This is a genomic window from Caulobacter sp. GW821-FHT12A07, assembly GCF_058807655.1.
In genome coordinates this window covers 1-56,970 of the sequence record NZ_JBXAQX010000012.1, presented here as the reverse complement: position 1 = coordinate 56,970, position 56,970 = coordinate 1, and the positions used below count along the sequence as shown (strand labels likewise).

Below are 56,970 nucleotides of genomic sequence, written 5' to 3'. Positions count from 1 at the left end.
GCCCTGGCCCCGAAGCGTCCGACCAGGGATCCGCTCAGCAGGTTGGAGACGATGAAGGTCGCCGTCAGCGGCAGGAAGGCCAAGCCCGCCTTGCCCGGCGTCCAGTGCAGCGTCCGCAGCATGTAGAGGCCCAGCACGAAGATCAGGCCGTAATAGGTGAAGTTCAGGGCCGAGCCGACGACCACCGCGCTCCAGGCCGGCCGGCGGCGGAAGACGCTGAGGGGCATGGCCGGATGGGCCGCCCGGCGCTCGAACAGCACGAAGGCCAGCGCGAGAACGAGACCGGCGACCAGGGCCGCCAGCGGCGCGCCGCTCCATCCGCGATGGCCGCCCTCGATCAGTCCGCCGACCAGCAGGGTGACGGCGGCGGCGGCCAGGGCCTGGCCGACCAGGTCGAACGGGACCTTGGGCTTGGGCAGGCTCGGCGGGGCGACCAGCAGGGTCAGGATCACGCCGATCGCGCAGAGCGGCAGGTTGACGAAGAACACCCAGCGCCAACCCAGGGTCTCGACCAGCAGGCCGCCCAGCACCGGCCCGGCGGCGATCGAGACGCCGCCGGCGGCCGTCCACCAGCCGACCGCGGCCGCGCGCCGGCGGTCGTCGCCATGGGCGGCGTGGGCGATCAGGGCCAGGGACGGCGGGATCAGCAGAGCCCCGGCCGCGCCTTGCGCCACGCGGGCCAGGATCAGGGCCAGCGGGCTCGTCGCGAACCCGCAGGCGGCAGAGGCCAGGCCGAACAGCGCCAGCCCGGCCAGGAAGGCGCGCCGAGGTCCGATCCGGTCGCCAATCGCGCCGGCCGACAGCAGCATGGCCGCCAGGGCCAGCACATAGGCGTCGACCACCCATTGCAGCTGGGCCGTCGGCGCGTCGAACGCGTCGCCGATCGCGTCGAGGGCGACATTGACGATGGTGACGTCCAGCTGGGTGACCAGGAAGCCGAAGCTGGCGGCGGCGGTGATCCACGGCAGGCGGGAGGTCTGTGCGCTCATGGCCCCGGTCATGCGCCGATCCGGCGATGGAATGCTACACGCGCCGATGAACCATCGCGCCGGCGATGGGTCTAGAGTGGACCCATGGACGCCAACATCGCCACCCCCGCCGCCCTGATCGGCGACCCGGTCCGCGCCGCCATGCTGCAGGCCTTGCAGGACGGCCGCGCCCAGCCGGCCGGCGCCCTGGCCTGGGCGGCCGGGGTCAGCGCTCAGGCGGCCAGCAACCACCTGTCCAAGCTGGTCGAGGGCGGGCTGCTGGCGGTCGAGCGCGAGGGCCGGCATCGCTATTACCGCCTGGCCTCGGCCGAGGTGGCCCACGCCATCGAGGCGTTGTCGGCGATCGCCGCGCCGGTGCGCTCGCTGGAGGTCCCGCGCTCGCCCAAGGCCCGCGCCCTGCGCGAGGCCCGCTGCTGCTACGGCCATCTGGCCGGACGGCTGGGCGTGAAGGTGGCCCAGGCCCTGGTCGAGGGCGACCTGCTGACGCCGACGGACGGCAAGCTCTATGAGGTCACAGGCGCGGGCCGGGCCTGGTTCGACGAACTGGGGATCGCCGTCGAGGCCCTCTCCTCCCCGCGCGGCGTCGCCCGCCAGTGCCTGGACTGGACCGAGCGCCGCCACCACCTGGCCGGACCGCTGGGGGTCAGGCTGCTGGATGTCATGACCGCGCGAGGCTGGCTGGCCCTGGAGCCCAAGGGCCGCGCCGTGCGCCTGACGCCCGAGGGGGCGCGCGAGCTGAAGGCGCGGCTGGGCGTCAGCCTCGACGACGAGGGCCGCGTGGCGGCTTGAGGTCACTTCATCTCCCGTCATTCCCGCCCTTGTGGCGGGAAACCCTCTGTCAGCCGCAAGGGCAGTTGGGGCGACGTGCTCAGCACGTCGCTTGCGCCTCACTTGCGAGCGGAACCAGGGGTTCCCGCCACAAGGGCGGGAATGACGGGACTTGATATCGATCGTGGATTTGACTGGGGGAGGTCTCTGATCTCGCGCCTACGCTAGGGAATTCCCCAGCTAGTCCCGCCCCCGCCCCGCGCGCAGCATCCGCCCCTACGCTCACATCGAGGGACAGGGTCATGCGTATCGACGGCGGATCGGGGATCACGGCGACCAGCGACCGCAGCACGGTCGGAGCGAAGGCCGAGGTCGCGATCGACGCCCGGGTCGCGGCCGAATGGAACGCCCCCGCCTCGCGGCCGGCGGTGTCGGTCACGGCCCAGGCCGACGTGAAGGTCTCGGCCGTCGCGGCCGGCGGCGGCAAGGCGGCGGAACTGGCGCAGGCCAGGGTGCACATGGCCCTGGCCGCCGACGTCTATAACGACACCCCCAACCCGCCGGCCGGCTGGAGCGTGGCCGGCGACGAGGACCTGGCGCGGCTGGGCCTGGATCCCTCCGACCTCGAGGAGGCCGGCTCGGATTTCCGCGCCCGGGTCTATGTCGATACGGCGGGCGACTATGTGGTGGCCTTCCGCGGCACCCAGAGCGCCGCGGACTGGAAGGCCAACCTGCAACAGGGCCTGGGGCTGGACTCCGGCCACTACGACAAGGCCCTGCTGATCGGCGAGCGGCTGCGGACGGCGGGCGAGGACGTCACCCTGACCGGCCATTCCCTGGGCGGGGGCCTGGCCTCGGCGGCGGCCGTCGCCTCGGGCCTGCCGGCCGACACCTTCAACGCCGCGGGCCTGCACGAGGACACGCTGGAGGCCGCCCAGGCCGGCGGCGCGCCCGCGCCCCAGGTCGACGCCTACTATATCGACGGCGATCCGCTGAGCCGGGTGCAGGACGGCGGCGACCGCTGGCTGGGCGCGGGCCTCGGCGGTCTCGTGGGCGGGATCCCCGGCGCGATCCTGGGCGGCCTGTTCCTCGACGCCCCGCCGGCCTATGGCGAGCGCCACGCCTTGACGGCGGTCGGCCCCGAGGGCCAGTCAGGCGACGACGCCTCGCTGCTCGACCTGCACGGCCAGGCCTGGCTGACCTCCAGCCTTGACGCGGCCTATCGCGCGGCCGCCAACTGAGGCCCGTGACCCGTTCGGCCCGGATCGCCGCCCTGGCGGCCTCGATGGTGATGATGACGGACGCTGCGCTTGCCTCATGCTTCGTCGGCGGCACCGCCCTGCCCGACGCCCGCGCGGCACTGGCGGCGGCCGACCACGGCCAGGCCGGTCGCGACCTGATGGCGGCGGTGATCAAGGGCGATGTCGACGAGACCGCCCGCCGCCTGCGCGCCGATCCAGCCCTGAAGGCCACGCGCGGCGGTCCCAACGGCGACCTCCTCAGCCTGGCGATCGCCCGCTGCGACAAGCCGATGGTCACGGCGCTGCTGGACCTGGGCGTCCCGCCCGACGGCGGGGGCGACGCTATCCCGCTGAGTCTGGCCCTGCGCGCCAGGGATCCGGTCTTCGCCACCCAGCTGCTGGCCGCCGGCGCCAATCCGCAGCGGCGTGACACCTACTGGCCGCTGAAGGCCGCGATCGGGCTCAATTCGCTGGGCGCCGTGCGCCTTTTGCTCCAGCACGAGGCGCGGGTGAACGACCACGATCCCACGGGCGCTACGCCGCTGCGCATCGCCATCGAGCAGCAGAACTTCCGCATCGCCCAGCTGCTGCTCGACGAAGGGGCCGATCCCTGGGCCGTCGGCAGCAACGGCGAGACGGTGGCCACCGTGCTGGCCGGCCCCATGCGCCCCGGCGAGTCGGAGGAACAGGCCGCCCGTCCGCGCGTGATCGAGACCCTGAAGAAAAACGGCTGGCGCCTGCCTGGCGCGCCCGACGCCCGCGAGACCCGCCGACTCACCCTGACCGGCGCCTGGCCCCCGCCCGAAGCCCGCGCCGCCGGCTGGAAATCCCCGCCGCCCGAAGCGGTCGTCGCCCGCATGCGCCGGTTCTGGACCGAAACCGGCGACAAACGGCGCAATTAGGCGCGAATTGCCCGCCAAGGGCGGTGTTTTCAGTGATTTTGCGGGGGATGGCGGAGACGGAGGGATTCGAACCCTCGATACCCTTTTGAGGTATGCCGCTTTAGCAAAGCGGTGCCTTCAGCCTCTCGGCCACGTCTCCTCCTGAGAGGGAGCGGTTCGATAGCCTGTTCGCTGCAGAATGACAATCGAGCGTCGAAGGAAAATCGCGTTAACGCGACGCTCAGACGGCCACGCTAGGTTGAACCCTGTTCTCCCGTGTGCAGAAGCCCAAGAGCGATCATGAGTTCCGCCCTCGCCCGCCCCGCGGACGCAAGTCATGCGTCCGACGATGTTCGTAGCCGGCGCGGCCCCTTTCGGCCCGAACGTCTCACCCCGGCGCGCGCCCGGGTGCAGATTCGGAACCTGACCCGCTGGTTCCGCGCCGCCGATTCGATTCTCGCCCTTGGTCTGGCCCTCTGGCTGGCGCGCGACGGCGCCCTCGCCGCCCCCCTGGTCGGGGCCGGCGTGCTGCTGGCCGCCCTGCACGGCCTGGAAGCCTATGTCTTCGCCCATCGCGAACCGCTGATCCGTCACCTGCTGCGCACGGCCGCCGCCGTAGGCGCCGCGACGCTCGCCGTCCAGGTCGTGGCCCTGACGCCGCTGGCCCAAACACCCCTGGGCGGCGCGCATCCGGTGGGCGGCTGGCTGGCCCTGGTCCTGCCCGTGTTCCTGGCGGTGCACGCCGGCTGGTGGGCGCTGGTGCGCCACGGCCGCCGCGTCGGCACCCTGACGCCCAACATCGTGCTGGTCGGCGCCACGACCAACGCCGAGCGCCTGATCGCCGCGGCCCTGCGCACCGGCGAGGTCAATGTGCTGGGCGTGTTCGACGACCGCGCCGCCCGCGCCCCGGAGGCCGTCATGGGCGTGCCGGTGCTGGGCGACACCAAGGCCCTGGTCGACCACCGCATCATGCCCTTCGTCGACCGCGTGGTGATCGCCGTCGATTCCACCGCCCAGGCCCGCGTGGGTCAGCTGGTCGAGCGGCTGTCGGAACTGCCCAACCCCGTCAGCATGATCGTCGACATCGGCGGCGACGCCGACCGCGACGCGGCCATGGGACGCCTGGCCGACCTGTCGGGCGCGCCCACCGACGCCCGCCGGGCCATGGTCAAGCGCGCCCAGGATCTGGTCGTCACGGGCCTTGGCCTGATCGTCGCCGCGCCGGTGATGCTGATCGTGGCGATCGCCGTGAAGCTCGACAGCCCCGGCCCGATCTTCTTCCGCCAGCGCCGCCACGGCTTCAACAACGAGGCGATCCTGATCTGGAAGTTCCGCTCGATGCGGCACGAGATGGCCGACGCCAAGGCCGCCCGCCAGATCAGCGCCAACGACGACCGGGTCACCCGCGTCGGCAAGTTCATCCGCAAGACCAGCCTCGACGAGCTGCCGCAGCTGTTCAACGTGCTGACCGGCGAGATGTCGATCGTCGGGCCGCGCCCGCACGCCATCGGCATGATGACCGGCGACGTGGAGTCCGCCAAGCTGGTCGCCACCTACGCCCACCGCCACCGCATGAAGCCCGGCGTCACCGGCTGGGCGGCGATCAAGGGCTCGCGTGGGGCCGTCGACACCCCCGAGCTGGTCCGCCAGCGCGTCGCTTACGACGTCGAGTACATCGAGCGGCAGTCGTTCTGGCTCGATCTCTACGTGATCCTGATGACCGTGCCCTGCCTGCTGGGCGACAAGACCGCCGTGCGCTGACCATGTTCTGGCGCGGCGTCCTCGGCTACCTGCCGGTCAACATCGCCCAGGGGGTCGTCGGCCTCCTGACGATCGTGCTGTTCACCCAGGTGCTGACCCCGGCCGAGTACGGGACCTATGCGCTGGCCTTCTCGGCGCTGAGCCTGACCCAGACGGCCCTGCTGACCTGGACCGAGGCGGCCATGGCCCGCTTCCATGCCCGGGCGCAGGAGGACGGCCGCCTGCCAGACCACTTCGCCACCCTCTACCGCCTGTGGGTCCTGATGGCCCTGGCCATTCCGGTCGTCGCCGCCGTGATCCTGCGCTTCTGGCCGATGGCCCCGGCGCTGAAAGTCGCCGTCGCGGCCGCCTTCGCCGCCGCGGCGGTCAAGAGTCTCGCCAAGCTTTCGCAGGAACGACGCCGCGCCGCCGGCGAGGTGTCGGGCGCGGCCCTGCTGGACGTGATCCAGACGGTGGGCGGCTTCGCGCTCGGCCTGATCCTGGCGCTCGTCGGTCTGGGCGGCGCCGCGCCGATCCTTGGCATGGGCGCGATCTCGCTGCTGTGCCTGGTGTTCGTGCTGCCGGCCGACCTTGGACGGCTGAAGGGCGGCCATTTCGACAAGGCGCTGGCAAAGTCCTACGCCGCCTACGGCCTGCCAGTGGCCTTCTCGCTGATCCTGGCCCTGGTGCTGTCGACCACCGACCGCTTCCTGCTGGCGGCCTTCCTCGACGAGAGCGCGGTCGGCGTCTACCACGCCGGCTATTCGCTGGGCTCGCGCACTCTGGACGTCGTCTTCATCTGGCTGGGCATGGCCGGCGGCCCGGCCATGGTCGCGGCGCTGGAACGCGGCGGCCAGCCGGCGCTGGAGGAAAGCGCCCGCGAACAGGCCGACTTCATGGTGCTGCTGACCCTGCCCGCCGCCGTCGGCCTGGCCCTGGTCGCCCGCCCCCTGACCGAGGTGATGATCGGCCCGGCCTTGCGCGACGGGGCCGCGGGCGTGACGCCGTGGATCGCCGCCAGCGGCTGGCTGTCGGGCGTGACCACCTACTACCTGCTGCAGGCCTTCACGCTTGGCCGGCGCACGACGATGCTGAGCGTCTGCATGGCCATTCCGGCCGGCGCCAACCTGGCGCTGAACCTGATCCTGATCCCCCGCTTCGGCCTCAATGGCGCCCTCTGGGCCACCACCGCCAGCTATGGCCTGGGCGCGATCGCCGCCGGGGTGCTGGGCCGCCGGGCCTGCGCCCTGCCGATCCCGTGGGAGGCGCTGGCGAAGGTCGGCCTGTCCAGCGCCCTGATGGCGGCCCTGGTCCTGGCCTTGCCCGACTTCGGCGGGCTGTTCGAACTGATCCTCAAGGCGGGCCTCGGCGCGGCGACCTTCGCCGGCGCCGCCCTGCTGCTCGACGCCGGGGGCGCGCGCGGCCGCCTGGCCGTCATCACCCGCAGGTTCCGCCCCGCATGACCGCCCCCCCGATCACGGAAACCATCTTCGACAACGCCGCGTGGGCCTCCGCCGGCCCGCGCCTGTCGGTGCTGATCCCGACCTTCCGCGACGACCCGACCGCCCTGCTCCGCGCCCTGGATGGCAAGGACGACGCGGCCGAGATCGTGGTGCTGGACGACGGCGGCGGCGACGAGGCCCTGGCGGCCCGTATCGGCAAGATCATCGGCGCCTTGAAGCGCCCCGCCCGCTTCGTGCGGCTGTCGCGCAACGCCGGCCGCGCCCAGGGCCGCAACCGCCTGGCCGCCCACGCCCGGGGGCGGCACCTGCTGTTCCTCGACAGCGACATGCTGCCCGACCCGCGCGATTTCCTGTCGCGCTGGCTGGCGGTGGCGAGCGACGACGCGCCCGTGGCCTTCGGCGGCTTCACCCTTAACCAGACGCCGATCCGGCCCGAGCACGCCCTGCACCGGGCCATGGCGCTGAAGAGCGACTGCACGCCCGCGCCCGAACGCGCCCGCGAGCCGGAAAAGCACGTCTTCACCTCGAACCTGCTGGTGCGCCGCGACGTCTTCGAGACCGTCGCCTTCGACGAGGGCTTCGCCGGCTGGGGCTGGGAGGACGTCGAGTGGGCCATGCGGGTCGCCCACGCCCACCCGATCCTGCACATCGACAACACCGCCACGCACCTGGGCCTGGACCCCGCGCCGGTGATGGCCGCCAAGTACGAGCAGTCGGCCGCCAACTTCGCCCGCGTGGTGGCCGCCCACCGCGACGTGGTCAGCGCCTATCCCAGCTACAAGGTCGCCAGGGCCCTCAAGGGCGTTCCCCTGCGTGCGACCTGGCGGCCGTGGCTGAAGGCCATCGCGCTTTCGGAATCGCTGCCCACGCCTCTTCGTGCATTCTCCATGCGGCTCTACCGGGCCGCCCTCTATTCGGACGCCGTGTGATGACCGCAGTCGAACAAACCTTCGAGAAGGTGGACGCCTACGAGCCGGACCGCTCGCTGAAGGGCAAGGTCCGCCGCCGGCTGATCCGCCTGCAGCACCGCCGCCCGGCGCGGGTGAAGCTCACCCGGCCGATGGTGTCGTTCAGCTTCGACGACGCGCCGGCCACGGCCTGCGAGGCCGGGGCGCGGGTGCTGGAGGCCCGGGGCTTTCGCGGCACCTACTATTTCGCCGCCGGCCTGACGGGCCGCGACGGGCCGATGGGGCGCTACGCCACGGGCGAGGACGCCTTCCGCCTGCACGCCGCCGGTCACGAGATCGGCTGCCACACCTTCAGCCACCTCGACTGCGGCCAGGCCTCGACCCAGGTCGCCCTGGCCGACGTAGCCCAGAACACCGACGCCCTGGCCGCCTGGGGCGTGGGAAGCGCGGTCAGCTTCGCCTATCCCTATGGCGACGTCGCCGCGCCGGCCAAGACCGCCCTGGCCGGCCGCTTCAAGACCTTGCGGGCGCTGCACCACGGCCTGATCGCCAACGGCGCCGACCTCAACCAGGCCCCGGCCGTCGGCATTGAGGGCGAGGACGGCGAGGCTGTCGCCCTGCGCTGGCTGGACGCCGCGCACCGCCGCAAGGCCTGGCTGATCCTCTACACCCACGACGTGGCGGAAAAGCCGTCGGCCTGGGGCTGCACGGTGGAGGCGCTGGAACGGCTGGTCGACGGCGCGGTCAACGCCGGCTTCGACGTGGTGACGGTGGCCGAGGGCGCGAAGCGGATCGGGCTGTAGAACCCCCTTCTCCCCTTGCGGGAGAAGGTGTCAGCGAAGCTGACGGATGAGGGGTCGCACCCACGAAAAACGCCGCGACAGCTGATCGGCTGCCGCGGCGTCTTGCGTTTGAGAGACCCCTCACCCGACCTCCTTCGGAGGCCACCCTCTCCCGCAAGGGGAGAGGGAAATTATTGGCGCGTCCGCGAGGTCATGCCGGCGGCCGCGGCGTCGTCGGCCATCTGCGGGTCGACTTCGGGAGCGGGCTTGGGAGCCGCGGGCGCTTCGACCACGGGCGGCTTTTCGGGTTCGGGCGTCGCCGCCGGCGCGGCTTGCGCTGCGGGCGTGCGGGTGACGGCGGCGCTGGCGGCGTCATCGGCCGCGGTGCGCACCTCGGGACCTTCCTGATAGCCGCCGTTGTCGAAACCGACCCCGGCGCTGACCACCAGGATCACGCCGAGGGCCGCCACGGCGCCGACGACGAAACCCAGGACGATCCATCCCAACGGATTGCCGCGACGTTCGGCCTTGGCCATCTGGAGCTCCCTAAAGGGACGGCTCCAACCTCAGGAGCCGACCCAACGCCGGACGGGGCCGACGTCGACGTGGACGAAATTGCTGACCGGATAGTAGCCGACGCCGCCCTGCTTCAAGTCGAGGGCCGCGGTCCGGAGACGATCCAGCGAGACGTCCTCCAGATAGAGATCGATCGCCTTGCCGTCCATGTGCAGGCTGCGTTTGGCGACCTCACCGCTGCGCGCGTGCAACATCGCGTTGGTCTTGGGCGAGCGATAGCCGGAAATGATCTGGAAGTGAGCCTTGGTCTCGGTGCGCGCCGCGAGGCCGGCCATGATGTCGAAAAGCTCGGGATTCATCGGGGCGACGTCCCCCGTCCGATAGTCGCGCAGCACCTTGTCGAGGGCCTGGACGGCGTCGGGCACGTACTCGCCCTTCTCGAAATAGACCGCCTCGACCTTTTCCTGGGTGTGCACGTTGTGCAGCTTCACCCAGCGGGGTTCGGACGAGACGCGCTGGATCGTCGGCCGGGGCGCGGGAACCGAAGCTTGCGGCAGGTCGTTATCCGACATGCCTTCGGCCGCATTGCCAAGGTCCTGCTTCATCAGCAGGTCGGCGATGGGATCGGCCCCTGGGCCGAACTTGGACTGTGCGAAGGCCGCCATGGGCCCGACCGCACTGGCGCCCAGCACACCGAGGCCAAGCCCCAGAAGCTTGCGTCGTTCGATCATGGATACGCTTTCCCGACTGACTGCGTCAGGCCGCCCGAAGGCCGCCTAAGCTCACTTGGAACACGATAAACTTTCCGGATCGGAAAGGCTTACGCACCAAAAGAGGCCTGACGAGGGCGCTCGGGTCAAGCGGAGCCGGGACGGGCATGACAGCCGAAAGCGTGAGCGGCTTTGACGCCGGCCACGCTTCAAGTGCTTTAAAGACAGTCGCTTGGGCGCCCCGGCGAGGCGCTCAGACGGCTTTCGCTGCGGCGATACGCTGCACGAGTGCGCGATCCCACCCATAGGGGTCGTCGCGGAAATTCACCTGCCCGTCCGGGGTCACATAGGCGGTCCAGTAGAGCAGGAAGACGGCCATCGGCTGGGCCAGCTGGGCGCGTACGGTCTTGCCCGATGCGATGGTCGTGTCGACGTTTTCCGGCGTCCATTCGGCGCTGCCGCCGAGCAGTTGCTTGGCCAGCGGGATCGGCTTTTCCAGGCGCACGCAGCCGTGGCTGGCCAGGCGGCTGTAGCTGGCGAACTTGGCCCGCGACGGGGTGTCGTGCAGGTAGACGCCGTAGGGGTTGTTGAAGTCGAACTTCACCAGGCCCAGGGCGGCCTTGTCGCCGGCCTTCTGCTGCAGACGCGAGCCGCCGTCGCCGGTCGGGATGACGATGAAGTCGTTGCGCGCCAGATAGCCCGGATTGGCCCGCTCCTTGGGCCACAGTTCCTTGGTGGCGATCGACGACGGCACGTTCCAGGGCGGATTGAGCACGATCGAGTGGATCGCCGACTGCAGCATCGGCGTCTCGTCGCCCGGACGCCCGGTGACCGCGCGCATGGTCAGGGTCGGGGCGTCGTGGTGGAAGACGCTCATGACGGCGGCGGCGATGTTGACCTGGATGCGGTCGGCCGGCAGTTCCTGCGGCAGCCAGCGCCAGCGCTCCATGTTGGCGACGATCTGGTCGATGCGCAGCTGCACCGGCACGTTCAGCGCCGTCAGGGTGCCCTTGCCGAGCACGCCGTCGGGATTGAGGCCGAAGCGCTTCTGGGCGCGCATCAGGGCCTGTTGCAGGGCCTCGTCGAACACAGCCACGCCATCGACGGCGATGGTGGGGTCCTCGACCGCAAGGCGGGCCTCCAGTTGGACGATGCGCGGATCGGCCTTGTCGCCCAGCTTCAGCGGCGTCCCCTCGGGGATGACCGCCCAGCCGCCGCGCGCGGCGATGTCGCGATAGGTGACGAGGCCCTTCTGCAGGGTCTGATAGCCGGTATAGGGCGGCGACAGCTCTTCCAGCCAACCGGCCAGCTGGTCGTTCTGCACGGCGGCGGCGAAACCGGGCGCGGGATCGTAGGCGGCCGGGCGCAGGCCCCAGTTGGCGTCGAAGTCGGCGGGCGCTAGGCGGCCGCTGTGCACGGCCTTGGCGTAGCGCAGGGTCAGGGCGATCAGCTGGTTCAAGCCCGCCTGGCGGTCGGCGCCGTTGCGCGAGTCCAGCTGGGCCAGGGCGCGGTCGGGCGCGAAGGCGCCGGGCTCGAAACCGTGCGAGGGCGCGTTGATCAACGCCTTGGCCAGCAGGTCGATCTGGTCGGCGCGCAGGGCCGGCGGCGCGGGCACCGGCACGGGCGCCTGTTGCGGCGCCCGGACCGGCCGGACTTGAGCTTGAGCATGAACGGCTGGAGCCGCCGACATCCACAGGGCCGCCCCAAGCAGGGCGGTCGAAACTTTCAGGCTCTGTCTCACCGTCGACGGGTCTCGCACGCACATTGCGCGCGGCCCCTCCGCGCGCTTCCCAAATGGCAATTCCGCGTCGGCTTCGTCAACGCGAGGATCGTGAAACTGCAACGGCCAAGGTCGCCTTTTGGTTCTTTCTCACGTTGCGGAACCTTAACGCCACACTCGCGGTTTGCATTCCGACGTCGGCGCCTTTGCGCCACAATCGTCCTTGGCAGGATCACCACACATGAGAATCGCCCAGGTTCCGCCCCTGTACGAAGCCGTTCCACCGCGGTTCTACGGCGGGACGGAACGGGTGGTCGCGCACCTGACCGACGCCCTGGTCGACCTGGGCCACGAGGTCACCCTGTTCGCCTCCGCCGAAGCCCGCACCAAGGCCGACCTGGTGGTCGTCCGCGACCAGGCGATCCGCCTGGATCCCGCCCCGCTGAAGTCCGACCTGGCCGCCCACATCGCCATGCTGGCCGAGGTTCGCCGCCGCGCCGACGACTTCGACGTCATCCACTTCCACACCGACATGATCCACTTCCCGCTGTTCGAGGGCATGGCGGGAAAGACCCTGACCACCCTGCACGGGCGGCTCGACCTGAAGGACCTGCCGGGTGTCTATCGCCGCTGGCCGCAGTTTCCGCTGGTCTCGATCTCCGACAGCCAGCGCGCGCCCCTGCCCTTCGCCAACTGGGCCGGCACGGTGCTGCACGGCATGTGCGCCGAGATCTACGAATACCACCCGAAACCAGAGGGTTACCTCGCCTTCCTCGGACGGATCTCGCCGGAGAAGGGACCCGAACGGGCGATCGCCATCGCCAAAAGGGTCGGCCGCCGGCTGAAGATCGCCGCCAAGGTGGACGCCGCCGACCGCGAGTACTTCCACGCCGTCGTAGAACCGCTGCTCGACCACCCGCTGATCGAGTTCGTCGGCGAGATCGGCGACGCCGAGAAGTCGGCCTTCCTAGGGGGCGCCGACGCCCTGCTCTTCCCCATCGCCTGGCCCGAGCCCTTCGGCCTGGTGATGATCGAGGCCATGGCCTGCGGCACCCCGGTGATCGCCTACCAATGGGGCTCGGTGCCCGAGGTGATCGAGGAAGGCGTCACCGGCTTCATCGTCGACGACGAGGACGAGGCCGTCGCCGCCCTGCGCCGCCTGCCCGACCTGTCGCGCCAGACGGTGCGCGCGCGGTTCGAGACCCGGTTCTCGGCCCACGCCATGGCCCGTCGCTATCTCGACATCTATGCGCGCCTGGACGAGGCGGCCCAGCCGCCGCGCCTGACCCTGGCCCAGAGCGCCTGACCCGTCGGCGGTCCAGCCCAACGGCCAAGCTGCCGGCCTGAGGCCGCATTGTATTTTCAAGTTTCAGCGACCGCGCCCTCACCGGCGCGGCCGCTGATCGCGTTTAAGACCCAGCGTTCCGGATTAAGGGGCATCGAATGGACGACCTCGCACCGACCCCGTTGACCGCCGGCGAGCAGGGCGAAACCGGCGAACCGCGCGTGCCCTACCGGCTGTTCGCCCTGAAGGACCGCGACACCTTCCTGGTGGCCGACGCCTTCGGCGACGTGCTGGGGGCGGCCGACGGCCTGTTTCATGACGACACCCGGCTGCTGTCACGCCTGCGCCTGCTGATCGGCGGCAAGCCGCCTGCCCTGCTGAGCGCCAGCGTCTCGCAGGACAACGTCTTCTTCACCTCGCACTCGACCAACCAGACCGTCCAGTCGCTGGGCGGATCCTCGGCCCCGCACGGAGCGATCCATATCGAGCGCAAGCGCTTCCTGTGGTCGGAGCGGCTCTATGAGCGGCTGCGCTTCGTCAACTACAGCCGCGACATGGTCATCCTGCCGGTGATCCTGGAGTACGACGCCGACTTCCACGACATGTTCGAGGTGCGCGGCTCCAAGCGCAAGGCGCGCGGCCGGGTGCTGCCCGCCGAGCTGAACGGCCGCTCGGTGCACTTCGCCTACCAGGGCCTGGACGAACTGCGGCGCGACAGCGTCATCGCCTTCTCCGAACCGCCCGGACGCCTGACGCCGCAACGCGCCGAGTTCATGTTCATGCTGACGCCGGACACCCATTTCGACCTCTATCTCGAGGTCGGGCCGGTTCCGGACCATCCGCCGACCCGCGAGCGCTGGCGCGCCGCCGCCGCCCGCGCAAGGCTGGACATGCGCGGCCGCCGTCGGCGGGGCGCGCGGCTGAACAGTTCCGGCCGCCTTTTCAACGACTGGCTGGAGAAGTCGCGGGCGGATCTGGCCCTGCTGACCACCGAGTTCGAGACCGGCCCCTATCCCTATGCCGGCATCCCGTGGTTCTCGACCCCGTTCGGCCGCGACGCCATCATCACGGCCTGGCAGGTGCTGTGGATCGAGCCGCGCCTGGCGCGCGGGGTGCTGGCCTATCTGGCCGCCCACCAGGCCGAGGAGGTCAGCGCCTTCCGCGACAGCGCGCCCGGCAAGATCATGCACGAGACCCGCAAGGGCGAGATGACCGCCCTCGGCGAGCTGCCCTTCGGCCGCTATTACGGCGGGGTCGACACCACGCCGCTGTTCGTGGCCCTGGCCTGCGCCTATGCCGAGCGGACCGGGGACCTGGCCTTCATCGACAGCCTTTGGCCGCGCCTGCAGGCGGCCATCGGCTGGATAGAGCACTTCGGCGACAGCGACGGCGACGGCCTGATCGACTACGCCCGCGGCGCCGACACCGGCCTGTCCAACCAGAACTGGAAGGACAGCGAGGACAGCGTCTTCCACGCCGACGGCAAGTTCCCCGACGGGCCGATCGCCGTGGTCGAGGTGCAGGGCTACGCCTTCGCCGCCTTCAAGGGCATGGCCGATCTCGCCCGCCGGCGCGGCGAAGCCGACAACGCCGAGCGCTGGAGCGCCAAGGCCGAGCACCTGCGGACCATGGTCGAGGACCGGTTCTGGATGGAGGACAAGGGCTTCTACGCCATGGCCATCGACGGCCACGGCCAGCCCTGCCGGGTGCGCGGCTCCAATCCCGGGCACCTGCTGTTCTGCGGCCTGCCCTCGCCCGAGCGGGCGGCCAAGGTGGCGCAAACCCTGCTGTCGAACGTGTTCCACAACGGCTTCGGCGTGCGGACCCTGGCCGAGGGCGAGCCGCGCTTCAATCCGATGAGCTATCACAACGGCTCGGTCTGGCCGCACGACACCGCCATCTGCGCCATGGGCCTGGCCCGCTACGGCCACCGCGACGGCGTGGTGCGGATGACCTCGGGCCTGTTCGAGACCGCCGCCCACTACGAGATGCGCCTGCCGGAACTGTTCTGCGGCTTCCCCCGCCAGCCGGGCGAGCCGCCGGTGGCCTATCCCGTGGCCTGCTTGCCCCAGGCCTGGGCGGCCGGCTCGGCCTTCATGATGCTCCAAGCCTGTCTGGGAATCACCGTCGACGGCTGGGCCGGCGAGATCCGCATCCAGGAGCCGCGCCTGCCGATCGGCATCGACAGCCTGTCGATCGAGAACCTGGGCGTCGGCGACAAGCTGACCGATGTTTCCTTCGAGCACGTCGGCCGCCATGTCACGGTGCAGGCCGGCCGGCGCTCGACCGTGCCGATCCTGACCCGCTGCTAGTCCCCCAAGCCCTCTACAAGCGTCCCAAGAACAAGAAGAGCAAGATCCCATGCCCCAGAACCTCGACCTCTTCCCGATCGGCAACTGCGCCGTGAACGCCCTGATCGACCGCGACGGCCGGTTCGTCTGGGGCTGCATGCCCCGCGTGGACTCCGATCCGGTGTTCTCGACCCTGCTCAGCGGGCTGGAGCCGCCGTTCGAGGGCGGCAAGGGGCTGTGGGACGTGGTCGTGGACGGCGCGACGAGCGTCGAGCAGGCCTATCTGCGCAACACCCCGATCCTGCGCACGGTGATCACCGATGCGGACGGGGCGAGCCTGGAGATCATCGACTTCGCGCCGCGCTTCCAGCAATTCAGCCGCATCTATCGTCCCACCGCTTTCATCCGCCTGGTGCGGCCGCTGAGCGGGGTGTGCCGCGCCACCATCCGCCTGCGCCCGACGGCCAGCTGGGGCGCCCGCCTGGCCGAGCACACCAACGGCTCCAACCACATCCGCTACCTGTGCTCGGACATGACGATCCGGCTGACCACCGACTGCCCGGTCTCGCACATCCTGGAGGAGCGGACGTTCCGCATCGAGCGGCCGATCGCCATGTTCCTGGGGGCGGACGAGGGCTTCGACGCCGACGTCGGCGCCACCTGCGCCCGCATGCTGCAGCAGACCGAGGACTATTGGCTGAACTGGGTGCGGGGCCTGGCCGTGCCGCTCGACTGGCAGTCGGCGGTGATCCGAGCGGCCATCACCCTCAAGCTCTGCACCCACGAGGAGACCGGCGCGATCGTCGCGGCCATGACCACCTCGGTGCCCGAGCACGCCAACAGCGGCCGCAACTGGGACTACCGCTACTGCTGGCTGCGCGACGCCTATTACGTGGTCCAGGCCCTCAACCGCCTGGGCGCGGTCGACATCCTGGAGAACTACCTCTCCTACCTGCGCAACATCGTCGACCGGGCGGCCGGCGGCCATATCCAGCCGCTGTTCGGGGTGGGCTACGAGCCGGCGCTGATCGAGCGCTTCGCCCCGGACCTGGCCGGCTATCGCGGCATGGGGCCGGTGCGGATCGGCAACCAGGCCTTCGAGCATCAGCAGCACGACGTCTACGGCCAGATCATCCTGTCCTCGACCCAGGCCTTCTTCGACGAGCGCCTGCTGCGACCGGCCACCATCGACGACTTCAAGGCCCTGGAGCCGGTGGGCGAGCGGGCCTTCCAGCTGCACGACCAGCCCGACGCCAGCCTGTGGGAGTTCCGCGGCCGGGCAAACGTGCACACCTATTCGTCGGTGATGTGCTGGGCCGCCTGCGACCGCCTGGGCAATGTCGCCGAGAAGCTGGGCCTGGCCGACCGCGCCGTCTTCTGGAACGAGCGCGCGGCCAAGGTGCGCGGCGCCATCGACAGCCAGGCCTGGAACGAGACCCTGGGCCGGTTCGCGGCCACCTTCGGCGGCGAGGAACTGGACGCCAGCCTGCTGCAACTGGTGGACCTGCGCTACATCGCCGCCGACGACCCGCGCAACAAGGCCACGGTGGCGGCCATCGAAGCGGGCCTGCGCAAGGGCAGCTACCTGCTGCGCTACGCCCTGCCCGACGACTTCGGCACGCCGCAGACGGCCTTCAACATCTGCACCTTCTGGCTGATCGAGGCGCTCTATCTGGAAGGCCGCATCGAGGAAGCGCGGGATCTGTTCGAGGAGATGCTGGGCCGCCGCACGGCCGCCGGCCTGCTGTCGGAGGACATCGGCTTCGAGGACGGCGAGCTGTGGGGCAACTACCCGCAGACCTATTCGCTGGTGGGGCTGATCAACTGCGCGGCCTTGCTCAGCCGGCCGTGGACTTCCGTCCGCTGACGGAGCGTCAACCCCATCCCCTGCACGTTTTGGTGAGCGAAACGTGACGCACAGCTGGACCGTGCAGGGGATCGAAACCGGCCGCGGATGCGTTGTTGGCGCCTAGTTCCATAGTGAAAGGGGCCTAACTGCATGACCGTGTACGGGTCTGCCGCTCGGCTTGCGCCGTCGGATCTTCCGCCGCCGCCCATCAAGATTCCCAGTAACGCCGCCTTGTTCCTCGATCTCGACGGAACACTCGCCCCCATCATGCCGCGTCCGGACGACGTCGGCCCAGACCCCGCGCGCGCGGCCCTGCTGGCGCGCCTGCGCACGGCCTTGAACGACCGGGTGGCCGTGGTCAGCGGCCGCTCGCTCGACGATCTTTCGCGCATCCTTGGCCAGGACGGCGTGGCCTATCTGGCCGCCGTGCACGGCCTGGAGCGCCGCACGCCGGCCGGCGCCTGGCGCTCGGAACCGCACGAAGGCCTGGCCGAGGCCCGCGACGTGCTGGGCGACCTCGCCCGCTGCGATCGCGGCCTGCTGCTCGAGGACAAGCATCTGAGTCTGGCTTTGCACTACCGCAACACCCCCTCGGCCGCCGACGCCGTGGTCGAGGCCGCCGAGCGCCTGGCGCGCCAGACCGGCCTCGTCCTGCAACTGGGCGACATGGTCGCCGAGCTGCGCACGCCCGGCCAGGACAAGGGCTCGTCGGTCGCCGCCCTGCTGCGCGAACCGGCCTTCCATGGCGCCACGCCGATCTTCGTCGGCGACGACCTGACCGACGAGGACGGCTTCGCGGCCGCCGCCCGCCTCGGCGGTTTCGGCGTGCTGGTGGGTCCCGAGCGCCCCACAGCAGCGACCTATCGCCTGGACGGCCCGGAGGCCGTTCACGCCTGGCTGGACGCCGCCGCCCAGGCCGTCACGACCAGCGAGGCAGCCCGATGAGCCGCCTGATCGTCGTATCGAACCGCGTCAATCCGCCGTCCGGCAAGGGTGAGGAAAGCGTCGGGGGCCTGGCCATGGCCCTGGCCGCGGCCCTGCGCGAATATTCCGGCATCTGGTTCGGCTGGAGCGGCAAGACCACGCCGGAGTTCACCGGCCAGCTGTCGATGCAGCGCATCGAGGGCGTGACCGTGGCCACGGTCGACCTCGAGGAAGGCGACTACCAGGAGTACTACAACGGCTACGCCAACAAGACGCTGTGGCCGCTGTTCCACTATCGCGTCGACCTGACCGCCTACGACCGCTCGTTCGGCGAGGGCTATGACCGGGTCAACAAGCGCTTCGCCGAGACCCTGCGCCCGCTGATCGAGCCGGACGACATCATCTGGGTGCACGACTACCACCTGATCCCGATGGCGCGGGAGCTGCGGCGCCTCGGCGTGACCAACCGCATCGGCTTCTTCCTGCACATCCCCTGGCCGGCCCACCAGCTGGTGGTCACCCTGCCCCGCCACCGGCCGCTGGTGGAGGCGATGTTCCACTACGACCTGATCGGCTTCCAGACCGAGGAGAGCCTGCAGGCCTTCGAGGGCTATGTGCTCAACGAGGTCGGCGGCGAGAAGACCGAGGACGGCCGCCTGCGCGCCTTCGGCCAGGTGACCGAGGCCGGGGCCTTCCCGATCGGCATCGACGCCGAGGACTTCGCCCGCATCACCAAGAGCTCGCGGGCCATGCGGGTCTATGACCGGATGGCGGCCCACAGCGTGTTCCGCAAGATGGTCGTGGGCGTCGATCGCCTCGACTATTCCAAGGGGCTGGAAGAACGCCTGATCGGCTTCGAGCGCTTCCTGCACGACAACGAGGAGGCGCGAAACGAGGTCATGCTGCTGCAGATCGCGCCGATCTCGCGCGACGAGGTCGAGGCCTACCAGGACATCCGCCACCGGCTGGACGGCCTGATCGGCCGCATCAACGGCGCCTATGCCGAGATGGACTTCACGCCGATCCGCTATCTCAACCGCTCTTACCGGCGCGACGAGCTGGCGGGGGTCTATCGCGCGGCCCGGGCGGCGCTGGTCACGCCCCTGCGTGACGGCATGAACCTGGTGGCCAAGGAATATGTCGCCTCGCAGAACCCCGAGGATCCGGGCGTGCTGATCCTGTCGCGCTTCGCCGGCGCCGCGCGGCAGATGAAGGAGGCGCTGATCATCAATCCCAACAGCCCCGAGGAGATTTCCGACGCGCTGAGCCGGGCGCTGGCCATGGACGAGACCGAGCGAAAGCGGCGCTGGGAGGCCCTGATGGACAACGTCACCCGCCAGGACGTCACCGCCTGGCGCGACGACTTCGTGGCCGCGCTGAAGGGGCGTCCGCCGGTGGCCGAAGCGGCCAATACCGAAGTCCCCGAGGAGGAACCGTCGGTCGTGACGGTCAAGAAGGCCGCCCTGGTCGGGGCCAAGAAGTAGCATGGCCGCCCGCCCCACCTGGCAGGGCCACCTGCGGCTCTCGCTCGTGACCTGCCCGGTGGCGCTCTACACCGCCACCAATCCCGGCGGCGAGGTGCGGTTCAACCTGCTGCACCCCAAGACCCACAACCGCATCAAGATGGTGGCGACGGACCCGGATCTCGGGCCCGTAGAGCGATCGGACCTGGTCAAGGGCTACGAGGTCGAGAAGGACCGCTACGTCATCGTCACGCCCGAGGAGATCGAGAGCGTGCGGCTGGAGAGCACCCGCACGATCGATATCGAGCGCTTCGTCGACGTGGCCGACATCGACCGCCTCTACTGGGACAATCCCTACTTCCTGGTCCCCGACGGCAAGCTGGCGGTCGAGGCCTATTCGGTGATCCGCGACGCCATGGCGAGCGCCAAACGCATCGCCCTGGGCCGCGTGGTCATGCACACCCGCGAGCGGCTGCTGGCCATCGAGCCGCGCGGCAAGGGGCTGATCGCTTACTCGCTGCGGTCCTTCGACGAGGTGCGCGACCCGGCCGACCTGTTCGACGACATCCCGGCCAAGAAGGCCGACGCCTCGATGATCGCCATCGCCCGCAAGATCATCGAGCAGCAGGACGGACCGTTCGAGCCGCAGGCCTTCAAGGACCGCTACGAAGACGCCCTGCGCGCCCTGATCAAGCGCAAGGAAAAGGGCGGCAAGGCCAAGGTCTCGGCCGCGCCGCCCGAGGACACCAACGTGGTCGACCTGATGGAGGCGCTGCGCAAGAGCCTGGGCGGCAAGGCGCCGGCGAAGCCGCCTGCGCGGAAGCCGGCGGCGAAGGCCGCGGCCAAGGCGAAGAAGGCCTCCTAGCGGCCCAAAGTCCGAGCATCCCCGCGAAGGCGGGGATCCAAGCTGAGGTATCGACGAGGCTCGGCGCATCTCACCAGACTCGGCTTGGACCCCCGCCTTCGCGGGGGAGATCGGCGTTGGGTTGGCGTCTTAGGCCGCCTCGGCCACCGGCGACTTCGCCTCCCTCAGACGCAGGTAGATGCAGCCGAAGCCGACGATCGCGTTGAGGATGCCCACCAGCACGAACGGCGAGGCCGGGCCGACCACGTCGAACAGCACGCCGCCGACCGTGCCCAGCACCAGGATGCCGAACGCGCCGCACAGGTTGAAGAAGCCGATGACGGCGCCCCTGCCCTCCTCCGGCGCTTCCTTGCCGATCAGGGCCTGGGAGCCGATGAAGGCGCTGATCTGGCCCACGCCCAGCAGCACGAACAGCGGCATGGCCGCCTTGCTCAGCGGATCGTCGATGAAGATCGTCGCCAGGTAGCCGACCCCGCCCAGCAGCATGCAGGCGGCAAGCGCGGTCAGGCGGTGGGCCTTGTCGATCATCAGGGCCACGACCACCGGCCACAGCAGGGCCGCCGACTGGGCGACGATGAACGGGATGCGGCCCTGGTCGAGGGCGTCGGCCAGGGTGGCGCCGTTCTCCAGCGCCGCCTTCTTGCCCCAGGCGATGGCGTAGGCGCCGACGATGGCCAGGTCGCCCCGGGCCACGAAGGCCGAGGCGTAGGCAAGCACGATGCGCGGATTGGCCTTGGCGGCGGCCACGCCGACGCCCAGCTGGGTCGAGAGCTTGGGCCGCTCGACCGTGCGCGTCGCCACGCCCGGCTTGAGACCGAACCACATCACCGCCGAAGAGATCACGCACATCACCGCCGCGACCGCCAGGGCGGCCTGGCCGGCGGCCTTCTCGCCCATGCCGTCGGCGACGAAGATGGAGGGAAGCTTGCCGATGGCCAGCGCCAGCACCACCACGCCAAGGCCGTTGAGCACGCCCGACAGGGCGACGATCTTGCCGCGGTCGCGGGCCTTCACATAGTCGGCCAGGACGGTCGACAGCATGCCCGTCGTCGCGCCGATGCCGATGGCGTAGATCACCTTGTAGAGCGACAGGTCCCACAGGCTGGTGGCCAGCGGATAGAGCAGATAGCCCGCCGCCGTCGCCAGGAAGCCGACGGCGTAGACCGCCCTGCGCCCCACGCGGTCGGCAAACGCTCCGGCCAGGCCGAACACGAACAGCAGCGCCACCTCGTTGACGAGGTTGAGGATCCCCAGGGCCGAGCCCTGGCGGTCGAGCGGTACGCCCAGATTGGCGCTGAGCACGTAGGGCGTCATGATCGCCACCGTCGTGGCCAGCCCGATATTGACGAAGGAGGCGTAGAGCGCGGTCCACATGTGGCCGGCGCGTACGCCCGGCTCGATCGCCACTATGCCGAAGCGCTCGGGATCTTTGGCCTTCGCCATTTGGGGAACTCCAGGAAAGCTTGGGGGCAAGGAAAAGGCCCGGCGCGCAGGCGCGCCGGGCCTTGGCAGTTCACACGATCAGCAGGATCAGAAGGTCTTGCTGATGCGGATCGAGCCGGCGCGCTTGTCAGGCAGGCTGACGACGTAGGCGCGAACCGGGGTGTTGTTGTTCAGGTCGAAGAAGCCGAAGTCGGTCGCCGCGATGGCGTTCTTCGGAGTGTCGTCGTTGAACAGGTTGGTGACCGACAGATCGACGCTCCACGACCCGTCGGTGATCCCAGCCCGCAGATCCGAGACGAAGTAGCTCGGCAGCCAGGTCAGGTTGCTCTGGGTGATGTAGCGCTTGGACTGGTAGCGACCGGTGAGTTCGGTCGTCCAGGTCCAGCCCGCGCCCACCGGCAGGTCGCCGGTCAGCAGGGCCGAGAGGTTCAGGTTGTGCTTGGGCGTCAGCGGCACAGCCTTGCCAGTGTAGTTGCCGTTGTTCGACTCGATCCGGTCGAAGTAGCCCGGGGTCGAGACCTTGTAGTCAGTGAACTCGGCGTCGGTGTAGGTGTAGTTGCCGCTCAGCGTGAGCCAGCTGGTCGTCCGCCAGTCGGCGCTCAGATCGACGCCCTTGCTCTTGCTTTCGCCGGCGTTCTCGACCGACGGAACCGAGGTGCCGTTCAGCACCTTGGTCGTGCCGATCTGCTGGTTCTGGTAGATATTGTAGAAGATCGCCCCGTTCAGAACGAGGCCGCCGTCCAGGAACACGTTCTTCGAGCCGATTTCGAAGCTCTTCAGCTTCTCCGGCTTGAAGGTCGTGTCGACGCTGCCGCTGGTGCCGGTGGTGTCGACGCCGCCCGGCTTGAAGCCTTCACCGTACGACGCGTAGACCGAGTTGCGCGAGGTGAGCTTGTAGTTGGCCACGAAGTTCGGCGTAAAGGCGTGATCCTTGACCGTCTTCTTGTCGATCTGGGTGGTCGCCGCCAGCTGCGCCGTCCGCGCCGCCGCCGCGTTGGCGGAAGTACAGCCCAGCGCCGCGACGCAGAGATATCGCAGGCCGAACAGGCGGTAGTACATCGGCTGGTACGGGCTGCCGTGATAGGCGATCCGTTCCTCGATGTAGCGGCCGTCGAAACGCAGGGTCAGAGCGTCGGTGACGTCGTATTCGACGCTGCCGGCCCACGACAGCGAGTCGGTCTCACGCGAGATCTTCAGCGGATAGTCGGCCGTGGCCTTCACCGCCGTCGTCGGCGCCTGGAAGGCCCCGGTCGAGGTGGCGCCGCCGCCCTGGAAGATCGAGACCAGGGCCGCGAGACGGGCGTCGGCGCCCGAACGCATCCAGAACTGGTCCTTGTTGATCTGGTCGGCGTACTCGTGGAAGTACAGGCCTTCCAGCGAGGTGCGCAGCTTGCCGAAGTCCTTGTTCCACCGCAGCACCTGGCTCTGCTGCCGGGTGTGGAAGGTGTCGTCCAGCATCACCGAGAAGCCGGTCGCGGGCAGGCCCGTGGTCGGCGGGGTGGTCGACATGCCGAAGAAGCGCATGAACGCGTAGTAGCTGCTGTAGGTCGGCAGCAGGCCCGCATAGGAGGCCAGTTCGGCGCTGCTCAGGCTGTAGTCGCTGTTGTCGAAGTCCTGCACCTGCGTGGTCTCGCCGCGGGTGATCCCCGTCAGCGAGGTGAAGGTGCCCCAGTCGCTTTCGTAGCTGATGTCGAACGAAGCGCGGGTCGCGTCGGTGACCGTGCCGGCGTAGTCCTTGCCGGTGCGGGTATCGAGCGAATAGGCGACCAGGTTGTTCTTCACGACCGAAGCGTTGGCCAGGTTGCCGGCGACCGTGTAGCCGGACTTGCCGGTCTTCGGGTCAATGGCCGCGACGCCGAGATTGGCGGTGTTCGGCGTGCCGGTCGTCGGGTTCACCGAGGTGATGAAGGCCCGGGCCATCTGGTCGTATTCCTCGTGCGAGCTTTGCACGCGGGCGAAGATGGTCAGGTTCTCGATCGGCTTGATCAGCAGGCCCAGGGCGGCGCCCTTGGACTCGCCGCCGCCGACCTTGGCGCCGCTGACGCTGTTGCGGTACTGGCCGTCGTTCTCCCAGGCGCCGACGTTCAGGCTGAGCGCCAGCTTGTCCTGGACCAGCGGACCGCTGATCGAGGCCTTGCCTTCCTTGAGGCCGAAGCTGCCGGCTTCCAGGCTGACCTTGGCCTCGAGTTCGTCGAGGTTCGGACGCTTGGAGATGTAGTTGATCGCGCCGGAGAAGGCCGAGCGGCCGTAGAGCACGCTTTGCGGGCCCTTCACCACTTCGATCCGCTCGGCGTCGACGAAGCGCAGGCTCGCCAGAGCGCCGCCGCCAGCGGTGGCGAAGGCTTCCGAAGACGTGTCGACCCCATCCACCAGGATGGCCACGTTCGGACGGCCCCGAACGGCTTGCACGCCGCGGATGGCCGGACGCGTATCGCTAGGCGTCAGACCCTGATCAAAGGTCAGGCCGGCGGTCGATTGCGCCACCCGAGCGATGTCAGAAATATTACGGCGTTCGATCGTCTCCGCCGACACCGCATTGATGCTGATTGGAACCTCTTGCAGAGCTTCCGACTTACCGCGAGCCGTGACGGTGATCTCTCCAATCACCGTGGACTCTTCTGAAGTTGTCGTTTGCGCGAAGGCTTGCCCCGCGCAGACCAAAAGCGTAAGAGCGCTCGCGCTCGCACAGTAGATATTCATCGCCGACTTGGTCATGACTCCCCTCTTCAAATCTTGACCACACCCCGCCGCGTTCACCGCGACTGTTCCCCGCCGGTCAAGATGATGGAGCCGGACCAATACAGGTCTTGCGATAAAGCGTTTGTCCGTCCATCGGATAGGAGTTCAGGAAAGTAAGCCATGCTGTCAGAGATCGCCGCCGCGCCCAAGCCTCGACAATCACGTCGGATCGCCACTGAAGCAGCGATCGTGGAGGCTTTTGGGCGTCTTATGGAGCGCGGAAGCGTCCACGACGCGGGTGTGAACGCCCTAATCAAGGAAGCGGGCGTAGGCAAGAAACAAATCTATGACTATTTCGGCGGACTGGGCGGCGTGGCCGACGCCTGGGTGCGCCGCACCGGCGTCTGGCCCCGCCTGACCGACATGATCGACGAGTCGCTGGAGACCTTCCACCAGCGCCCGGCGATGGAGCGCCTGCGCATGCTGGTGCGGGCCTACGCCTCGACCCTGCGCGCCCACCCCGCCGTCGCCACCATCATGGCCGGCGAGTTCGCCGGGCCGCCCGAACTGCGCGACGCCGTCACCGCCGTGCGCATCCGCATCTGGGAAGAGTACGAGCGGCTGTTCATCGGCCAGCGCAGCGAGGACAAGGAACTGCTGGCCGTGGCCATGACCATGCTGTCGGCCGTCTCCTACATCGGCATGCGCGCCAAGTTCGAGCCGAACTTCTTCGGTTTCGATCTTCACGACGACGACGCCTGGGATAAGGTCGCTGGCATGCTCGACCACGTGATGGGCCGCTACCAGACGGGCGTCGAGGTCGCGATTTCTCGTCAGGCGGATATCGCCGAATAGAAAATTGACCGGTCGGTCCCTTTTTGAAAATCTCCGAGCATCCCGCCAACCGCGGGACTGAATGGCACGCGGAGACCTTCATGTTCGGCGACCCCCTTTCTCTTCCCGTCAAACCCCAGGCGGGAGACCTCTGGGTGGCCGCGACCACGGTCACCGACCACCAGCTGAAACTGGGCCTGTCGCGCATCCTGCTGCTGGGCCCGGATCTGCAGGTGAAGGCGGCGCTGCACACGGGCGAATTCGGCATGGTTTCGGGCTTGGCGGTGAATCCCCGCACCGGCGAGCTCAACGCCCTCGACCCCTTCGCCCGCAACGTCACCCGCATTGACGCCGACGGACGCCGCGTTCCCGGCCAGGCCTCGCTTCTCCCCGGTCGAGGCCTGGGCTCGATGGTGTTCCTGCCCGACGGCGGCGCGCTGGCTGGCGAGCACCTGTCAGGCCTCGCCCCGCCTTTCACCGGCGAAGGCCGCCTGGTGCGCTTCGACGCCGACGGCCGCGTCGTGCGCTTCTATCGCCCCGAGTATCATGGCGGCGTGATGGGCTTCCTGGGCGTCACGCACCTGGCCCTGCTGTCGGACGGCAAGACCGTGGCCTACGTCTCCGAGACCGGCCACACCGTCTTCCGCTACGACATTGAGGCCGACGCCCAGCTGTCGCCCCTCTATGTCCGCACCGATCCCCCGGGCATGGTGTTCGGCCTGGCGACCGCCCCGAACGACGACGTGCTGGTCAGCTGCGGCAATGAAGTGCGCCGCGTGGCCCAGGACGGTTCGGTGGTCCGCACCTACGCCGTGCCGGAAGGCCGCGGCTGGTCGTTCCTGCGCGCCACCGAAGACGGCGCGCACTTCTGGGCCGGCGACTTCTTCTCGGGCCAGCTGGCCAAGATCGCGCTGGACAGCGGCGAGGTCGTCGCCAGCGTGAAGCTCGACATCCCGTTCGGCGTCACCTCGATCGTGGAAGCAAAGGCGGCCTGATGGGCAAGAAGCGCAAGATCCTGCTGGCGGGCCTCGGCGTCGTCGTCCTGGCGGGCGCGGCGACCTATGCGTCGGCGCCGCTCTACTGGAGCCGCTACTTCCGCGCCCTGACCGTCAATCCGCTGGAGCCGCCGATCGACTGGTACAAGCCGGTCGCGGTGGTGAAGGGCGCGCCGGGCAAGGCCCTGCCGAAGACCACGCCGCAGGCGGCCGGGATCGATCCCGCCGCCCTGGACGCCGCCGCCGACTACGCCGGGGCCCGCAAGTCGGACGCCCTGATCGTCGTCAAGGACGGGGCGATCGTCTACGAGCGCTACTGGAACGGCGTGGGCCCCACCAGCCGGATGAAGGCCCACTCCTTCACCAAGACCCTGACCGGCATGCTGATCGGCGCCGCGATCGCCGACGGCAAGATCAAGTCGGTCGACCAGCCGGCCGCCGACTTCATCACCGAGTGGCGCGGCGACGAGCGCGCGAAGATCACCATCCGCGACCTCTTGCAGATGTCGTCGGGCCTGGCGGCGCCGGACTATTCCTACGCGCCGTGGTCCAGCACCATCCGCACCTTCCTGTCGCCGGATCTGGCCAAGGACAACCTGGGCCTGAAGGCGACCCACCCGCCGGGCACGGTGTTCGGCCATCACAATCCCGACCCGGTGGCGCTGAGCGTCATCGTCGAGCGGGCCACCGGCAAGACCTTCGCCGACTACATGTCGGAGAAGCTGTTCCGTCCGCTGGCCATGCACGACGGCCAGCTGTGGCTGGCCAAGGAAGGCGGCCTGGCCCACGGCGACTGCTGCCTGGTCTCGCAGGTGCAGGACTGGATGCGCATCGGCGTCATGCTGGCCAATGGCGGCTCGTTCGAGGGCCGCGAGGTCCTGCCGGCCTCGTACGTCGAAGCCATGAGCGCGCCCGGCAAGGCCAATCCGGGCTATGGCTTCCAGATCTGGCGCGGCCGCCCCTACGCGGCCGACCGCATCTATACGCCCGAGCGTCCCGACAAGAGCAGCAAGTCGGCCGAACCGATCGCCGCGGAAGATGCGATCTTCCTCGACGGCTGGGGCAAGCGCCGCCTCTGGATCGTGCCTTCGCAGAAACTGGTGATCCTGCGCGACGGGGTGGACCTCGACGACTGGGACGACACCAAGATACCCAATCTCATCCTCCGCGGACTCACCCCCGCCCCGCAGCCGGAGAAGACGCCATGATCAAGAACCAATGGTACGTGGCCGACTACAGCGACGAGATCGCCAAGGGCGGCCACAAGCGGGTGAAGATGCTGGGCCTGGAGTTCGTGGTGTTCCGCGACTCCAAAGGCAAGGTCAGCTGCCTGTCGGACGTCTGCATCCACCGCGGCGCGTCGTTGGGCAGCGGCATGGTCGTGGATGACGCCATTGAGTGCCCCTATCACGGCTGGCGCTTCAACGGCGGCGGCAAGTGCGTGAAGATCCCGTCGCAGGAGCCGGACGCCAAGATCCCGCCGCGCGCCAAGATCGACTCCTATCCCGTGCAGGAGAAGTACGGGATGATCTGGGTGTTCATGGGCGACCTGCCCGAGGCCGAGCGCCCGCCCCTGCCGCCCTTCCCCGAGTTCGACGATCCGTCCTGGCGCTGCATCCGCGGCACCTACGAGTGGAAGGCGAACTACGCCCGCATCACCGAGAACGGCATCGACCCCTCGCACGCTGCCTTCGTCCACCCGAGCTTCGGCGACAAGGAAGCCCCGCAGGTCCACGAGTTCACCCTCGAGCAGGACGAGTACTCGGCCTATGCCGAGCTGAAGTTCGTGCCGCCCGAGTACAAGGGCATGTGGAAGTTCTTCCGCAAGGCCAAGCGCAGCATGGTGACGGTGCGCAACGGCTTCCACGTCTCTGGCGCCCACGTGCGGATCCAGATCCGCCCGACGCCGACCTGGTCGACGGTGATCTTCGACGTCAACACGCCGATCGACGAGACCACCACGATCACCCGCTGGATCATGGCCCGCAATTTCCTGACCCAGAAGATCTGGGACGGCGACAGCCGCCGCCGCACCCTGCGCATCTTCGAGCAGGACCGCGTGATCATGGAAAAGGTCTGCCCCGAGCTGCTGCCCGTCTATCTGCACGAGGAAGTCAGCGTGAAGTCGGACGGCATCATGGTGGCCTGGCGCAACAAGCGCCGCGAGCTGATCGAGAAGGGCTGGGCGCTGGACGTCGACGCCATGGAGCGCGACATCCAGGGCAAGCGGGCGATGGTCATCCCCTCGCCCGACCGCGCCGACCCGAAGCTGGCCAAGGACTTCCTGCTGAAGACCGTGCCGCTGGTCGACGGCGAGCGGGTGCGCCAGGAAGCCTTGAAACAGCGCCACGGCGGCCAAGCGCCGGCCGCGGCCGAATAGTGGGAGCGAAAAGCGTGAAATCGAGCATCCTCGCCATCGCTCTCGCCGCCGCCGCGGGGGCCGCTCACGCGGCTCCCGTGGAGGTTCGGGTCTCCGGCGTCAGCGGCGCCAAGGGCCAGATCGTCGTCTCGGCCTGCGACAAGGCCACCTTCCTGAAGACCTGCCCCTACAACGTGAAGGTCCCGGCCGCCTCCGGCGCGGTGACCGCCAAGATCGCCAACCTGCCGCCCGGCCAGTGGTCGTTCCTGGCCTTCCATGACGAGGACGGCGACGGGGTGATGAAGAAGACCGCCCTGGGCCTGCCCGCCGACGGCGTCGGCCTGTCGCGCGATCCCAAGGCGAGGTTCGGCCCGCCGAAGTTCGAGGACTCGGCGGTGGACGTCGGCGCCGGTGGAGCCAGCGTGGCGGTGAGCCTGAAGTACTGAGACCCCTCTCCCCTTGCGGGAGAGGGTGGCCTCCGAAGGAGGTCGGGTGAGGGGTCGCACAGACCTCGAACGCCGCGAGAGCCGATCAGCTTTCGCGGCGTTTGCTTTTTGAGAGACCCCTCATCCGTCGGCTTCGCCGCCACCTTCTCCCGCAAGGGGAGAAGAATCAGTTGGGAAATCCGCCCGCCTTCGACACCATCCCTGGCAGGCTCGGCGCGCCCAGCACGCCCTTGAGCCAGCCCGCCGTGTCGATCAGCGACGGCAGGTCGAGCCCCGTCGCCACGCCCATCCGCGCGAACATGTAGGCCAGGTCCTCGGTCGGGACGTTGCCGGTGGCGGCCGGGGCGAAGGGGCAGCCGCCGATGCCGCCGATCGAAGCGTCGAGGCTGGCCACGCCGGATCGCCAGGCGGCGAAGGCGTTGGCCAGGCCGGTGTTGCGGGTGTTGTGGAAGTGGGCGCGCAGCACCGCGCCGGGCGCGACGGCGCGGACGGCGCCGAAGCGGGTCTCGACCGCCAGCGGGTCGCCCACGCCGATGGTGTCGGCCAGGGTGATCTCGGTGACGCCGAAGCTCGCCAGTTCGGCGGCGATGCGCGCCACCTGCTCGACGGCCACCTCGCCCTCGAACGGACAGCCGAAGGCCGCCGCGATGGTGACGCCCAGCTTCAAGCCGGCCTGGCGCGCGACCTCGGGCGCCTCGGAGATCTGCCGCAGGGTCTCGAAGACCGGGACGCCCTGGTTGCGGGCGTTGAAGGTCTCGCTGGCCACCACCACGAAATTGACCTCGTCGACATCGGCGGCGATGGCGCGGTCCAGGCCCCGGCGGTTCAAAACCAGGCCGATCAGCGACACGCCGCGCGAGCGCAGATCCTGCTGGCCGCGCAGCCGGGCCATCACCTCGTCGGCGTCGGCCATCTGCGGCACGGCGCGCGGATTGACGAAGCTGACCGCCTCCACGCGACGAGCGCCGGCCTCGACGGCCTTGAGCACCAGAGCGGCCTTGTCGGTCGCCGAGACCATCGTCTTCTCGTTCTGCAGCCCGTCGCGGGGCGACACTTCGACGATCTCGATGCGGGTGGTCATGACGTGTTCCTCGACGCCCGCGACGCGGGCAGGCATGGCGCGCGAGCATGCGCGGCGGCGCCTTCGAAACCAGCGCCCCGCCCCCGGCGCCCGACAGGCGGGGAGCCCGCGCGGCCGCGCAGCGAACGTCGGTACGCGGCGCAAGCTCCCCCGATCAACGAGGGGAGCTGATCAATGAAAACTGCTGCTGGAACACTCGCCGCCTGCGCCGGCGTATCGCTGCTGGCCCTGGCCTGGGCCGGCGCCGCGTCCGCCCAGGACACCGCCGTCGAGGAAGTCGTGGTCACCGCCCGCCAGCGGGCCGAGAACCTGCGCGACGTGCCCGCCGCCGTCACCGCCCTGGGCCAGTCGACGCTGGAAGCCGCCGGGGTGGCCCGCGCCGCCGACTTCGTGGCCCTGACCCCTGGCGTCAGCCTGGTGCAGGCAGCCGAGCAGGGCGACGCCCAGGTCAACATCCGCGGCGTCAACGGCGCCCGCGACGCCCAGGCCTCGTTCGCCTTCGTCGTCGATGACGTGCAGATGGCCAATCCGGCCGCCTTCAACCGCGAATTTTCCGACCTGCGCCAGATCGAGGTGGTGAAGGGTCCGCAGGGCGCGGTCTACGGCCGCAACGCCGCCGCCGGGGCGATCATCGTCTCCACCGTCGAGCCGGGCGACGAGTTCGAAGGCTCGGCCAAGCTCAGCGCCGGCAACCGCAAGAGCTACGCCGGCGACCTGCGGGTGGCCGGCCCCCTCACCGACAAGCTGGCCGGCAGCCTGTCGGCCGACTGGCGACGCACCGACGGCTTCTACGACAGCCAGTTCAGCGACGGCGCCGTCGACCGCTATCGCGGCTACAATCTGAACGGCCGCCTGGTGGCGCGGCTGGACGATAAGACCAAGCTCGACCTCAAGGCCCGCTACGGCCGGCTGACGGCCGGCTCGATCGCCTACAACGCCGTCTTCGCCCTGCCCTCGTTCGCCTCGGTGCTGAGCACGCCGTCCTACTACGAGGACGTCAACGACCACGACTTCGTCTTCCAGAACAACGTGCAGCACACCAACCGGCAGGAGGCCTTCGAGGTCTCGGCCAAGCTGGAGCGCGACCTCGGCTTCGCCACCCTGACGGGCTGGACGCTCTATTCCGACATCGACAACGACCTGGTCGCCGACGGCACCTCGGCCTCGTTCGGTTTCTTCAACGCCAGCGCCAGTTGCGCGGCCTCGATCGCGGCGCTGAACGCCAAGGGCGTTACCCTGCCCTCGCCGCAGTACCTGGGAACCACGGCCGCCGGCTCGTTCTTCGGCCCCTACACGCCGACCACCTGCGACGGCTACCAGTACCAGAAGCGCGACCAGAGCGACCTGTCGGGCGAGCTGCGCCTGACCTCGCGCTCGGACCAGGCCCTGCGCTGGATGGTCGGCGCCTACGCCCTGCATATCGACCGCGAGGTCGGCGTCGCCACCGGCCTGGACGGCGGCGGCGAGATTCCGCGGTCGCTCTACGTGCCCTCGTCCTCGGCCTATTCGACCGAGCAGCTCTATTGGGACGACTTCAAGAGCGACGTGGCGGCCGTGTTCGGCCAACTGGCCTACGACTTCGCGCCCGGCCTCGAAGGCTCGCTGGCGCTGCGGTACGACCGCGAGGAGCGCAAGGTCCACAACCTCGTGCCGACCGCCGCGCGCACCAAGTACATCGACTTCGACGGTCCGGCCTACACCGGCGGCGCGGCCCTGAACCCCGGCCTCGACACGACGATCAATCCCGGCGGCATCAAGGACCAGAAGAAGACCTACGACCAGCTCCAGCCCAAGATCGCCCTGCGCTGGAAGGCCAGCGAAGACTGGACCCTCTACGGAGACTGGGGCGTCGGCTTCAAGTCGGGCGGCTTCAACAGCCAGGGCAGCGCCGCGACGGTGAACCTGTTCATCAACCCGGTGCGCACGGCGGCCGGCTACAAGCCGGTGACCATCCGCGACGACTTCGACAAGGAAGTCTCCAAGAGCTTCGAGATCGGGGCCAAGGGCCGGATGTTCGACGGCCGCCTGACCGTGGACGCCGCCGCCTACCAGACCGATGTCGACGACATGCAGTTCTTCGAGTTCTTCGTCGGGCCGTTCGGCCTGCTGCGCGTGGTGTCGAACATCGACGAGGTGCGGATCAAGGGCGCGGAGTTGGGCCTGCGCTACAAGGCTGCTCCGAACCTGATCCTGGAGGCCTCCGGCGCCTATACCGACAGCGAGATCCGCAAGAACTCGGTGCGGCCCGACACGGTGGGCAACGAGTCGCCCTACACGCCGCGCTACACCTGGAACCTGGCGGCCGACTACACCCACCCGCTGCCGCAGAACCTGTCGCTGCACCTGCGGGCCGATGTGCGCGGCACGGGACCGACCTGGTTCCACGTCGTACAGGACCAGGACAATCCCACCGTCTTCGAGCTGAGCTATGGCGCTCTGGGCCGGGCCAACTACGCCAAGAGCCGGCGCGACGCCTACACCACCCTGGACCTGCGGGCCGGGGTCGAGGCCGACGCGTGGAGCCTGACGGCCTTCGGCAAGAACGTGCTGGACGAGGACTACGCCGCCGAGGTGATCCCGGCGCCGGAGTTCGGCGGCAGCTTCGTCTCGCCCGCCGCCGGCGCGACCTGGGGCGTGGAGCTCGCCGTGAAGTTCTGACGGTTCGACGGGCGGCGCCCGCACAGCGGTGAAACCCCTCCCCCGATCCGGCGCGCGCCGCCCGATCGGGGGAATGTCGCCCGAATAGGCGTCGCGCCGTCGCCCTGGGGGGAGTTGGCGCGCCAGCAAAGAGGCTGACGATGGCTTACCGATTGGGCGTGGACGTAGGCGGGACCTTCACCGACCTGCTGTTGCTGAACGAGGCGACGGGCGACTTCTGGCGGCACAAGACGCCGTCGACCCCGCATGACAGCTCGGTCGGCGTGATGACCGGCGTCAACGCGGTCTGCGAGAAGGCCGGGGTCAAGCCGTCGGACGTCGACGTCTTCCTGCACGGCACCACCGTGGCCACCAACGCCGTGCTCGAGGGCAAGGGCGCCCGGGTCGGCCTGGTGACCACCGAGGGCTACCACCAGGTGATGCAGATCGCCCGTTCGCTGGTGCCGGGTGGCCTCGCCGCCTGGATCATCTGGCCCAAGCCCGAGCCGCTGGCCAAGCTGGAAGACACGGTCGAGATCAAGGGCCGCATCGACGCGGCCGGCAAGGAGATCCGCCCGCTCGACGAGGCCGACGCCCGCGCCCAGTTGACCAAGCTGAAAGAACAGGGCGTCGAGGCGGTGACCATCGCCCTGATGAACGCCTATCTGAACGGCTCGCACGAGCGCCGGGTGGCCGAACTGGCCGCCGAGATCCTGCCGGGCGTGCTGGTCTCGCTGTCGCACGAGGTCCTGCCGGAAATGCAGGAATACGAGCGCACCCTGACCACCGTCGCCAACGCCTCGGTCCGTCCGGTCGTCTCCAAGTACGTCAAGAACCTGCGCGACAAGCTGCGGGGCCTCGACATGCAGGGCCGCATCGCCCTGCTGCGCTCGGACGGCGGCCTGATGTCGTCGGAGAAGTCCGAAGAGCATCCGGTGTCCTTGCTTATGTCGGGTCCCGCCGGCGGCGTCACCGGCGCCCTGTGGGTGGCCCGCAACTCGGGCCTGAAGAACATCCTGACCCTCGACGTCGGCGGCACCTCGACCGACGTCGCTTTGATCGAGAACGGCGAGCCGCGCCGCGTGCGCACCACCGACGTCGGCCACCTGACCGTCCGCGCCTCGTCGCTGGACGTGAAGACGGTCGGCGCCGGCGGCGGCTCGATCGCCAAGGTTCCGGAACTGACCCGCGCCCTGCGCGTCGGCCCCGAGTCGGCCGGCGCCGCGCCGGGTCCGGCCGCCTACGGCAAGGGCGGCGCCGCCCCCACCGTCACCGACGCCAACGTCGTGCTCGGCTACCTGCCGGAAGACCTGCTGGGCGGCGCCTTCAAGCTGGATCGCGAGGCGGCCCGCACGGCGGTGCAGACCATCGCCGACGCCCTGGGCATCGACCTCTACGAAGCCGCCCGCGGCATCATCGACATCGTCAACGAGAACATGTTCGGCGCGCTGCGCATGATCTCGGTGCAGCAGGGCTACGACCCGCGCGACTTCGCCCTGATGGGCTTTGGCGGCGCGGGCCCGCTGCACGTCAACGCCGTGGCCAAACTAATGGGCTCCTGGCCGGCCGTGTCGCCGGTCTCGCCCGGCGTGCTCTGCGCCCTGGGCGACGCCACCACCCGGATGCGCACCGAAACCGCCCGCTCCTACTCCAAGCGCCTGTCGGCCGCGACCGAGGCCGAGGTGCTCTCCCTGTTCGGCGAGATGGACGGCCAGATCCGCGACACCCTGAAGGCCGACGGCGTCGCCGACGCCGAGATCGAGACCCGTTTCGAGATCGACGTCCGCTATCACGGCCAGGCCTTCGAAGTGCCGATGCACGTGACGCTCGACAGCCTGAAGAACGGCGGGCTGCAACGCCTGGCCGCCGCCTTCGACGAGGAGCACCGCCGCCTCTTCACCTTCAACATGGACGCCGAGCACGAGCTGGTGAACCTGCGCGCCGTCGCCATGGGCAAGGTGCAGGAGATCCCCAGCCTCGAGATCGAGAAGGGCGACGGCGATCCGTCGCGCGCCAAGATCCGTGACCACGAGGTCTGGGCCGACGGCGGCATGAAACCGGCCGCCATCTATGACCGCTCCAAGCTCCGCGCCGGCGACCGCATCCCGGGTCCGGCGATCATCACCGAGATGGATTCGACCACCCTGGTGCTGCCCGACTGCGAAGCCGTCGTCGACGTCTACGGCGTCATCCTGATCAACCCTGCCAAGGAATCCTGAGCCATGCCCGCGCGCATCCTGGAAACCAATTCCACGCCCTTCGGCAAGGTCGCCGTCGATCCGGTGACGCTCGACATCATCGAGAACGCCCTGCGCAACGCCCGCGTCGAGATGGACGCCACCCTGTTCCGCACCGCGCTGTCGCCGGGCATCCGCGAGCAGGGCGACGCCTTCCCTCTGATCGCCGACCGCGACGGCCGCATGGTGGTGGGCCAGTTCGGCTCGTTTATCGACGGTTTCCTCAAGGGCTATGACGGCGAGATCGAGGAAGGCGACATCATCCTCGTCAACGACCCCTATTCGGTCGAGGGCGCGATCAGCCACGCGTCCGACCAGCTGTGCATCGCCCCGATCTTCCGCGACGGGCGCCTGGTGGCCTGGTCGGCGATGTTCGGCCACATGACCGACGTCGGCGGCAAGGTGCCCGGCTCCCTGCCCACCGACGCCTCGTCGATCTTCGAGGAAGGCTTCCGCCTGCCGCCGGTGAAGCTCTACCGCAAGGGCGAGCTGCAGGCCGACATCATCCGCATCGCCGCCCACCAGTCGCGCATGCCCGAATGGTTCAAGGCCGACCTGCACGCCATCGTCGCCTCGTGCCGCGTGGCCGGCCGCCGGGTGGTCGAGATCTGCGAGCGCTTCGGCGACGACGTCTTCGCCAGCGCCCTGGACGAACTGCTGGCCCGCAACCATCGCGCCATGGCCCACCTGATCTCGACGGCGATCGGCGAGGCGCCGGTGTCGTTCGAGGACTACATCTGCGACGACGGCAAGGGCGCCGGTCCGTTCAAGATCAAGTGCACCATGTGGCGCGAAGGCGGCAAGGTGGTGCTCGACTTCGACGGCACCGATCCGCAGTCGGACAGCTCAATCAACTTCCTGCTGAACGAGAACATGTTCAAGATGTTCTTCGGCATCTACATGATCATGGTCTTCGACCCGCAGATCCTGTTCAACGACGGCTTCTATGACCTCGTCGACGTGCGGATCCCGGAAGGCAGCCTGCTGAAGCCGAAATTCCCGGCCGCCCTGTCCTGCCGCACCCACGCTCTGGGCCGCATCTTCGACGTGCTGGGCGCGCTGCTGGGCCAGAAGACCCCGGAATTCCTGTGCGCCGCCGGCTTCTCGAGCTCGCCGCACCTGATGTTCTCGGGCTTCGACGGCAAGGGCGAGTGGTTCCAGCTGTTCCAGATCGGCTTCGGCGGCATTCCGGGCCGTCCGTTCGGCGACGGCGCCGACGGTCACTCGCTGTGGCCGGGCTTCACCAACGTTCCGAACGAGTTCCTGGAACGCTACTTCCCGATGGTCATCGAGCGCTATGAGAGCGTGGCCGACAGCGGCGGCGCCGGGCGCTTCCGGGGCGGCAACGGCATCCACATGACCTACAAGTTCACGGAAGCCGGCACGATCGCCATCCACGACGACCGCTGGTTCGTGCCGCCGTGGGGCGTCAATGGCGGCGCGCCGGGCGCCCGCTCATGGAAGCGCCTGGACAAGGCCAACGGCGAGAGCATCGCCCTGCCCTCCAAGTGCGACGGGATCCAGGTCGACAAAGGCGACCTGCTGCACTTCGTCACCTGGGGCGGCGGCGGTTGGGGCGACGCGCTGGAGCGCGAGGTCGAGCTGGTCGAGCTGGAGGTCGCCCGCGGCCTGGTCAGCGCCGAGGGCGCCAAGCGCTACGGCGTGGTGCTGGACGCCGCCGGCAAGGTCGATGCGGCGGCTACCGAGGCCCTGCGCGCCAAGATCCGCGCCGAACGCGGCCCGCTGGAGGTGTTCGATCGCGGCCCGTCGCTCGACGAGCTGCGCGCCAACTGCCTGGCCGACACCGGCCTGCCCGCGCCGCGTCCGCCCGTGTGGCGCAACGCGCCGCTGGCCCTGGCGGCGGAGTAGGTTTTAAGCGTCATGACGGTTGAAAACACCGGTCCCCTCAAGGGCCTGCGCGTCGTCGAGATGGGCCAGCTGATCGCTGGTCCATTCTGCGGCCAGCTGCTGGGCGACATGGGCGCGGACGTCATCAAGATCGAGCCGCCCGGCAAGGGCGACCCGATGCGCGACTGGGGCCGCGGCGACTATCCGCTGTGGTGGGAGGTCGTGGCCCGCAACAAGCGCACGGTCTCGGCCAACCTCCGCGTGCCGGAAGGCCAGGCCCTGGCCCGCAAGCTGATCGCCACGGCCGACATCCTGATCGAGAACTTCCGTCCGGGCACGCTGGAGGGCTGGGGCCTGAGCCCCGAAGTCCTGCACGCCGAGAACCCGGGTCTGATCATCGTGCGGGTGTCGGGCTACGGCCAGACCGGCCCCTATGCCGACCGCGCCGGCTTCGGCGGCATCGGCGAGGCCATGGGCGGCTGGCGCCACATCGTCGGCGACCCCGACCGCGCGCCCTCGCGCATGGGCATCTCGATCGGCGACGCGCTGGCGGCAACCTACGGCTGCCTCGGGGCCCTGGCGGCCCTGCGCCACCGCGACGCCACCGGCCAAGGTCAGGTCGTCGACAGCTCGCTCTACGAGGCGGTGCTGCAGGTGATGGAAAGCCTGGTCCCCGACTACAAGGTCATGGGCTACATCCGCGAGCGCTCGGGCTCGGTGCTGCCCGGCATCGCCCCGTCGAACGTCTATCACTGCAAGGACGGCGACTACCTGATCGCCGCCAACCAGGACACGGTGTTCGGCCGCCTGTGCAAGGCCATGGGCCAGCCCGAGCTCGCCCAGCACCCGGACTACGTCAACCACATCAACCGGGGCCGCAACATGAAGGCGCTGGACGCCCTCATCGAGGCCTGGACCAAGACCCTGACGGTCGACGAGGTCGAGGCCAAGATGATCGAGGCCGGCGTGCCGGCCGGGAAGATCTATCGCGCGCCCGAGATGCTGGCCGATCCGCACTTCGCGGCCCGGGAGTCGATCGTCACGCTCGACCACCCGCGCTGGGGCGAACTGCCGATGCAGAACGTCATGCCCAAGCTCTCCAAGACCCCCGGCGTCGTCCGCGCCATCGCCTCGCAGGCGGTGGGCCAGGACAACGGCGCGGTCTGGGGCGAGCTGGGGATCTCGGAAAGCGAACTGAAGACCTTCGCCGAGCAGGGGGTGGTCTAGGACCTCCCCCATCCTCCACAGTGAATATCGAGAGTCAGCTTGGATCCCCGCCTTCGCGGGGATGCACGGAGTAGAAATGGCTGAAGACCTGGACGCGGACTACCACAAGGCCGGCTTCGGCGGTCGCCTTGCCTTCGGCAAGGCTCCGGCCCTGCTGATCATCGACGTGGTCGACGCCTATCTGCTGCCGGACTCGCCGCTCTATGCCGGCGTCGAGGCGGCCCTGGCCAGCAACGCCCGCCTGCTGCAGGCGGCGCGCAAGGCCGGCATCCCGGTGATCCTGACCAACGTCGTCTACCAAGCCGGCGTCGGCGGCCGCGACGGCGGGGTGTTCTATCGCAAGGTGCCCGCCCTGAAGGCCTTCCAGGAAGGCTCGCCGCTGGGCGCCTTTCCCAAGGAGATCACGCCCATCGAGGGCGAGATCGTGCTGTCCAAGCAGTACGCCTCGGCCTTCTTCGGCACGCCCCTGGCCTCGACCCTGCGGGCCATGGGCGTCGACACGGTGATCATGGGCGGGTTCTCGACCAGCGGCTGCGTGCGGGCCAGCGCGCTCGACGCCCTGCAGCACGGCTTCATCCCGTTCGTGGTGCGTGAAGCCTCCGGCGACCGCGACGAGCGGGTGCAGGAAGCCAACCTCTTCGACCTCCAGGCCAAGTACGCCGAGGTGCTGTCGGAAGCCGACGCGTTGGAACTGATCGCCGGCGCGGCAGGTTAGGCTCGGGTCGGCAGTCTTCGGCCCGCAGCCTCCCCCGAATCCGTAAAACCCCCGCTTTCGCGGGGATGCTCGGTGGAAATATCGATCCAGTCTAACGCCAGAGCGCCGCCAGTTCCGCATAGCCGGCCTCACCGCCGCAGGTCTGCACCGCCTTGGCCGAGCGGTCGCCTGCGGCCAGGACCTTGGCGCAGGCGCGGTTAGCGGCGACCTGGGGCTCGACGATGTCGTAGCGCGGCGCGTTCTCCCGGAAGATTTTCTCGCCGGGCTGATCCAGCGTCTCGCGTTCGGTCCGGGGCAAGGTCCCGCGCGAGGCCGTCGCCGCCTTGCGCAGACGCTCGGCCTCGACCGGATTTTGCTCGACGCCCCGACCGTTCTCGTACAGCAGGGCCAGGGCCAGCTGGACCTTGGCGCTGGGGCCGGCGGCGCGGTCCTGAAGCTCCTGCGGCGAGGTGGTCAGCGCCAGCTTCAGCGGCTCCAGTTCGGCGCGCCGGTCCTCGGGGGCCGTCGCACAGGCCGTCATCAGCAGCGCCGTTCCGATCAGGGACGCGATGGACATGACCGTCTTCGACAAGGCTTCCTCCCCTTCTTCCTAAATTGACGCGGCTCAGCGCCGCCAGCGGGCCGCCAGTTCGGCGTAGTTCTCCTCGCCCCCGCACGCCCCGATCGCTTCGGGCGAGCGATCGTTCTGGGCCAGGGCCTGGGAGCAGGCGAGGTTGATCGTCGCCTGGAACGGCGCGACGTCGTAGCGCGGCACGAAGATCATCGAGACCCGTCCGGGCTTGCCGTTCAGGCCGGCGATATAGGTGGTGATCGGCGTCGACCCGCGCGACGCCGTGGCCGCCTTGCGCAGGCGGTAGGCCTCGATGGGGTCGCGCTCGACGCCGCCCTGGCCGTATTGGTAGAGCAGCGACAGGCTCAGCTGGGCCGAGGCGTCGTTGCGATCCGCCCGCGCGCGCAGTTCCTCCGGCGAGGTCGTCAGCGCCGTCTGCAAGGGACCAAGGCTGGCCAGCCGCGCCTGCTGCGAACTGGCGCAGGCACCCAAGGCGGCCATGGCGAGGACAAGGACGGCCGTCCGCGCGATCCCGTTCGACAAGGTAGCCTCCGCACGCCAAAACAACTCTTGAGTGCAACACTACCCCAGAACGCGCGAGGCGCAACCGCGCGTCAGGCCTTGGCCGGCTCCACGCCATAGGCGCGCATAAAGACGTCGACGGCGGCGTCGACCGTCTCGTCGACCAGCGACGGGGGAAGCTCCTTCAGAACGCCTTCCAGCAGGCGATAGAAAGGCCCGGCCTCGCACAGGGCCTGGAAATGCATGGCCGCCCGCCAGGGGTCGACCCGCCGCATCTTGCCCTGGTCCATGAACCACTCGAAGCGCGCGGTCATCCTGGTCCAGCCGCGCTTGGGGCCGTTCTCGAAGAACAGCTTGCCGAGGTTGGAGCGCGCGCCCTCGGCGATGATCATCCGCCGGAAGGCCATGACCTCCTCGCTGGCGATGAACGTCAGGAAGGCGCGGCCGAAGCGGTTCAGGGCCGGACGCAGCTCGTCCTCGGTCTCGAAGGTGGCGAACACCGGATCGATGATCTTGGTCCCCTTCTCCAGCATGGTGGCGACGAAGAGGTCGTCCTTCGAAGCGAAGTAGCTGTAGAGCGTCTGCTTCGAGCCGCCGGCCCGGGCCGACACCTCGGCCATGCTGGCGCCCAGGAATCCACGCTCCAGGAACACCGCCTTGGCGGCTTCCAGGATGCACTTCCGCTTCTCCTCGGTCTTGACGCGCACGCGCTCTCCTCTCCCCCCGATCGACCCAGACTACGCGGTCCAGGCGTTTTCTGGACCAGACTGTACACTTTTCACTTGACGCCGTCACGTCAAGTTATATTTAGACCGTCCTGTACGGTTTGATATCGAGCAATTCGATGGCCCACTTGTCCCTCCCCCTGAAAACTACCCTCGCGGCCCTGCTCGCGACCTCGGCCCTGGCGGGTTGCGCGGCCGTGCCGACCCTGCCGCCCGCCCAGGCGATCAAGGCGCCCGACACTTACGCCTCGCAGCAAAGCCTCGCGGCCCCCGCCGCCGACTGGCCGACCGACCGCTGGTGGGCCGCCTATGGCGACGCCCAGCTCGACGCCCTGATCGAAGAGGCCCTGGCCGGCTCGCCTGACCTGGCCGCCGCCCAGGCCCGCGTCGCCAAGGCCGAAGCTCTGGCCGGCCAGGCCCGTTCGGCCACGCTGCCCAGCCTGTCGGCCAACGCCAACTACGCCTCGGTCAAGCAGAGCTACCACAACGGCTTCCCGGCCGCGTACGTGCCCAAGGGCTACAACGACAGCGGCCGCGCGACACTGGACTTCGCCTGGGAGCTCGACTTCTTCGGCAAGAACCGCGCGGCTCTCGCCGCCGCTACCTCGCAGGCCAAGGCCGCGCAGGCGGAAGCCGCCGAGACGCGCCTCGTCTTGTCGACCAATGTCGCCGCCGCCTATGCCGACCTCGCCCAGCTGTTCGCCGACCGCGACGCGGCCGCCGACGCGGTGAAGACCCGCGAGCAGACGGCGCAACTCACCGCCGACCGCGCCGCCAACGGCCTGGAGAACCAGGGCTCGGCCGAGCAGTCGAAAGCGGCGCTGGCCTCGGCCCGCGCCCAGCTGGCCGCCTCGGACGAAGCCGTCGGCCTGACCCGCAACCGCCTGGCCGCCCTGCTCGGCGCCGGCCCCGACCGGGGCCTGTCGCTGGAGCGTCCGAAGGTCGGCGCCCTGAAAGCCTTTGGTCTCCCGCAGAACCTGTCGGCCGACCTGATCGGCCGCCGCCCGGACGTCGCCGCCGCCCGCCTGCGGGCCGAAGCCGCCGCCCAGAGCGTCAAGAAGGCCAAGGCCGAGTTCTACCCCAATGTCGACCTCTCGGCCTATTTCGGCCAGCAGTCGCTGGGCCTGGACATGTTGACCAACAGCGGCTCGCGCATCGGCTCGTTCGGTCCGGCTATCCGCCTGCCGATCTTCCAGGGCGGCGCCCTGCGGGCCGGCTATCGCGGGGCCGCGGCCGACTACGACGCCGCCGTCGCCAGCTATAACGGGACCCTGTCGCAGGCCCTGAAGGACGTCGCCGACGCCGCTGTCAGCGCCCGCGCCCTCGACGCCCGCCTGGGTGAAAGCCGCAAGGCCGTCGAAGCCTCGTCGGCCGCCCACGACATCGCTCTGCAGCGCTATCGCGGCGGCCTGGCCACCTACCTCGACGTCCTCACCGCCGAGGACGCCCTGATCGCCAACCAGCGGACCCTCGCCGACCTCGAGACCCGCGCCTTCACCCTCGACGTGGCGCTCGTGCGCGCCCTCGGCGGCGGCTACCGCGCCGCCTGACCCGTTTCCCGGAGCATCCCCCAATGTTCGATTCCGAAGCCTCCGCCGACGCCCAAGCCCAGGCCGCCTCGCAGAAGGCCGCCGGCGCCAAGCGCAAGAAGCTGTTCGCCGGCCTCGCCGCCGTCATCGTCGTCGCCGGCGCCGGCTATGGCGCCTACTACGCCCTGGTCGGCTCGCACCACGTCGAGACCGACAACGCCTATGTCGGCGCCGACACCGCCCAGGTGACCCCCCTGGTCGGCGGTCCGGTGCGCAGCGTCGCCGTCCATGAAACCCAGGTCGTCCGCCAAGGAGACGTGCTGGTGACCCTCGACGACAGCGACGCCCGCATCGCTCTCGCCTCGGCGCAGGCCGATCTTTCCCGCGCCGAGCGCCGGGTGCGCGGCTACCTCGCCACCGACCAGAGCCTGGCCGCCCAGATCGCCGCCCGCGACGCCGACCAGACCCGCGCCGCCGCCAGCCTGACCTCGGCCCAGGCCGACCTCGAGCGCGCCCGCGTCGACCTGGATCGCCGCAAGGCCCTGGCCGCCACCGGCGCCGTCTCGGGCGACGAGCTGACCCGCGCCCAGAACGCTTACGCCAACGCCCAGGCCGCCTTCGCCTCGGCCAAGGCCTCGCAGGTGCAAGCCCAGGCCAACCGCGCCGCCGCGGCCGGCTCGCTGGCCGCCAACGCCGTGCTGACCGCCGGCGCCAGCGTCGACGCCAACCCGGAAGTCGCCGCCGCCCGCGCCAAGGTCGAGCAGGCCCAGCTGGACCTGTCGCGCACCGTCATCCGCGCGCCGATCGACGGCGTCGTGGCCAAGCGCAACGTCCAGATCGGCCAGCGCGTCGCCGCCGGCTCGCCGGTGATGCAGGTCGTTCCGATCGGCGCGGCCTATGTCGACGCCAACTTCAAGGAAGGCCAGCTGCGCAAGGTCAAGATCGGCCAGCCGGTCGAGCTGGAAGCCGACCTCTACGGCGGCTCGGTGAAGTACCACGGCAAGGTCGCCGGCCTGTCGGGCGGCACCGGCGCGGCCTTCGCCCTGATCCCGGCCCAGAACGCCACCGGCAACTGGATCAAGGTCGTGCAGCGCCTGCCCGTCCGCGTCGCCATCGACCCGGCCGACCTCAAGGCTCACCCGCTGCGCGTGGGCCTGTCGATGAAGGCCACGATCGACACCCGCGGCTAAGAGCGCGTCGGGCGAAAGTGTAAGCGGTTTCGCCCGCCAGACGCGCGCCAAGCGTAGAACCCTTCAGAGCAAGGATAGCCGTCATGGCGACCGCTCAAGCCGTCCCCGCAAGGGCGGCCTCCGAACCCGCGCCGCTCAGCGGGCCGGCGATGATCTTCGCCGGCCTGATCCTGGCCGCCGCCAACTTCCTGGTGGTGCTCGACACCACCATCGCCAACGTCTCGGTGTCGAACATCGCCGGCGCCCTGGGCGTCTCGCCGAGCCAGGGCACCTGGGTCATCACCTCCTACGCCGTGGCCGAGGCCGTGGTCGTGCCGCTGACCGGCTGGCTGTCGGCCCGCTTCGGCGCGGTCAGGGTGTTCGTCTTCGGCATGATCGGGTTCGGGATCTTCTCGTTCCTCTGCGGCCTGGCGCCGTCACTGGGCTTCCTGGTGCTGTTCCGCATCCTGCAAGGCGCCTGCGGCGGCCCGCTGATGCCGCTGTCCCAGACCCTGCTGCTGCGCGTCTTCCCCAAGAAGCACGCGGCCGCGGCCACGGGCCTGTGGGCCATGACCACCCTGGTCGCCCCGATCCTCGGGCCGATCCTGGGCGGCGCGCTGTGCGACAGCGTAGGCTGGGCCTTCATCTTCTGGATCAACGTGCCGATCGCCATCGCCTGTTCCTGGTTCGCCTGGAACCTGCTGAAGGCCCACGAGACGCCTCTTGCCAAGGCGAAGGTCGACCTGGTGGGCCTGGGCCTGCTGGTCGTCTGGGTCGGCTCGCTGCAGATCATGCTGGACCTGGGCAAGGAGCACGACTGGTTCTCCTCGCCGCTGATCATCGGCCTGGCCCTGGTCGCGGCCGTCGGCTTCGTCGCCTTCCTGATCTGGGAGCTGACCGAGCAGAACCCGATCGTCGACCTGCGGGTCTTCCGCCACCGCGGCTACACCGCTGCGGTCATAACCCTCAGCGTCGCCTTCGGGGCCTTCTTCGGCATCAACGTGCTGAACCCGCTCTGGCTGCAGCAGAACATGGGCTACACGGCCACCTGGGCCGGCTACGTCTCGGCCCTGCTCGGCGTCACCGCCGTCATGGTCGCGCCGCTGGCGGCCGGCATGTCGGCCAAGCTCGACGCCCGCAAGCTGGTGTTCCTGGGCCTGATGTGGATGGCCTTCATGACCTTCTTCCGGGCGCAGGCCAACCAGCAGATGGGCTATTTCGACATCGCCCACTGGCTGCTGTTCCAGGGCTTCGGCATGCCGTTCTTCTTCGTCCCCGTGACCGCCCTGGCCCTGGCCAGCGTCCGGGTCGAGGAGACCGCCAGCGCCGCCGGCCTGATGAACTTCTGCCGTACGCTGTCGGGGGCCTTCGCCACCTCGGTGGTGACCACGGTCTGGGCCGACGGCGCCAGCCGCAACCACAATGAACTGTCGGGCGTGCTCAACGGCGCGCAATCGACGATGGACCAGCTGCAGGGCGTGGGCCTCACGCCCGAACAGGCGCGCGGCACGCTGGACAACATGGTCCAGAGCCAGGGCGTCATGCTGGCCACCAACCAGGTGTTCATGGCCATGGCCGCCCTGTTCGTGGTCGCCGCCCTGATCGTCTGGCTGGCCCCCAAGCCGACGCGGGTCGCCGACACCTCGGCCGTGCACTGAGGCAAGTGGGGGAGCGGCGAAGGTCGCTCCCCTCTCCTCACTCCCGTCATTCCCGCCCTTGTGGCGGGAACCCCTGGTTCCGCTTCCGCGTGAGACGCAAGCGGCGTGCTGAGCACGCCGCCCCACCTGCACCTGCGGCTGAAAGAGGGTTTCCCGCCACAAGGGCGGGAATGACGGGATATAGGGGGACTACCGCGCCACGGCCCCCTTCACCACAGCCGCGAACTTCTCCGCCGGGCAGTCGTAACCCGCCCCGGCCTGGCTGCAGCCCGGCACGAAGATCGGCGAGGCTTCCGGCGGGGCCGCCAGCGTCAGGGCCTTCTTCCCGCGCAGCTGCGACAGGCTCTGCACCGCGTAGCGCACGCGGATCACCCGCACGCCGTCGGCCCGTTTCCAGCGCTCGAACACCAGATTGCCGCCCGGCGCGATCTGGTTGGGCTGGTAACCCGGCGCGGCCCATTCCAGGCCCAAGAGGCCGCCCAGCATGGCCAGGGTGCCGTCGTGGCCGACGATCACCACCATCTTGGAATTCGCGTCGCCGATCGCGTCCTTGCCGGGCTTGGTTTCCAGCGTGGCGAGAATGCGCGAGGCCAGATGGCCGGCGCCAGTGCGGGCCACTTCGTGCGAACGCAGGCGCAGGTCGAACTCGGCCTGGTGCAGCGGGAAGACCCGCAGCAGCGAGGCATCATTCAGGCCCTTCCAGCCCAGGCTCGCGAAATCCTGACCGTCGGCCCAGGCCATCAGCAGGCTTTCGGTGACGCCGGAGGCGAAGGCCTCGGGACCGGCGATGCCCACCGTCTCGTCGGCGTCGTCGAGGAAGGCCGGGGCCTCGTCATAGACGCGGCGCTTGCCGGCGGCCTTGGGGCACGGCGCGGCGTCGCACTGCATCAGCAGCTCGTCGAGGCTGGCGATGGCGTCGGCGTGGCTGGCGCTCCAGGCGGCGAGGCTGCCCCCCACCCGACCGGCGACCGAAGCGCGCGCCAGAGCCAGATCCGGCTTGGCGACGCCGGCCTTCACCGGCTCGAACATCGGATCGATCTTGCCCTCGCCCACCGTGTGGACGTCGACGGCGCAGCCCGGCGACAGGCCCTCGCCCAGGGCCTTGGCCGTGGCGATCGTGCGCTGGGTGACATTGGCCCAGTAGTAGACCGCGCCGCAGTCGGCGCCGGCCAGCAGGCCCTGCCTGGCGTAGAGCGAGTGATAGTAGGTCCCGAACAGGGTCGAGAGCGCGCCGCCGTTGGCCGTCAGGTGGCCCGGCGGCACGCCGAAGCGCGGCCAGGGCCTGGCGGTGGCCGTCTCCAGGCGCTCGGGGCTCGACATCGCCGCCCGCACGCCGTGGCGGCTGAGGATCACCACCTTCTCCAGGGTGTCGCCGGCCTGCTGGGCGGCGGCGGGCGCGGCGACCGAAACGGTCAGCGCGGCGGCGAAGAGGCGGGCAAGCAGACGCATCGGAACTCCCAGAACGAAAAAACGGCCCGCACAACGGAATCGCGCGGGCCAGTCAAGGGGATCGGAACGGAGGAGCGCAAGGGGCGTCCCCTCCGGAAAGTCGGGATCGCCGCCCCGGCCGCCAGGAAAAGCGGCCGGGGCGCGACAGAACTCCGTGAACGGAGCAATAAGCCTTAGAACTTGGCGCGCAGGCCGAAGCTGACGGTGCGGCCATACTTGGTGTAGCCGCCGAACCAGCCGCCCTTCACGAACTGCCATTGGGTCGCGTCGGTCAGGTTCTGGCCTTCCACCGCGGCGGTGATCTGCGGGGTGATCTTGTAGCTGATGCTGGCGTCCAGCGAGCCGAAGGCGGCGTCGTTGAGGGCCGACAGGCCCGCCCCGCCGACGTCCTGCAGCACGTCGTCCACCCAGCTGTAGCTGGCCCGGGCCGCGATGCGGTCCTTCTCGTAGAAGCCGGTCAGGTTGAAGCTGTTCTTGGCGACGTTGACCATCTGGTCCTTCAGCGTCGCCGAGTAGGTCGCCTCGGTGTCGGTGTAGGTGTAGTTGGCCAGGAAGCCGAGGCCGTCGAACGGCGCGGGCAGGCTCTTGAACAGGTGCTGGTAGGCCAGTTCCACGCCCTTGATGGTCGCTTGGCCGCCGTTGGTCGGCGAGGTCAGCTGGTAGGTCTGGCCGTCGACCACGATGTTGGTCTTCTGGCTGTAAACGAAGGTGGTGATGTCCTTGTAGAAGGCGCCGGCGATCAGGGCGCTGCCGGGGGCGAAGTACCATTCCAGCGTGGCGTCGTACTGCCAGGCCTCGAAGGGCTTCAGCTCCGGATTGCCGCCCACCGCCGTCAGCACCGTGCCCGAGGAGTTCAGCGTCAGGCGCGGGGCGAGATCGGCCAGCGACGGACGGGTGATCACCTTGGCCACCGCGACGCGGGCCTGGAGGGTGTCGGTGATGTCGAGGGCGAAGTTGGCCGTCGGCAGCACGTCGGTGTAGCTCTTCTCGTAGCGCACCGGCACGGCGGTCGTGCCGTTGTCGGCGTGGCCGGCCGAGACCTGCTTGGTGTTGGCCACGCGCACGCCCACCTCGCCGCGCAGCGGCAGGTCGGCGATCCTGGTGTCGAGGTCGGTCAGGGCGTAGCCGGCCAGGATCTCTTCCGACACGAAGTAGGAGTTGCGCTTGTCGGCGCGCGCCGTGCCCAGCTGGCTCTTGTCGGCCAGGGCCCAGAACTTCTCGGGATTGGGCATCACCCAGGTGCGCGGCAGGTTGCCGCCCACGCCGCCGAGGAAGTCGCTGACCGGGAAGGCCTCGAAGTAGCTGGCGTCAAAGTATTTGTTGGCCAGATTGGTCGTGTAGTTGATGTCGGCGCGATTATAGGTGCGCTCGCGTTCGCGGAATTTCACGCCGAAGGCGATGCGGTTGAACGGCCCCCATTCGACCGGACGCTCGGCGTCGGCTTGCAGGGCCTTTTCCAGGTCCAGCGAGTCGTTGACGCGGTACTCGATGCGGCGGAACGGCAGCAGCGAGGGGTTCGAAAGGTTGGTCGTCGCCAGGGTGACGCTGGGCAGCTCCTCGTCGTCGGCCTTGGTCATGTTGAAGGTCGTCTGGCCGATCGAGCCCAGCAGACGCGTGCGGGTGATCGGCTTGGAGGTCTCCGAATAGGCGCGGGCATAGGCCGCGTCGCCCGAGAAGGTCCATTCGCCGATCCGCTGCTTGCCGTTGATCGCCAGCATCAGGTTGTCGTGCGCCAGGTCGCTGACCTCGCGTCCGATCTGGCTGGTCGAGGTGACCGTGCCGCCCACGAGGGTTCCGTCGCGCACCACGGCCGTGCCGGGAACCAGGGTCGAGACCGTCTGGTCGACCGAATAGGTCAGCTCGTCATAGTGGTCGTCGAGGTGGGTGTAGCTGGCGTCGAAGGTGATCTCGGTGGCGTCGGTCGGCCGGTACTGGGCCGAGAACACCAGGCCCTTGCGCTCGCGGTCCTCGCGCTCGAGGGTCGGGCGGATGGCGGTCGGATAGAGGCTGATCCCCTGCGCCGCCAGGCTCTTGCCCAGGGTCGTGGAGGTGTCGACATAGCTCCAGCCCACGCCGGTGACGCGGTCCTGGCGCAGGGTGCGCTGGTCATAGACCAGGGCCAGCAGCGCGCCGAAGCTCTTGTCGTCATTGACCCAGCTGATCAGGCCCGAGGCGCGCGGGTCGGTCTTGCCGGCCAGCTCCGGATGGCTGGCCGTGACCGAGGCGGCCATGGTGTTCTTGCCAAGGGTCAGAGGGCGAAAGGTCTTGATGTCGACCACGCCGCCGATCGCGCCCTCGTCCAGCGAGGCCAGCGGGGTCTTGCCCACCTCGACCCCGGCCACCAGCTCGGACGGCAGGGTGTCGAAGCGGAACTGGCGGCCGCTCTGGCCGCTGTCGCGCATGTTCTCGTTCACCGCGGCGCTGCGGCCGTTCAGGGTGACGATCTGGAAGTTGGGACCCAGGCCCCGGACACGGACGAACAGGCCCTCGCCGCGGTCGCGGGTGATGGCCACGCCCGGCACCCGTTGCAGGGCCTCGGCGATGTTGTTGGACGGGAACTTGCCGATGTCCTCGGCCGAGATGGCGTCGACGACGTTGGCGGCCTTGCGCTTGTCGGCCAGAGCCCGGGCCAGCGAGCTGGCGAAACCGCCGGTGACCACGATCTCCTCGACCGTGGCGGGCTCCTCGGCGACCGGCTCGGCGGCGGCCGGAGCCGACGCGGCCTCGGCGCGGGCGACCGGGGCCGGAGCGGTCGAGATCTTCTGGGCGGCCGGGCGCAGCACCGCCGCGCCGCCGTTGCGGACATAGGTCAGGCCGGTGCCGCGCAGCAGTTGGGTCAGGCCGCTCTCGGCGTCGACCTCGCCGCGCACGCCGGCGGTGCGCTTGCCCGCCAGCAGGGCCGGGTCGGCCAGCACCTGCAGGCCGGTGGCGCGCGAGAAGGCCGGCAGGGCCGTCGACAGGTCGCCGGCCGGGATGGCCAGGGCCGGCTTGGGCGCCGGCGCGGCCAGCGCCGAACCGCCCGAAAGCAGAGCCACGGCCGAGGCCGTACCGAGCCAGGTCTTGAAGGTCATCGTCTATCCCCGAGTTCGCGCGGCGTGAGGCCGGCTTCGGCGGGAAAGACGCTGGCGCCCCGCCTGTCAGGACAGGGAATTTTGTGAAGTTTCCGCGACGGGGTCAGCCGGCGCCTCAACGCGTGAGGACGAGGCCGCCCCCGCCTTCCCTGACCTTGAAGCCGTGGACGAGCGCCAGATTGCGCACCAGGGCGTCCGGATCGTCCATGCGGAAGCGGCCGGCCACCCGCTGGCGGCCAAGGTCCTCGCCCTCGACCACGATCGGCGTCGGCGAGGCGCGGTTCAGCCGCTCGACCAGCCGCGCCAGGGTGACCCCGTCGGTCTCCAGCCAGCCCGAGCGCCAGTCGTCGCCGGCCGGGTCGAAGGCCCGAACCTTGGACAGCCGTCCCTCGGTGGCGAAGGCCCGCTGGCCGACGGTCAGCTCGGCCGTGCGATGGATCAGCCCCTTGGGCGCCAGCCGCACGCGGCCGCGATGCACCGACAGCTCCACCCGCCCCGGGCCGCGCTCGTGACTGAGCTCCAGATCGAAGGCCGTGCCCAGCACCCGGGCCGAGCCCTCGGCGGTCTTCACCGTGAACGGCCGCGCCGCGTCGTGGGCGACGTCGAAGAAGGCCTCGCCCTGGGCCAGGGCGACCTCGCGACGTTGCGACCCCATCCGGACCGACAAACGCGTGCCGCCGTCCAGCGTCACCCGGGTGCCGTCGGCCAGGGCGACGGTGCGGTGCTGCCCCCTGCCCGTCTCGAAGATCGTGGGCGTCACGGTCATCAGCTGCAGCTGCGGCCAGGCCATCACGGCGGCCAGGGCGCAGGCGGCGGCCAGACCGCCGGCCAGGCCAGCGATCGGCCCGGCCCGACGGGCGCGCACCGCGCGGCGCTGTTCGCTGAGCGCCATGGCCTCGGACAGGGCCGCATCCTGGCTGGTGGTCCACAACTGGTCGAAGGCCTGGGCGTTGGCGGCGTCGGCGGTCCGCCAGGCGGCGAAACCGGCCTCGTCGCGGAAGGCCGGGTCCATCCGGCGGGCGGCCCACAGGGCGGCGGTGCGGCGGGCGCGGCTCATCGGCGGCCTCCCGCGCGGCGCTCGGCCTTGGCCACTTCGCGATGCAGTTGCTCCAGCGCCCGCACCACGTGCTTCTCGACGGCGGCCTCGTTCATGGCCAGGGCCGCGGCGATCTCCCGCGTCGTCTGGCCGTGCAGGCGGCGGCGGATGAACACGTCGCGGCGCAGCGGCGGCATGGCGTCCAGCACCTTGCCGAACACCTCGACCTTCTGGCGATGCATGAGGATCTGCTCCGGCGCGGGGGCTTGGCAGGGAATGTCGTCGTCCAGCGCCTCGACCGGCCGGCGCTTGCGGCTGCGGAAGTGATCGCGGACCAGGTTCAGGGCGATGCGATAGCCCAGCGCCGCCCGGTCGGCGACGGTGCGCGCCTTCTCGTAGGTCAGCAGCCGCGCGAAGGTCTCCTGCACCAGGTCGTCGGCCGCCGCCGGGTCGCGCGTGCGCCGGACGATGAAGTGATAGAGCTCGTCACGCTGGGCGCGCAGGCTGGCCAGGTCGGTCATGACGCGGTGCGCCAAGCGCTAAGGGATGCGGGCTCCGGAAACATGGGCCGGCGCTAGCACGGCTTCATGACAGTTCTTCCCCCGCGCCCTCGGGAATGAGGTCCGCCGCGATCGTCAGCACACGGGCGAAAGCACCCGGTGTGAATTCACCACGTGCGATGTTTCAAAGCTTTACAAACAATTGCAACTCTGACACGAGTCCAGCGCCACGCCAACCAGAGCGTGGATCGCCCGGTCGAAACCAGCCTCAGGGAGGGATTGGTGCTCGAGTCGTCGGTGTACCCCAGCGTAGCGTCCCAGAGCGTAGATCTTCCGAGCACGGAGCCCGCGGACCTGCTGGTCACGGGCATCGGCGGAGCCACGCCCAAGGCCGCATCCGTGCTCAGCCAGGCCCTCGACATGCCTGTCGAGACGGTGGTCGACGCCCTCTATCGCGCCCCCGCCCGGCTGCTGGCCGGACTGCCGGCGGCCGACGCCACGCATCTGGCCGGCGTCATCCGCACCCTGGGCGTCGAGGTGGCCGTGACCCCGGCCGGCCCCGCTCCGGCCCGCGCGCCGGCCGTGGATCTGGCGGGCGAGCTCATCGATCTGGACGCGGCCGACGCCGTCGGCCAGGTCCTGGGGCGGTTCCTCGGCATGGAGCCGAGCGTGGCGCTCGACCTGCTGCTGACCCCGCCGGGCGTGATCCTGGGCAATGTCACCGAGGCCACGGTCCGGGCCCTGGAAGCCGCCCTGCCCGCCGACGCCGTGCATCTGACCGCCAGCCGCCCCGACACCGCCGGCTTCGCCCTCTTCGCCAGCGGCCTGTCGCCCCTGCAGGTCGGCATATTGCGCCCGCGCCTGCCGGCCGGGGCCGAGATCGCCGCCGGCGGTTCGGCCACCGTGTTCGATCTGACCCGCGGCGAGGCCGACGGCCTGTGGCGGCGGCTGAAGGCTCCCGAGCAGGTGCGGATTATCGACCAGGCCTTCCTGCGCTTCTCCATCGAACTGGTCGCCGCCCCTGACGACGCCGCCGAGGCGCTGGAGGCCCTGGCCGGCGTTCCGGTCGAGGACTACGACCTGCTGCGCCAGGCCCTGCCGGTTCCGATCGAGGCGGGCGTCGCCTTCGCCGATCTCGAAGACCGGATGGCCGCCTACGAGGCCGCCAACCTGCATGTGCGCGCCGAGCTGGAGACCTTCGCTCACCAGGCGCTGGACATCCTGTCGGCCCCGGCCGCCCTGCTCGCCGAGTTCGGCCTGGCCGGCCCCGCGCCGCTGGCCACCCCGCCGATGCCCCGCCCCCACGCCCGCCTGCTGCGCCATCGGCTGGAAGCGGCCGGCGCCGAGGTGCTGTTCGCCGAGACCGTCCTATGAGCGGCCAGACCATGACCGCCCGCCCCGACGTCCATCGCCTGCACGCCGGCGTCGCCGAGGCCGGTAAGCTGCTGGCGCTGAAGGGCCGCCACGACGAGGCCCTGGCCAAGTATCGCGAGGCCCTGCGCCTGGCCCATGGCGTGCGCGCCCCGCAGATCTTCGCCCGCCACTACCTGCACTGCGTGCTCGAAAGCCTGGAGCGCACGGGCGCCCACGACCAGGCCGCGACCCTGGCCGGCGAGGCCGCCAGCAGCGCCGCCGCCGAGCTGGGCGACGGCACGCCCAGCGACTTCCAGCGCCGCGACCGCGCCTTCCTGCTGGAGCGCCTGGGCGTCAACCGGTTGAAGGCCGGCGACGTGGCCGGCGCCCGCGACGGCCTGGCCGCCGCCCTTGCTTTGGACGAAGGCCTGGGCCTGGCCCGCGACCTGCTCTCCTGGACCGCCCGGGGCCTCGGCGTCACCGCCGCCCGGCTGGCCGAGGCCCAGCGCGCCCACGGCTACTGGACCGTCCGCGCCGACACCGTCGATCGAACCCGCGTCTGTGAATCCCCCGTGTCGCCCCGGGAGCCGATGAGCAAGGAACCGATGCATGGCTGACGAGAACCCCATCGAGAAGATGACGCCCGGCCAGATCCTGGCCGACGCCAGCGTCGCCGAGTTCATCAAGGCCATGGGCCTGTCGATCGCCGACGCCCAGAAGGCGCTCGACCTCAACAGCCTGGCCCAGGTCGGCGAGTACGTGGAGCCCCGCCCGGGGCTGGGCGGCAAGAGCCTGCTGCAGCTGGGCCTGTCGCCGCCCTTCTACCACTACCAGCACGCCGACCTGACGGTCTCGATGCAGCTGACCATGAAGGTCGGCGAGGCCAGCGCCTTCGGCATCGGCGGCAAGCTGGACTTCGGCTTCGGCCAGGGCGGTCCGCAATCGCCGGCCAACGCCCGCGAGGCTCAGATCACGCTGAAAAGCCTGCCCGCCAGCGTCACGGTGGACGGCGCCAAGACCGACGCGGCCGGCGCCGACCTGGAGGCCGCCGCCGAGGCCGTGGCCCAGAAGCTGCGCACCCCGGCCGGCAAGTTCGAGCGGGCCTATGTCGAGGCCCAGCACACCAAGGTGCAGTTCAAGCTTGATCCCGACACCGCCAAGAACCCGATCAAGACCGACAGCGGCGTGGCCTTCTACGGGGCCGGCGAGTCCAGCGTCGGGGTGATCCGCATCGTCGAGACCCCCACCGCCGGCGCCAGCGAGGACTTCGTCCTGGCCGCCGGCAAGACCGCCAACGTCAAGAGCCAGGCCAACGAGCTGCTCTACGCCCGCGCCGTGGTCTCGGCGATCAACGCCCTGGGCGGCTTCAAGGCCAAGCTGCAGCGCGATCCGGTCGGCTCCACACTGCCGGTCGGTGGCGGCACCCTGGGCATCGCCCTCTTCGACAGCGGCAGCTCGGTGCTCAAGCCGGCCGCCACCGAGGAGCTGGGCCTGCTGGCCCGCACCCTGCGCGACAGCGGCTCGGTGGTCGACGTCATCGGCTTCACCGACCGCGTCGCCTCGCAGGACTACAACATCAAGCTGGGCGAGGACCGCGCCAATGCGGTCGCCAACTACCTGAAGAGCAACGGCGTCCCCGCCGCCCAGATCCGCAAGGTCGAGACCAAGGGCGAGGACCGCTGGGTCGGCGCCACCGACGAGGTCTCCAACCAGCAGTTCCGCCGCGCCGAGGTGCTGCTGGCCGACTCCAACGACCTGCTGATCATCGTCGACTCCGCCGGAACCCAGCTGCAGGCCACCCCCACCCCGGACAAGACCGGCGGCAGCGCCAGCGGCAACGGCTTCATCATCGTGCGCCACTTCACGGCCCAGGCCGTCGACGCCACGGCGGTCAAGGTCGGGGCGTCCGACACCTCGGTGGCGATCAGCGGGGCGGCGGTCAATTCCGGCGGCTCCAACTTCGCCGGCGACACGCCCGAGGCCTACGCCTTCAACCTGACGCGCGACGTCAACGCCGGCAGCGCCACCCACGGCGTGCGGGCCACCCGCCAGGGCGGGGTCGTGACCTTCGCCGACGCCAAGGACGTGGTGCTGATCAACCTGGTCACCCTGTCGGCCAACGACATCGCCCTGTCGGCCGCCGACGGCGCCAGCATCACCAAGGCCCTGGCCCCCATCGCGGCGGGTCCCACGGCCAGCGGCGACAAACCGAAGATCTCGGTCGCCGTCGGCCTGGCCGTCGACTACCGCACCAGCCGGCAGTTCGAGCAGTCGGTGAACGGCAACAGCAGCATCTCGGCCCGCATCGTCGCCGTGCCCGCGCCCGTCGAGTTCCTCGACGAGATCAAGACCTACCTGACGCCAGCCCCGACCCCGACGCCATGAGCGAAACCGCCGCCGTCACCCGGCAGCTGCTCTCCGCGCCGCTGCCGCAGATCATCGAGCGCCTGGGCGTCGCCATCGCCGAAGCCCAGGCCGCGCTCGACCGCAATAGCATCGCCACGGCCCAGGCCATGGCGACGACCGACATCGAGATCGGCGGCGAGACCCACAACCTGATCTCGCTGGGCTTCACGCCCACCTTCTACAGCTTCACCGAGGCGACGGTGGAGGCCAAGCTCTCGTTCAGCATGACCGAGAGCACCGAATTCGGCGTCTCGGCCGGCGCGAGCGTGGGGGTTAACACCGGCTTCGTCATGGTCGCCGCCTCGGTCAACGTCAGCTACGCGCGCAAGTTCTCGGTCAGCGCCGAGGGCATGAGCTCGATCGCGGCCCGGCTGGTCAGCCTGCCGCCCCCCGAAATCCTCGAAAACCTGCTGCGCAGGATCAGCGAACCCACCACCGTTTAGGAAGGAGACGTCATGCCGTCGATCGGAAGAGAGCTGTTGAACGTCCCCATGGGGGACATGATCCGCCAGATGGCCTTCGCCATCGCGGAAGGCCAGATGAAGCTCGATGCCAACAGCATCGAGGTGGCCGAAATGATGGGCGGCCTGCAGGTCGTCACCGACGACGAAGGCAACCAGACCTTCGACGACAGCCGGATCTTCTTCGGCTACGACCTGATGACCGTCCAGCAGGCCGAGGCCTTCATCGCCACCGATGACGCGATCTCCGGCGGCAATATCGACGCCCTGTCCAAGGTCATCGCCAACCAGAAGAAGAACGCCCAGGACAACGGCGAGAGCCTCGACACCACCCTGATCCGGGTGCCGACCCGGCTGTCGATGCTGGAGCTGGGCTTCTCGCCCACCTTCTACCAGTTCGTCGACACGATCATCGAGGTGAAGATCGCCATCAAGTTCACCTACACCCGCGAGACCACCCGCTCGTCGCGCGACACCAACCAGACCAACACCAAGAGCAACAGCTTCTCGTTCAAGCTGTTCCGCGGCAAGTTCGGCTCCAGCAACACCACCCAGGTCTCGACCAGCCAGGTCGACGCCTCCTACTCGGCCAAGTACAGCTACACCGCCGAGGGCTCGAGCCTGCTGCGCACCAAGCTGGTGCCGATCCCGCCCCCGGCCATCCTGGAAGAGCGGATCCGTCGTCAGCTGGACGAGGAGATCGAGCGCCGCAAGCGCCTGCTCGACAAGTCGCTGGCCGAAAACAAGAACTAAACCCCGGACGGAGAACGTCCCATGAGCGTGGGCCAAGAACTGCTCGCCGTCCCCTTCCCGGAGATGGTCCAGCGCCTGGGCGTGGGCATAGCCACCGCCCAACTGCAACTCGACCTCGTGTCGCTGCGCATCGCCCGGCTAATGGCCGGCTACGACGAGGACGCGGACGAGGAGAAGGAAGGCGACGGCGCCAAGTCGAAGACCTATCTGGTCAAGTTCGGCGACGGCCAGGAATACAGCCTGCTGGAGCTCGGCTTCACGCCGACCTTCTACCAGTTCGTCGATACGGTGATCGAGCTGAAGATGTCGATCTCGTTCAAGTCCGAGACCGAGATCAAGCGCAGCAGCAGCAACACCTCGGTCAAGGCCGGGGGGCTGTGGACGCCGTTCGGCGGCGGCGGGGCGGTCAGCGCCAGCAGCGTCAGCGCCAGCTATGCGGCCAAGTACCAGTACAGCGCCGAGGGCTCGAGCCTGATGCGCACCAAGCTGGTGCCGATCCCGCCGCCGGCCCTGTTCGAGGAGCGCGTGCGCGGCCTGATCGAGCAGCGGCGCGCGGCCGAACAAGAAGGCTCCGGATGAGCGATCCGCCCTGGAAAGACGCCCTGCGCCGCGCCAAGGCGCCGTCTCCGGCCGCGCCGACCCGCGCGGCCGCGCCCCGGTCTGCGTCGGCGCCGGCATCGACAGGCTCTCGCGGCGCCGATCCCTCGACCCTGTCGCCGAACCTGGCGCGGCTGATGGCCGAGCGGCAGGCGCTGGAGTCGCGGATGTCCCAGCTGACCGGCCAGGGCGGCCTGGGCGATCCGCGCTACGCCGTCACGCCGCTGGACCGCCGCCGCGCCGAGCTGGACCGCTGGGGCGCGGGGCGCGACGCCGCCCGCGGCGCCGCCGGCCC

At 69.6% G+C, this 56,970-nt stretch carries 47 protein-coding genes and 1 tRNA gene (1 of these 48 only partly in view); 33 read left to right on the top strand and 15 right to left on the bottom strand.

What is annotated here, in order from left to right; all coding sequences use genetic code 11:
* A protein-coding gene (locus AC1RRS_RS20770) for an MFS transporter (RefSeq protein ID WP_492856816.1) crosses the window boundary here: on the bottom strand, window positions 1-1,001 show its 5' portion. The gene continues 367 nt to the left of window position 1, outside the view; 1,001 of the gene's 1,368 nt are visible here — the first part of the coding sequence; the start codon lies at window positions 999-1,001; its stop codon lies beyond the left edge, outside the window.
* 72 nt (window positions 1,002-1,073) lie between these two features.
* On the opposite strand from AC1RRS_RS20770, the gene AC1RRS_RS20765 reads away from it, so the two are divergent.
* From AC1RRS_RS20765 to AC1RRS_RS20755, 3 genes are all read left to right on the top strand, one after another.
* Window positions 1,074-1,778, top strand: coding sequence for an ArsR/SmtB family transcription factor (locus AC1RRS_RS20765; RefSeq protein WP_492856815.1), 705 nt, complete (start codon window positions 1,074-1,076; stop codon window positions 1,776-1,778).
* A 281-nt stretch (window positions 1,779-2,059) separates the two neighbouring features.
* The gene (locus tag AC1RRS_RS20760) at window positions 2,060-2,998 is read left to right on the top strand and encodes a Tle-like phospholipase domain-containing protein (protein WP_492856814.1); all 939 of its coding nucleotides are present in this window, start codon (window positions 2,060-2,062) and stop codon (window positions 2,996-2,998) included.
* A gap of 5 nt (window positions 2,999-3,003) precedes the next feature.
* Window positions 3,004-3,900, top strand: coding sequence for an ankyrin repeat domain-containing protein (locus AC1RRS_RS20755; protein WP_492856813.1), 897 nt, complete (start codon window positions 3,004-3,006; stop codon window positions 3,898-3,900).
* Between the two features lie 48 nt (window positions 3,901-3,948).
* Here AC1RRS_RS20755 and AC1RRS_RS20750 read toward each other — a convergent pair.
* Window positions 3,949-4,039, bottom strand: a tRNA-Ser gene (locus AC1RRS_RS20750).
* Window positions 4,040-4,179: 140 nt separating this feature from the next.
* Here AC1RRS_RS20750 and hfsE point away from each other — a divergent pair.
* The 4 genes from hfsE to hfsH are packed head-to-tail and all read left to right on the top strand — an operon-like array spanning window position 4,180 to window position 8,793.
* A complete protein-coding gene (gene hfsE / locus AC1RRS_RS20745; RefSeq protein WP_492856812.1) occupies window positions 4,180-5,640 on the top strand; it encodes a polysaccharide biosynthesis protein HfsE in 1,461 nt (486 codons plus the stop codon).
* Window positions 5,641-5,642: 2 nt separating this feature from the next.
* Window positions 5,643-7,082, top strand: coding sequence for a polysaccharide biosynthesis protein HfsF (hfsF, locus tag AC1RRS_RS20740; protein WP_492856811.1), 1,440 nt, complete (start codon window positions 5,643-5,645; stop codon window positions 7,080-7,082).
* On the top strand, window positions 7,079-8,011 hold the full coding sequence (hfsG, locus tag AC1RRS_RS20735) for a polysaccharide biosynthesis protein HfsG (RefSeq protein WP_492856810.1): 933 nt from the start codon (window positions 7,079-7,081) through the stop codon (window positions 8,009-8,011). The genes hfsF and hfsG overlap by 4 nt, the downstream gene beginning before the upstream one ends.
* Window positions 8,011-8,793 (top strand): oligosaccharide deacetylase HfsH, encoded by a 783-nt coding sequence (hfsH, locus tag AC1RRS_RS20730; RefSeq protein ID WP_487290829.1) that lies wholly within the window; start codon window positions 8,011-8,013, stop codon window positions 8,791-8,793. The genes hfsG and hfsH overlap by 1 nt, the downstream gene beginning before the upstream one ends.
* A 170-nt stretch (window positions 8,794-8,963) precedes the next feature.
* On the opposite strand, the gene AC1RRS_RS20725 is transcribed toward hfsH, so the two are convergent.
* The 3 genes from AC1RRS_RS20725 to AC1RRS_RS20715 form a co-directional block, all read right to left on the bottom strand.
* A complete protein-coding gene (locus AC1RRS_RS20725; RefSeq protein WP_110119728.1) occupies window positions 8,964-9,308 on the bottom strand; it encodes a hypothetical protein in 345 nt (114 codons plus the stop codon).
* A gap of 30 nt (window positions 9,309-9,338) precedes the next feature.
* The gene (gene mepK / locus AC1RRS_RS20720; protein ID WP_492856809.1) at window positions 9,339-10,019 is read right to left on the bottom strand and encodes a peptidoglycan L,D-endopeptidase MepK; all 681 of its coding nucleotides are present in this window, start codon (window positions 10,017-10,019) and stop codon (window positions 9,339-9,341) included.
* Between the two features lie 232 nt (window positions 10,020-10,251).
* Window positions 10,252-11,613: a L,D-transpeptidase family protein gene (locus AC1RRS_RS20715; protein WP_487290825.1), complete on the bottom strand. Its 1,362-nt coding sequence runs from the start codon at window positions 11,611-11,613 to the stop codon at window positions 10,252-10,254.
* Window positions 11,614-11,959: 346 nt separating this feature from the next.
* Between AC1RRS_RS20715 and AC1RRS_RS20710 the strand changes: the two genes are divergently transcribed.
* From AC1RRS_RS20710 to ku, 6 genes are all read left to right on the top strand, one after another.
* Window positions 11,960-13,024, top strand: a complete 1,065-nt coding sequence (locus tag AC1RRS_RS20710) for a glycosyltransferase family 4 protein (protein WP_492856808.1) — start codon at window positions 11,960-11,962, stop codon at window positions 13,022-13,024.
* Window positions 13,025-13,161: 137 nt separating this feature from the next.
* Window positions 13,162-15,315 carry an amylo-alpha-1,6-glucosidase gene (locus AC1RRS_RS20705; RefSeq protein WP_492856807.1) on the top strand — a complete coding sequence of 718 codons (2,154 nt, stop codon included), beginning with the start codon at window positions 13,162-13,164 and terminating at the stop codon, window positions 15,313-15,315.
* A 49-nt stretch (window positions 15,316-15,364) separates the two neighbouring features.
* Window positions 15,365-17,161: a glycoside hydrolase family 15 protein gene (locus AC1RRS_RS20700; RefSeq protein WP_487290822.1), complete on the top strand. Its 1,797-nt coding sequence runs from the start codon at window positions 15,365-15,367 to the stop codon at window positions 17,159-17,161.
* Window positions 17,162-17,293: 132 nt separating this feature from the next.
* The gene (otsB, locus tag AC1RRS_RS20695; RefSeq protein WP_492856806.1) at window positions 17,294-18,088 is read left to right on the top strand and encodes a trehalose-phosphatase; all 795 of its coding nucleotides are present in this window, start codon (window positions 17,294-17,296) and stop codon (window positions 18,086-18,088) included.
* Window positions 18,085-19,551, top strand: a complete 1,467-nt coding sequence (locus tag AC1RRS_RS20690; protein WP_492856805.1) for an alpha,alpha-trehalose-phosphate synthase (UDP-forming) — start codon at window positions 18,085-18,087, stop codon at window positions 19,549-19,551. The genes otsB and AC1RRS_RS20690 overlap by 4 nt, the downstream gene beginning before the upstream one ends.
* A gap of 1 nt (window position 19,552) precedes the next feature.
* Window positions 19,553-20,395: a non-homologous end joining protein Ku gene (gene ku, locus AC1RRS_RS20685; protein ID WP_492856804.1), complete on the top strand. Its 843-nt coding sequence runs from the start codon at window positions 19,553-19,555 to the stop codon at window positions 20,393-20,395.
* 129 nt (window positions 20,396-20,524) lie between these two features.
* Here the strand turns inward: ku and AC1RRS_RS20680 are convergent, their stop codons facing one another.
* Both AC1RRS_RS20680 and AC1RRS_RS20675 read right to left on the bottom strand, forming a co-directional pair.
* Window positions 20,525-21,838: an MFS transporter gene (locus tag AC1RRS_RS20680; RefSeq protein WP_492856803.1), complete on the bottom strand. Its 1,314-nt coding sequence runs from the start codon at window positions 21,836-21,838 to the stop codon at window positions 20,525-20,527.
* A gap of 87 nt (window positions 21,839-21,925) precedes the next feature.
* The gene (locus AC1RRS_RS20675; protein ID WP_492856904.1) at window positions 21,926-24,538 is read right to left on the bottom strand and encodes a TonB-dependent receptor; all 2,613 of its coding nucleotides are present in this window, start codon (window positions 24,536-24,538) and stop codon (window positions 21,926-21,928) included.
* Between the two features lie 279 nt (window positions 24,539-24,817).
* Between AC1RRS_RS20675 and AC1RRS_RS20670 the strand changes: the two genes are divergently transcribed.
* From AC1RRS_RS20670 to AC1RRS_RS20650, 5 genes are all read left to right on the top strand, one after another.
* Window positions 24,818-25,372 (top strand): TetR/AcrR family transcriptional regulator, encoded by a 555-nt coding sequence (locus tag AC1RRS_RS20670; protein WP_158285832.1) that lies wholly within the window; start codon window positions 24,818-24,820, stop codon window positions 25,370-25,372.
* A gap of 80 nt (window positions 25,373-25,452) precedes the next feature.
* On the top strand, window positions 25,453-26,346 hold the full coding sequence (locus tag AC1RRS_RS20665; protein WP_492856802.1) for an SMP-30/gluconolactonase/LRE family protein: 894 nt from the start codon (window positions 25,453-25,455) through the stop codon (window positions 26,344-26,346).
* Complete coding sequence (locus AC1RRS_RS20660) at window positions 26,346-27,554, top strand: serine hydrolase domain-containing protein (RefSeq protein WP_492856801.1); 1,209 nt, start codon at window positions 26,346-26,348, stop codon at window positions 27,552-27,554. The genes AC1RRS_RS20665 and AC1RRS_RS20660 overlap by 1 nt, the downstream gene beginning before the upstream one ends.
* Window positions 27,551-28,726 (top strand): aromatic ring-hydroxylating dioxygenase subunit alpha, encoded by a 1,176-nt coding sequence (locus tag AC1RRS_RS20655; protein ID WP_492856800.1) that lies wholly within the window; start codon window positions 27,551-27,553, stop codon window positions 28,724-28,726. The genes AC1RRS_RS20660 and AC1RRS_RS20655 overlap by 4 nt, the downstream gene beginning before the upstream one ends.
* A 14-nt stretch (window positions 28,727-28,740) precedes the next feature.
* Window positions 28,741-29,151: a DUF2141 domain-containing protein gene (locus AC1RRS_RS20650; protein ID WP_492856799.1), complete on the top strand. Its 411-nt coding sequence runs from the start codon at window positions 28,741-28,743 to the stop codon at window positions 29,149-29,151.
* Window positions 29,152-29,317: 166 nt separating this feature from the next.
* Here the strand turns inward: AC1RRS_RS20650 and AC1RRS_RS20645 are convergent, their stop codons facing one another.
* The gene (locus AC1RRS_RS20645; RefSeq protein WP_492856798.1) at window positions 29,318-30,232 is read right to left on the bottom strand and encodes a hydroxymethylglutaryl-CoA lyase; all 915 of its coding nucleotides are present in this window, start codon (window positions 30,230-30,232) and stop codon (window positions 29,318-29,320) included.
* A gap of 174 nt (window positions 30,233-30,406) precedes the next feature.
* Here AC1RRS_RS20645 and AC1RRS_RS20640 point away from each other — a divergent pair, with 174 nt between their 5' ends.
* The 5 genes from AC1RRS_RS20640 (at window position 30,407) to AC1RRS_RS20620 (ending at window position 38,896) form a co-directional block, all read left to right on the top strand.
* Entirely contained in the window at window positions 30,407-32,890 is a 2,484-nt protein-coding gene (locus AC1RRS_RS20640; protein WP_492856797.1) for a TonB-dependent receptor, read from the top strand.
* 140 nt (window positions 32,891-33,030) lie between these two features.
* Window positions 33,031-35,088 (top strand): hydantoinase/oxoprolinase family protein, encoded by a 2,058-nt coding sequence (locus AC1RRS_RS20635; protein ID WP_492856796.1) that lies wholly within the window; start codon window positions 33,031-33,033, stop codon window positions 35,086-35,088.
* Between the two features lie 3 nt (window positions 35,089-35,091).
* Complete coding sequence (locus AC1RRS_RS20630; RefSeq protein WP_492856795.1) at window positions 35,092-36,975, top strand: hydantoinase B/oxoprolinase family protein; 1,884 nt, start codon at window positions 35,092-35,094, stop codon at window positions 36,973-36,975.
* Window positions 36,976-36,987: 12 nt separating this feature from the next.
* Window positions 36,988-38,181, top strand: coding sequence for a CaiB/BaiF CoA transferase family protein (locus AC1RRS_RS20625; RefSeq protein ID WP_492856794.1), 1,194 nt, complete (start codon window positions 36,988-36,990; stop codon window positions 38,179-38,181).
* Window positions 38,182-38,257: 76 nt separating this feature from the next.
* A complete protein-coding gene (locus AC1RRS_RS20620; RefSeq protein ID WP_492856793.1) occupies window positions 38,258-38,896 on the top strand; it encodes an isochorismatase family protein in 639 nt (212 codons plus the stop codon).
* A gap of 91 nt (window positions 38,897-38,987) precedes the next feature.
* Here the strand turns inward: AC1RRS_RS20620 and AC1RRS_RS20615 are convergent, their stop codons facing one another.
* From AC1RRS_RS20615 to AC1RRS_RS20605, 3 genes are all read right to left on the bottom strand, one after another.
* The gene (locus tag AC1RRS_RS20615) at window positions 38,988-39,452 is read right to left on the bottom strand and encodes an SEL1-like repeat protein (RefSeq protein WP_492856792.1); all 465 of its coding nucleotides are present in this window, start codon (window positions 39,450-39,452) and stop codon (window positions 38,988-38,990) included.
* Between the two features lie 48 nt (window positions 39,453-39,500).
* Window positions 39,501-39,989, bottom strand: coding sequence for a hypothetical protein (locus AC1RRS_RS20610; RefSeq protein WP_492856791.1), 489 nt, complete (start codon window positions 39,987-39,989; stop codon window positions 39,501-39,503).
* A gap of 71 nt (window positions 39,990-40,060) precedes the next feature.
* The gene (locus AC1RRS_RS20605) at window positions 40,061-40,675 is read right to left on the bottom strand and encodes a TetR/AcrR family transcriptional regulator (protein ID WP_487290804.1); all 615 of its coding nucleotides are present in this window, start codon (window positions 40,673-40,675) and stop codon (window positions 40,061-40,063) included.
* A gap of 137 nt (window positions 40,676-40,812) precedes the next feature.
* Between AC1RRS_RS20605 and AC1RRS_RS20600 the strand changes: the two genes are divergently transcribed.
* From AC1RRS_RS20600 to AC1RRS_RS20590, 3 genes are all read left to right on the top strand, one after another.
* Window positions 40,813-42,243, top strand: coding sequence for an efflux transporter outer membrane subunit (locus AC1RRS_RS20600; RefSeq protein WP_492856790.1), 1,431 nt, complete (start codon window positions 40,813-40,815; stop codon window positions 42,241-42,243).
* A gap of 23 nt (window positions 42,244-42,266) precedes the next feature.
* Window positions 42,267-43,412 (top strand): HlyD family secretion protein, encoded by a 1,146-nt coding sequence (locus AC1RRS_RS20595; RefSeq protein ID WP_492856789.1) that lies wholly within the window; start codon window positions 42,267-42,269, stop codon window positions 43,410-43,412.
* An 83-nt stretch (window positions 43,413-43,495) separates the two neighbouring features.
* Window positions 43,496-45,049 carry a DHA2 family efflux MFS transporter permease subunit gene (locus tag AC1RRS_RS20590; protein ID WP_492856788.1) on the top strand — a complete coding sequence of 518 codons (1,554 nt, stop codon included), beginning with the start codon at window positions 43,496-43,498 and terminating at the stop codon, window positions 45,047-45,049.
* Window positions 45,050-45,238: 189 nt separating this feature from the next.
* Here AC1RRS_RS20590 and AC1RRS_RS20585 read toward each other — a convergent pair whose 3' ends face one another.
* From AC1RRS_RS20585 to AC1RRS_RS20570, 4 genes are all read right to left on the bottom strand, one after another.
* Entirely contained in the window at window positions 45,239-46,498 is a 1,260-nt protein-coding gene (locus AC1RRS_RS20585) for a histidine-type phosphatase (RefSeq protein WP_492856787.1), read from the bottom strand.
* Between the two features lie 173 nt (window positions 46,499-46,671).
* Window positions 46,672-49,569, bottom strand: a complete 2,898-nt coding sequence (locus AC1RRS_RS20580) for a TonB-dependent receptor (RefSeq protein ID WP_492856786.1) — start codon at window positions 49,567-49,569, stop codon at window positions 46,672-46,674.
* Between the two features lie 115 nt (window positions 49,570-49,684).
* The gene (locus AC1RRS_RS20575; protein ID WP_492856785.1) at window positions 49,685-50,626 is read right to left on the bottom strand and encodes a FecR family protein; all 942 of its coding nucleotides are present in this window, start codon (window positions 50,624-50,626) and stop codon (window positions 49,685-49,687) included.
* The gene (locus AC1RRS_RS20570; protein ID WP_110119698.1) at window positions 50,623-51,126 is read right to left on the bottom strand and encodes an RNA polymerase sigma factor; all 504 of its coding nucleotides are present in this window, start codon (window positions 51,124-51,126) and stop codon (window positions 50,623-50,625) included. Before AC1RRS_RS20570 ends, AC1RRS_RS20575 begins: the two co-directional genes overlap by 4 nt.
* A 261-nt stretch (window positions 51,127-51,387) precedes the next feature.
* Here AC1RRS_RS20570 and AC1RRS_RS20565 point away from each other — a divergent pair, with 261 nt between their 5' ends.
* The 7 genes from AC1RRS_RS20565 to AC1RRS_RS20535 all read left to right on the top strand — a co-directional run.
* Window positions 51,388-52,479: a hypothetical protein gene (locus AC1RRS_RS20565; RefSeq protein WP_492856784.1), complete on the top strand. Its 1,092-nt coding sequence runs from the start codon at window positions 51,388-51,390 to the stop codon at window positions 52,477-52,479.
* Window positions 52,476-53,075 carry a hypothetical protein gene (locus AC1RRS_RS20560; RefSeq protein WP_492856783.1) on the top strand — a complete coding sequence of 200 codons (600 nt, stop codon included), beginning with the start codon at window positions 52,476-52,478 and terminating at the stop codon, window positions 53,073-53,075. The genes AC1RRS_RS20565 and AC1RRS_RS20560 overlap by 4 nt, the downstream gene beginning before the upstream one ends.
* Window positions 53,068-54,843, top strand: coding sequence for an OmpA family protein (locus AC1RRS_RS20555; protein ID WP_492856782.1), 1,776 nt, complete (start codon window positions 53,068-53,070; stop codon window positions 54,841-54,843). Before AC1RRS_RS20560 ends, AC1RRS_RS20555 begins: the two co-directional genes overlap by 8 nt.
* Window positions 54,840-55,307: a hypothetical protein gene (locus AC1RRS_RS20550; RefSeq protein ID WP_492856781.1), complete on the top strand. Its 468-nt coding sequence runs from the start codon at window positions 54,840-54,842 to the stop codon at window positions 55,305-55,307. The genes AC1RRS_RS20555 and AC1RRS_RS20550 overlap by 4 nt, the downstream gene beginning before the upstream one ends.
* Before the next feature lie 36 nt (window positions 55,308-55,343).
* Window positions 55,344-56,078, top strand: coding sequence for a hypothetical protein (locus AC1RRS_RS20545; RefSeq protein WP_487290793.1), 735 nt, complete (start codon window positions 55,344-55,346; stop codon window positions 56,076-56,078).
* 21 nt (window positions 56,079-56,099) lie between these two features.
* Complete coding sequence (locus tag AC1RRS_RS20540; protein ID WP_487290792.1) at window positions 56,100-56,657, top strand: hypothetical protein; 558 nt, start codon at window positions 56,100-56,102, stop codon at window positions 56,655-56,657.
* A partial coding sequence (locus tag AC1RRS_RS20535) for a hypothetical protein (protein WP_492856780.1) occupies window positions 56,654-56,970 on the top strand: 317 nt, incomplete at its 3' end. The genes AC1RRS_RS20540 and AC1RRS_RS20535, both read left to right, overlap by 4 nt.

What these genes read in the sequence shown, in the direction of transcription:
- AC1RRS_RS20595 (WP_492856789.1), top strand. Translation starts at nt 42,267, where the DNA reads ATGTTCGATTCCGAAGCCTCCGCCGACGCCCAAGCCCAGGCCGCCTCG.
- AC1RRS_RS20660 (WP_492856801.1), top strand. Translation starts at nt 26,346, where the DNA reads ATGGGCAAGAAGCGCAAGATCCTGCTGGCGGGCCTCGGCGTCGTCGTC.
- AC1RRS_RS20690 (WP_492856805.1), top strand. Translation starts at nt 18,085, where the DNA reads ATGAGCCGCCTGATCGTCGTATCGAACCGCGTCAATCCGCCGTCCGGC.
- AC1RRS_RS20675 (WP_492856904.1), bottom strand. Translation starts at nt 24,538, where the DNA reads ATGAATATCTACTGTGCGAGCGCGAGCGCTCTTACGCTTTTGGTCTGC.
- ku (WP_492856804.1), top strand. Translation starts at nt 19,553, where the DNA reads ATGGCCGCCCGCCCCACCTGGCAGGGCCACCTGCGGCTCTCGCTCGTG.
- AC1RRS_RS20760 (WP_492856814.1), top strand. Translation starts at nt 2,060, where the DNA reads ATGCGTATCGACGGCGGATCGGGGATCACGGCGACCAGCGACCGCAGC.
- AC1RRS_RS20705 (WP_492856807.1), top strand. Translation starts at nt 13,162, where the DNA reads ATGGACGACCTCGCACCGACCCCGTTGACCGCCGGCGAGCAGGGCGAA.
- AC1RRS_RS20580 (WP_492856786.1), bottom strand. Translation starts at nt 49,569, where the DNA reads ATGACCTTCAAGACCTGGCTCGGTACGGCCTCGGCCGTGGCTCTGCTT.
- hfsH (WP_487290829.1), top strand. Translation starts at nt 8,011, where the DNA reads ATGACCGCAGTCGAACAAACCTTCGAGAAGGTGGACGCCTACGAGCCG.
- AC1RRS_RS20590 (WP_492856788.1), top strand. Translation starts at nt 43,496, where the DNA reads ATGGCGACCGCTCAAGCCGTCCCCGCAAGGGCGGCCTCCGAACCCGCG.
- AC1RRS_RS20550 (WP_492856781.1), top strand. Translation starts at nt 54,840, where the DNA reads ATGAGCGAAACCGCCGCCGTCACCCGGCAGCTGCTCTCCGCGCCGCTG.
- AC1RRS_RS20680 (WP_492856803.1), bottom strand. Translation starts at nt 21,838, where the DNA reads ATGGCGAAGGCCAAAGATCCCGAGCGCTTCGGCATAGTGGCGATCGAG.
- AC1RRS_RS20645 (WP_492856798.1), bottom strand. Translation starts at nt 30,232, where the DNA reads ATGACCACCCGCATCGAGATCGTCGAAGTGTCGCCCCGCGACGGGCTG.
- AC1RRS_RS20700 (WP_487290822.1), top strand. Translation starts at nt 15,365, where the DNA reads ATGCCCCAGAACCTCGACCTCTTCCCGATCGGCAACTGCGCCGTGAAC.
- AC1RRS_RS20765 (WP_492856815.1), top strand. Translation starts at nt 1,074, where the DNA reads ATGGACGCCAACATCGCCACCCCCGCCGCCCTGATCGGCGACCCGGTC.
- AC1RRS_RS20575 (WP_492856785.1), bottom strand. Translation starts at nt 50,626, where the DNA reads ATGAGCCGCGCCCGCCGCACCGCCGCCCTGTGGGCCGCCCGCCGGATG.
- AC1RRS_RS20555 (WP_492856782.1), top strand. Translation starts at nt 53,068, where the DNA reads ATGGCTGACGAGAACCCCATCGAGAAGATGACGCCCGGCCAGATCCTG.
- AC1RRS_RS20620 (WP_492856793.1), top strand. Translation starts at nt 38,258, where the DNA reads ATGGCTGAAGACCTGGACGCGGACTACCACAAGGCCGGCTTCGGCGGT.
- AC1RRS_RS20630 (WP_492856795.1), top strand. Translation starts at nt 35,092, where the DNA reads ATGCCCGCGCGCATCCTGGAAACCAATTCCACGCCCTTCGGCAAGGTC.
- hfsG (WP_492856810.1), top strand. Translation starts at nt 7,079, where the DNA reads ATGACCGCCCCCCCGATCACGGAAACCATCTTCGACAACGCCGCGTGG.
- AC1RRS_RS20665 (WP_492856802.1), top strand. Translation starts at nt 25,453, where the DNA reads ATGTTCGGCGACCCCCTTTCTCTTCCCGTCAAACCCCAGGCGGGAGAC.
- AC1RRS_RS20615 (WP_492856792.1), bottom strand. Translation starts at nt 39,452, where the DNA reads ATGTCCATCGCGTCCCTGATCGGAACGGCGCTGCTGATGACGGCCTGT.
- AC1RRS_RS20585 (WP_492856787.1), bottom strand. Translation starts at nt 46,498, where the DNA reads ATGCGTCTGCTTGCCCGCCTCTTCGCCGCCGCGCTGACCGTTTCGGTC.
- AC1RRS_RS20570 (WP_110119698.1), bottom strand. Translation starts at nt 51,126, where the DNA reads ATGACCGACCTGGCCAGCCTGCGCGCCCAGCGTGACGAGCTCTATCAC.
- AC1RRS_RS20540 (WP_487290792.1), top strand. Translation starts at nt 56,100, where the DNA reads ATGAGCGTGGGCCAAGAACTGCTCGCCGTCCCCTTCCCGGAGATGGTC.
- otsB (WP_492856806.1), top strand. Translation starts at nt 17,294, where the DNA reads ATGACCGTGTACGGGTCTGCCGCTCGGCTTGCGCCGTCGGATCTTCCG.
- AC1RRS_RS20655 (WP_492856800.1), top strand. Translation starts at nt 27,551, where the DNA reads ATGATCAAGAACCAATGGTACGTGGCCGACTACAGCGACGAGATCGCC.
- AC1RRS_RS20725 (WP_110119728.1), bottom strand. Translation starts at nt 9,308, where the DNA reads ATGGCCAAGGCCGAACGTCGCGGCAATCCGTTGGGATGGATCGTCCTG.
- AC1RRS_RS20640 (WP_492856797.1), top strand. Translation starts at nt 30,407, where the DNA reads ATGAAAACTGCTGCTGGAACACTCGCCGCCTGCGCCGGCGTATCGCTG.
- mepK (WP_492856809.1), bottom strand. Translation starts at nt 10,019, where the DNA reads ATGATCGAACGACGCAAGCTTCTGGGGCTTGGCCTCGGTGTGCTGGGC.
- AC1RRS_RS20710 (WP_492856808.1), top strand. Translation starts at nt 11,960, where the DNA reads ATGAGAATCGCCCAGGTTCCGCCCCTGTACGAAGCCGTTCCACCGCGG.
- AC1RRS_RS20600 (WP_492856790.1), top strand. Translation starts at nt 40,813, where the DNA reads ATGGCCCACTTGTCCCTCCCCCTGAAAACTACCCTCGCGGCCCTGCTC.
- AC1RRS_RS20635 (WP_492856796.1), top strand. Translation starts at nt 33,031, where the DNA reads ATGGCTTACCGATTGGGCGTGGACGTAGGCGGGACCTTCACCGACCTG.
- hfsE (WP_492856812.1), top strand. Translation starts at nt 4,180, where the DNA reads ATGAGTTCCGCCCTCGCCCGCCCCGCGGACGCAAGTCATGCGTCCGAC.
- AC1RRS_RS20625 (WP_492856794.1), top strand. Translation starts at nt 36,988, where the DNA reads ATGACGGTTGAAAACACCGGTCCCCTCAAGGGCCTGCGCGTCGTCGAG.
- hfsF (WP_492856811.1), top strand. Translation starts at nt 5,643, where the DNA reads ATGTTCTGGCGCGGCGTCCTCGGCTACCTGCCGGTCAACATCGCCCAG.
- AC1RRS_RS20560 (WP_492856783.1), top strand. Translation starts at nt 52,476, where the DNA reads ATGAGCGGCCAGACCATGACCGCCCGCCCCGACGTCCATCGCCTGCAC.